The organism is Furfurilactobacillus sp. W61-4 (assembly GCF_057545565.1).
Window position 1 is genome coordinate 57,672 of the sequence record NZ_BAAJNZ010000004.1, and the last position, 57,671, is coordinate 115,342.

Here is a 57,671-nt window from a genome sequence, read left to right on the forward strand (position 1 = left end):
AAAATACGATATTCCATATCTCTAAATAACGTTCATTTTCACCACCAGGGTAATTTTCTGGATCATCTTCGGCAACATTATTCATTGCCTGACCGCGATCGTAAAAAATTTCCGAATCAGGACCAGAAGGACCTTGACCGATATCCCAAAAGTTATCTTCTGCAGCTAGGATGTGATCAGGAGCCACGCCGGCATCGAGCCACTGTTCCTTGGCATCAGTGTCTTTAGGGTAAACCGTGATATACAACTTATCAGGATCAAAACCAAACCACTGATCACCAGTTAATAATTCCCACGCCCAGTGAATGGCCTCCGGTTTAAAGTAGTCTCCCACTGAGAAGTTGCCGAGCATTTCAAATAAGGTATGGTGCCGCGCTGTCCGGCCGACATTTTCAATATCGTTCGTGCGAATACTCTTCTGGGAACTCGTCATCCGAGGATTCTCTGGCACAACGGAGCCATCAAAGTATTTCTTCATCGTGGCCACCCCAGAGTTGATCCACAGTAAGGTTGGGTCATCGACGGGAACTAATGAGGCACTAGGCATGATTTTGTGACCATGCTGTTCAAAAAAGTCCAGATACATTTGCCGAATCTGACTACTTGATAATTCTTTCATAGCATTCCTTTCATGAAACTTGCCCCAACAAAAACAACACCGCTGCCCGCAAAGACGGCTCAATAGCCGCGGTACCACTTTGCTTGCAACGATGTTGATCGTTAACCTCTCACTCATAACGCCGAGTCGCGTGTTGGTTAAACAAGATTTTGTGTAATTTTTACTGTGAGGGAGCACGTCAATGCTTCATTCGTCCTTCTCACCAACCAGGGCGTCGCTGAAAGTGTCACATCATCGCATATCCTCGACGACCAACAGTATAGCATTGTCTGGACCTGACAAGCAAGCCGAATCTAGGCACGGATCGGCTCAACGCTTGATCGGTGTAAATCTTCGACTAAAATCAGGTTAAACCTCTACAAGGTGATGTCGACTAGTTAACTTTTACTTTTTTTCGGAGCTCCTTAACCTGACCAAGCCATTTTCAATTCGATCAGCCATGAACAAGGCGGTTATTAATCGCCAATTAGGACTCACCACGTTGCTGGCGATTTGCCTCACCTTGACGGCGATGTTGACGGCGTTGCGACCGCGCTGATTCTCTTTGTTCGATCCGTTTATCTTGTTGGGCTTTTCGCTTAATGGCGTTTTTGATCTGGTGCTTGTAACCTGGCTTGACTTTCTTCTTCTTTTTCTTGACCAAGCCAACCAGCGTTGGATCTAATTTAGCATGTGTCGCTGTCCGCTGCTGGCGCCGATTACGATCATAAGAATCTACAATCTCACCATTTCGAATCGTTTTAGGCTTAAACGTCACCCCAAGTTGTTCGATTTCAGCAATTTGATCTTCTTCACCTGGTTGATACAGCGTGATCGCAATCCCAGGCATCCCATTACGTCCTGTCCGACCGACACGATGAATGAAGAAATCTAGGTCCGCAGGAATACCATCGTTGATGACGTGTGAAACACCCTTGATATCGATGCCCCGGGCGGCCAAATCTGTCGCGACGACGTACTGATACTCTAAATTCTGAACCTGTTTCATGACTCGTTTACGTTCACGAGCTGGCACATCTCCAGAAATCATGGCAACTTTCAGCCCTTGACCTTTTAGATAGGCAGTCAATTCAGCCGTCCGCTGTTTAGTATTACAAAAAATCAGAACCAAGTATGGTTCCCCCATTGTTAACAGGTTATAGATGAGCTCATTTTTTTGCTGACTCTTTGTCGAAATTAACCAATTATCAATCGTCGGACTAATAATTGACGTCACCGGAATTTCTTCAATGACCGGATTGGTCAGATACTTGCGCAAAAACGGCTGTAATTTCTGCGGAATTGTCGCCGAAAAGACCAACATTTGTAAATCTTTCGGTAAGGCCCCTGCAATGTGGTCAACATCGTTTAAAAAGCCCATGTCTAAAGTCATATCAGCTTCATCAACGACAAATTGACGTGCCGTGTGCAAGTCGAGATCATGCTCATCCATGAAGTCCCGCAAGCGGCCAGGCGTTCCAATCACAATTTGCGGTTGATGCTTCTCTAATTGCCGTTCTTGGCGAGCCCGATCCGTACCACCGACGTACTTTGCAATCCGAATCGGTTGGCTGAAATGCTCAGCTAACTGTTTCGCATCGGCATAAATCTGGTTCGCTAGTTCTCGTGATGGGGTTGCAATAATGGTTTGAACTTCATTAGCTTCTAGGTCCAAACGGTTGAAGATCGGTAACAGGAAAGCATGCGTCTTTCCACTCCCAGTCTGAGATTGACCAATCACTGACCGGCCTGCCAAAATCACCGGAACTAACTTAGCCTGAACCGGTGTTGGCTGAATAAAATCAATGTCTTTTAAAGCCGCTAGTAACTCCGGTCGCAGTTGTAAATCTGTAAAACTTTCTGTCATATCGTCTCCTTAAAATCGGCGGTTAATTGTTCTAGTTGGGCGATCATTTGATTAGCCTCGTTGAGATCTTGCGCCTTGGCGCCGCTGGCCAGCGGATGCCCGCCGCCGTGGTGTTGTCGAGCCAGTCCATTAATCTGTGGCCCCTTAGAGCGCAAACGAACACGATAACTGTGGTCATCCTGCTCCTCGAAAATAGCCCAAGTCTTGACACTCGCGATCTTACCTAACATTGGGACCAGGCTAGCGGTCCCAGCATCACCTAGTTCAAACGATTTAATCGTTGCGTCACTCAAAATCACATGAGCCGCACCCGCTGCTGACACCTGAACCTGTTCATATAGATAAGCAGTCAATCGCGCAACTGGTAAAGTCATTTCGTCCTCATGTTGATTGATGGTTACCGCATCAATCCCAGTGGCCATCAACTGTGCAGCAACCGTCATTGTATGAGGGGTTGTATCCGAATACAAGAAACGCCCCGTGTCGCCGACAATCCCAGCATATAACGCCGCCGCAGCCGCTTGATCAATCGAAAGTTCAAAGCGATTAGCAAAGTCAGTCACCATTTCTGATGTCGAGGAAGCAGTCTCATTCACCCAGCTAAGATCACCAAAAGGTTCATCATCAGGATGGTGATCAATTTTGATCACTTCTTGCCCACGTCGCCATCGCTGATCGTCAACTCGCGGCTCATTGGCGGTATCTAGCACCAAGATAAGTGCTTCATCAAACAATTCATCACTAACGGACTCCATTTCACCCAGCCAAGCCAACCCTGGGACTTGTTTACCAACGATGTAAATCTGCTTGGTTGGAAACGCCGTCTGTAAAATTGTTGCTAATCCCACTTGTGAACCAACCGCATCTGGATCTGGTCGTTGATGACGATGAACCATGATAATCTGTTTACGTTTAATTTCCTCAAAAATCACTTTTTGAACATCCATGCATGAATCCCCTCTTGTCAATCTGGTATCTGCAAGTATAACGAAGTGCCGCGCCGATTACAAAGTGCCTCCGGTGGTAGGAACCTTAAAAAGCCTTGGACGAGGCCGGTGAGAACAATGGCAAACTTAAATTTTCAAATGTTAACGGATCAAGGTTGGTCATCGTAATGCCTAACAAACGGACTCCTTTAGTTAAATCAGCCGTGACATCAAATAAATCTTTAGCAACCTCATACAATTGAGTCGCCATATTTTCATAGTACTCAGTCTGCGTTTGTCGTTTCGTCACCGTGTTAAAGTCTGCATCTCTAACTTTGAGAACAATCGTTTTACCATGACGCTGTTGGGCATCTAGATGCGCCGTCAAATCGTTCGCTAAATGTTGCAACTGATCGCTGACATCTGTTTCATTGTTCAAGGGTTGATCAAAGGTCTCTTCACGGCCAATCGACTTACGCGTGCGTTGCCACTCGACTGGACGATCGTCACTACCACGAACGTGCCGATATAATCCATAACCTAGTTTACCGAAACGCTGAATCAAATCAGTCTCAGACCAAGTCAACAAATCGGCGCCCGTTAGAATACCTAAATCATGCATCTTTGGCACTGTTTTTTTGCCTACCCCGCGAAATTTTTCAATCGGCAACGGTGCCAAAAATCGCTCTGCGTCACCGGGCAACACGACAGTTACCCCCACGGGTTTGGCATAGTCAGAAGCAAGTTTAGCTAAAAATTTGTTGTAAGAAATACCAGTGGAGCAAGTCAAATGGACCTTTTCCCAAATTTCTGTTTGAAGTTGGTGCGCCAATGCAACCGCCGATTGAAAGTGCTGTTTATTCTGAGTGACATCTAGGTAGGCCTCATCGAAGGCAATTGGTTCAATATGATCGGTATACTCATGAAAGATTTCGTGAATCTGCGCAGAAATCGCTCGATATTTTGAGAAATCTGGTCGTTTAAAAATAGCTTTAGGGGCTAATTTTTGTGCTTCGTTGGCCGCCATGGCTGAATGGACACCTAATGCGCGGGCCCGATAATTTGCCGTCGTAACCACTCCATGTCCACCGGTTTGCCGGGGATCGCGGGCAATAATCAATGGTTGTTTTTTTAGTTGTGGCTCATCACGCTCTTCAATAGATGCGTAGAACGCATCCATATCCACATGAATAATTTTCCGGCTGGTATCGACCTGCACCGGAACTTGAATGAAGGCCGCCATTGTCAACGCTCCTCGTGATAACTTGATAGACTCATTTTAGCAAACGTACGTTCTCTTCACCAGCGATCCTAGTTAAATCAAAAAAAGATCATCGCAGAATACGATGATCACAGATGATTCACATATTTAAACTTGCCTAGCAACTAGTTAGCCTGACTGTCACTAGCTTCACTTGCTGTGTCGCTAGCACTGGTCACCGTCGTTGAGTCTGCGGCTGAATCAGCAACGCTGTCTGCGGCGCTTGTAGCTTCAGTTGTGACCTCGCTGGCTGCCGTTGCTGAAGTAGCGCTAGCTGTAGCCGTTGTCGCTGGTGTTTCAACGTGATGAATCGCTTGTTGGTCAAATGGTAAGTAGATCCCATCTACGTCAATGGTCACGATCTTCTTGGCAGCATCCATTGAATCAATAATGCCGTGTAGACCACCAATTGTGACCACGTGATCGCCAACGTGCATGCCGTTCATCATCTCTTTACGTTGCTCTTGTTGCTTGCGGTTAGGCCGTAGGATAAAGAAATAAAAGACCCCTACAAACAAAACAACCATCAAAACAGTGCTCCAAAGGCTACCACCAGCGGCACCATTTGCACCCAATAAATCGAACTTCACTAAACTTGTCAATTCATCCACCTCATTTAATTTACTCTGTAGAGTACTGTACCAAACTTACGAACCCTTGCCAAATGGATTCCGTTGATTAAGCCTCCGGTTTTGGTAGACCTAAGTGCTCATAAGCCGTCGTGGTCACTATTCGCCCCCGAGGCGTCCGTTTAATCAACCCCGCTTGCAATAAGTATGGTTCATAGACTTCGGCAATCGTATCCGCTTCTTCGCCAATATTGGCTGCCAAAGTGGTTAAGCCAACCGGGCCGCCATTGTAATACTTAATCATGGTTGCCAATAACTTTAAATCTACTTCATCTAGTCCCCAGTCATCCACACCTAACACAGTTAACGCATGATCGACCATTGCTGCATCGATCGCCGATTGACCGGCAACTTCGGCGAAATCACGGACCCGTTTTAATAGACGGTTAGCAATCCGTGGCGTTCCCCGAGAGCGACGCGCAATTTCATGGGCCCCTGTCTTCACAATCCGAGTAGCTAAAATATCCGCAGAACGTAACGTAATTTCTTCTAAATCGGCCGTCGTGTAATAATCCATATGCTCAACAATTCCGAAACGATCTCGAAGTGGTGCCGATAGCAACCCGGCTCTTGTGGTTGCCCCAATTAGGGTAAACGGTGGCAACGGAAAATGAACGGGGTGGGCGGTCGGCCCTTGCCCCACGACAATGTCGATAAAAAAGTCCTCCATTGCGGAATACAGCATTTCTTCGACAATTTTAGGCAAACGATGAATTTCATCAATGAATAAAATATCTCCGGGCTGTAATTCGTTTAATAGGGCAATGACATCCCCAGGTCGTTCAATCGCTGGCCCACTGGTCGTCTTGATTTGAACATGCATCTCATTAGCAATGACCATCGCTAAGGTAGTTTTACCTAAACCAGGCGGTCCGTACAACAAAACATGGTCCAATGATTCTTCCCGACTTGTCGCCGCGCTGATATAGACGCTTAATTGATGTTTAACCGCCTCTTGACCAATATATTGAGCCAGGGTCGTTGGCCGTAAAGAACGTTCTAATGAAGCCTCTTGATCATCTGTAGGTTGCGTTGACATTAATTCATCGTCCATGATTCAGCCCTCCTCTCTTACGCATGATAGCCTTGGCTACGCGTGGGTTAATTCCCGCAAGGCAGCACTCAGGTACTGATCGGTCGTTAACTGTTCTAGGTTTGCGAGCTTATTTGCGACGTGTTTAACTTCACGACTACTGTACCCTAAAGCCGTTAAGGCGGCCAGTGCGTCATCTAAGGCTCCGTTATCTGAAGCATTAACTGGCGCCTCGGCTACTGGGTCTATCCCTAAATCAGCTAACTTGCCGGCCAAGTCCAAGACGATTTGTTGCGCCGTTTTTTTACCGATCCCCGGGAATTTAGTCAAAAAGGTAATATCATTTGTTTCGATTGCGTTCACCAGGCCATCGTGATCCTCATTAGCCAAAATGGCTAACGCACTCTTAGGCCCTATCCCAGAAACGTTCAATAGTTTTAAGAACAGCCGTTTTTCCGCTTGATCAACAAACCCGAACAAACTCACTTCGGTCTCCCGAATTGCCTGATGGACGTAAATCCGAATTGACGTCTCCGCATCAACTTGAAAGCGGTAAGGATTGGCCGTTTGAATCAGATACCCCACCCCGTTAACTTCCAAAACGACATGGGTGGGTGTAACTTCCGTAATTTGACCAACTAGATATTCATACATACTGTGACCCTTTCGTGAGCTAATTAAAATTCATGTTCATCAAATTCAGCCCAAGACTCGTGAGAATCTTGAATCCGTTTAAACATTTTTTCCATATCAGCATTCGTGAAATGAACCAACACTGGCCGACCATGGGGACAATTGAATGGGTTTTCCGTCTGACTCAAATCATGTAATAAAGCTTTAGCCTGGCGCTCATCTAAGTGATGATTGGCCTTAATTGACCGTTTACAGCTCATCATAATCGCTGTTTTTTCGCGGAATTTGGCAACGGTCAACTGTCGATCGCTGAGCACCCAATCCACCATTTCACGAATCGTAGACGCTTCTTGGCCTTCAATAAACCACGTTGGGTGCTGCCGGACAATAAAAGAATTGTGTCCAAATGGCGATAAAAATAAGCCCAGCTGCTCCAATTGTGGTTTTGCTGCCGTAATCTTCAATACATCACTGGTCGGATAATCTAACACAATGGGGACCAATAAATTCTGAAGATTGCGCGCAACTTCGCCGATTTTAACCCGGTAGAACTCATATTTAATCCGCTCTTGAGCCGCATGCTGATCAACTAAATACAACCCATCGGCCGCCTGGGCAAATAGAAAGGTGCCATGCATCTGTCCAATGTAAGACAGCGTCGGAAAACGCTGACCGGTTTGCTCTTGATCCTCGGGTAACATTTCCATTGTTTCCGAATGACTCGGTTGCAAGGTCTCAGTAGGTGTTTCATCATCAAACGGGGCCACAGGCTCAACTTGATAACGGGCCTCAAAATCCACCACTGGTTGACTCGCCATCTCCTCACGATGATGGACAACAATCGGCGTTAATGCCTGCTTTGGTAGTGCATCCGGTAGCGATGGCGTGGCGACAGCGTCAGATTGAGCAAAAGTTGCCTCACTTGAAACTGGCGATGCTGGTCTAGCTGCCACACTCTCGTCATGAAGTGTTGATGCTTCAGTCAGTCGATTGGCAACTTGCTCGGCGTCAAATTGCACCGTTCCCGTTAAATTTTGATACGCGTCCGGAATCAAATTTTCCTGGGCCAATCGTTGATACACAACCTGATCAATCAGCTTGACCAACTGTGGCTCTTTGCTCAAGCGAACCTCTTGTTTAGTCGGATGCACATTTACATCAACTAAAAAAGGATCCATCTGCAAATTAATCACCGCTAATGGATAGCGACCCACCATCAGCTTAGAACCGTATCCTTTAATGAGCGCTTTGCTTAGCTGACTATTGCGAATTGCTCGCCCATTAATCAATATCGTCAAATAATTTCGTGAAGCCCGCGTTAATTCAGGGAGCGACACAAAACCACCCACGGTAAAATCGGCATCTTCCCCCTTAATTTCGACCATTTTACGCGCGGTTTGCACGCCATAAATTCCGGCAATCACTTGTTGTAAATCGCCTCGGCCCGCCGTTTTGAGCAATTCATGACCGTTATGCTGTAAACTAATCGCCACTTCTGGATGGCCTAAGGCAATTCGATTAACAACGTCGACAATATTAGCTAATTCAGTTTGCGGTGATTTTAAATATTTTAGCCGTGCCGGTGTATTAAAGAATAGGTCGCTAACCGTTACCTCAGTTCCAGGTCGAGCCTGTGCTGCTGTATGACTAACTAATTGGCCGCCTTTGAAATGGACTTGACTGCCGGCGCCAACACCAGTGGCCGTCTTTAGCCACACATCCGCAACTGAGGCAATACTCGGCAGTGCCTCACCTCTAAAGCCCAACGAATGCACCCGAAATAAGTCTGCCCGTGAACTAATCTTGCTGGTCGCATGCCGGGCAAAGGCTAGCTCAACTTCATCATCATCAATACCGCTGCCATCATCAATCACTTGAATCGTTTTTAAACCGGCCGCTTCGATCAAGACATCCACTGTCGTTGCATGGGCATCGATTGAATTTTCTACAAGTTCTTTCACCACCGATGCGGGACGTTCAACGACTTCCCCAGCCGCAATTTGATCGGCCAAAACGGTTGCTAAAGCTTGAATTTTGCTCATTGTCTGACCTCTTACTTCTATTTCAATTGTTGCTGAATTTCATAAAACTTATTCATCACGTCCATTGGTGTCATCGCCATCAAGTTCATCGACTTTAGGTCGGCCAAAATCTCGGCCGTCGTTGGATCCTGACTTGGCGTATCGAACAAAGCTAGTTGCGTTGACTGTGTTTCATCCATCGACGGTAGATCAGACGTCGGCTCAGTCAGCGGTTGATCAACATCGACGGGGGTCGGTTTTTCTCCGGCGTTGGATTCGAGCTGTTGCAATATCACACTGGCCCGCACCAATAATTTTTCTGGCATCCCGGCTAGTTTGGCCACATGGATTCCATAGGACTTATCAGCCGGACCTAGTTGGATCTGGTGCAGAAATACCAGTTCTCCATTCTCTTCGACCGCTCCGACATGAATATTTTTCAACCCTGTCAAATCATCTGATAAACTCGTCAATTCATGGTAGTGGGTCGAAAATAATGTTTTAGCATGAACATGATCGTGCACATATTCAATGATCGCTTGGGCTAAGGCCATTCCATCATAAGTTGCCGTGCCCCGACCAATTTCATCAAACAACAGCAGACTGTTAGCCGTGGCATGTGCCAAAGCATCATTGGCCTCCTGCATCTCAACCATAAACGTGGAATTTCCAGAGATCAGGTCATCAGCGGCCCCAATCCGGGTAAAGATTTGATCAAAGATTGGCATCATCGCCGATTTTGCTGGCACAAAACTGCCCATCTGCGCTAAAACGACAGTCAGTGCCAATTGGCGCATATAAGTACTCTTCCCTGACATATTGGGCCCGGTAATCAGTAAAATGGCTGTCTGTTCATCCATCCGCACATCATTAGGCACATAGGCTTGTTTACCAAGCGCTTTTTCTACTACTGGGTGCCGGCCGGCCTCGATTTCTAAATCATGCCCCTCCGTTAACGTTGGCCGACTGAACCGATAATTCTCGGCAACCACCGCAAAGCTCTGCAACACATCTAAACTAGCCAATGTTTTCGCCAACCGCTGCAAGCGACCAATGGCAGCTTTTACCACCTCGCGAATTTTGGTGAACAACTGGTATTCCAAAGCGGTTGACTTCGCTTGAGCTTCTAAGATCAGTTGCTCTTTTTCTTTTAATTCTGGCGTCGCAAAACGTTCTGCGTTCGTCAACGTTTGTTTACGTTCATAGCGATCCTCCGGTAATTTACTCAAATTAGCTTTGGTCACTTCAATGTAATACCCGAAGACCCGATTATAGCCAATTTTTAACGTGCTAATCCCGGTCGCCGCCCGTTCTTTAGCCTCGAGTTCGGCAATCCATTGCTTTCCATTAGCCATTGCGTCTCGATAGGCGTCCAATTGCTGGTCGTAACCATCTTTGATCACATCGCCATCGGTCACAGAAATCGGTGGTTCATCATCAATCGCTCGTTCAATTAATTCAGCCACATCACCTACTGGATCTAAGTGGGCCAACATCTCGCTAAAGACTTGATCATCCAGTTCTTCTAAAACATACTTAATTTTCGGGACTTGTTGAAGCGACGTTTTCAACTGGATCAAGTCACGGCCGTTCACACTGCCAAAAGCAACCCGCCCGGCCAATCGTTCCAAATCGTAGACCTTCGTTAACTCATTTTGTAAGTTCGAGCGTTCAAAATAGTGATCTAATAATGATTGGACTTTATCTTGTCGAGCGCTTATTTCTGTTTGTGATAACAACGGCCGATCTAACCATTGCTTCAATAAACGCCCACCCATTGCGGTTTTCGTCTCATCCAGCAACCACAACAGCGTGCCTGAACGTTTGCCAGTGCGAATATTCACTGACAGTTCTAGATTGCGCTTTGCGTAATGATCCATCTTTAAGTAATAGGACGGTTCATAAGCGAGCGCCCGCTGTAAGTGGGCTAAGCTGCGCTTTTGGGTTGACTCCATGTAGGTCAATAATAAGGAAACGGCGTCATTTTCTGCCTGATCGTCTAAATCTTGGGTTAAAAAGCTTAATTCTGCATTCGCTGTTACGGGTGCGTCTTGCTGAGAGACTAAGATCCCTAATGGTTTAAACCGCGCTCGAATCGTCTCATCAATTGTATCGTTAACAACCACTTCTTTGGCTTCAACCGCCATAACCTCGTTCATGACTGCTTCAATCGTGGTTAAGTTAGCCGTCTTCAATTCTCCAGTTGAAACATCCGCATAAGCGAAGCCAAACTGATGCTCGTGCTGAACCATCCCAGCCAAATAGTTATTGTCTTTGGCACCACTGACACCAGTCTGCATCCGGGTCCCTGGGGTAACGAGTTGAATAACTTCTCGTTTAACCATTCCCTTGGCTAAAGCGGGGTCTTCCATTTGTTCACAGATAGCCACCTTATAACCATGATCGACTAAGATATCAATATAGTTTTGAACCGCATGATGTGGCACCCCACACATAGGTATCGGATCCGCGGCATTATGATTACGCGCCGTTAGGGTTAATTCCAACAGTTGCGATCCTTTCACCGCATCGTCGTTAAATAATTCATAAAAATCACCAATTCGATAAAACAAAAAAGCATCCGGATACTGATCCTTAATCTCCTGATACTGTTTCATCATTGGTGTTTCCATACTCTCTTGCGCCGATTTTTTGGCCATTCAACAAACTCCTTTGGTTCGATAATCACCACTCGTTGGGCACTTATTATCGAATTTCGCACTAAAACAATGAGATAATTTTAACATTTTTTTGCTCAGCTGTCCGAGTTGACCTCACGAGTCTCAAACTGTCTGAGCGCAAATTGACAATAAAGTAGCCGACACTCTCCCAAATGAGAATGCCGGCTACTTTATCAAGTTAAAACAATATCTAGAAATTTTTATTTTGCGTATTCGACGGCACGCGTTTCACGGATGACCGTCACCTTAATGTGGCCTGGATAATCAAGATCACTTTCAATCTCGTTCTTAACATCTCTGGCAATCACGGTTGCCTGTAAATCGTCGACGTCTTGTGGTTTCACAATGACGCGCACCTCTCTACCGGCTTGAATCGCATAACTTTGCGCCACACCTTCGTGACTGTTCGCAATTTCCTCTAGTTGTTTCAATCGTTGGATATAATTTTCTAGTGATTCTGAACGAGCTCCCGGTCGAGCTGATGAAATCGCATCAGCTGCGCCTACCAACACAGCGATGATTGAAGTTGGTTCTACATCACCATGATGTGAAGCAATTGTATTAATCACAACCGGGTTCTCGTGATACTTCGTGGCCAATTCAACCCCCAGTTCCACATGGGAACCTTCAACTTCATGATCCACTGCCTTACCAATATCGTGTAATAATCCTGCGCGCTTCGCCAGCGCAACATCCTCACCAAGTTCGGCGGCCATCACAGCCGTCAATTTTGCAACTTCAATCGAGTGGTTTAACACATTTTGACCATAGCTAGTTCGATAGTTCATGCGACCAATGATCTTGATTAAATCAGGGTTCATCGCCCGAATTCCGAGATCAAAGACCGTCTGTTCACCAATTTCACGGATTTTCTCGTCCATTTCTCGACGAGCTTTTTCCACCATTTCTTCGATTCTAGCTGGATGAATCCGACCGTCGGCAATGAGCTTCTCCAATGCCAGTTTAGCAATTTCACGCCGCACTGGATCAAACCCACTCAACACGACTGCTTCTGGGGTATCATCGATAATTAAATCGATGCCGGTCAGTGTTTCAAGCGTCCGAATATTCCGACCTTCACGACCGATAATTCGGCCCTTCATATCATCATTTGGTAACGTAACGACCGTAACCGTATTGTCTGAGACCGTGTCGGCAACACTGCGCTGAATAGCGGCCACAATCAAATTCTTGGCCTCTTTGTCAGCACTAGCCTTCGCCTCTTCTTCACTTTCCTTAATGAGAACGGCCCGCTCATGAGCTAATTCACTCTTGGTTTCCTCAATAATTAAATCACGAGCTTCATCTTGTGAGAGATCAGCTACGCGTTGCACCTCTTGTTGTCGCTTATCGATGAGATCTGCTGCTGCTTGTTGTTGCTGTTGGACAACCTCGCGATCGCGACTCAACTGTTCCTCTTTAGCGGATAACTGAGTCTCACGTTTTTCAAACGTGTTATCTTTTCGATCTAGCGCCTCTTCACGTTGCAATAACCGGTCTTCTTGCTTTTGAACCTCCGCGCGTCGTTCCTTCAATTCGTTCTCGACGTCGGTTCGATACTTATGACTCTCTTCACGAGCCTCAAGCAAAGCTTCTTTTTTGGCTGTCTTTGCGTCCTGATTGGCTTTTTCGAGAATGGCCCCTGCTGACTTTGTTGCATCTTCAATGTCACGAGCTTGACGTTGTTTAGCAATCGTTAAACCAGCATATAAACCAGCAATAACTGCGATGAGCACGAGGATGATGGTTACTATGACCATTAAAATTCCCGCCCTTCATCAAAAAATGGCTGACCGTTAAGCCAGCCGCAAACTAATTACAGATGTTTATATTGATTCATTACACATTGCTAGTTTACTGATCTTCAGGGCAACTGTCAACATAAGCACTGCTTTCGTTTGAATCCCTATGCAGTCAATTAACGCAGCCTAGCCACGCCGAACCGCCAATAATCGATTAAAGGCATAACTAATCAGTAAGCAAATGATCGTCAAAATCACGTTTGTCACGATGGAATTTCCCGGCGCCTGATAACGAAAATGACCGTCAAAGCCATACATCAAACGTAATAATGCTCCAGCCCAAGAATTGTAGAAGGCATTTGACGTATTGCCAACCGATGCCAACGTAATAGCGATCAACCCGGCCCCAGCGCAAGGTACTGCGATTAACGTGGCTACCTTCCATCGCCAGTTCAATAATGCTAGCACCGCCCCCGTCATCATACCGGCACCGATAAGTAGGATAAGCGTACTTAAATCACGCCCCCAATACCACCAAACGTCGCTAATACCATGTGTGGTAAATGAGCCAAATTCAAGGCGACCATAGACTTGATACGTTTTAAGTCCGAGGGGTTGGGCAATCATTAACCGATAAAGGACGTTTAAGACCGACACAAGACCCGCGTAGGTTAACAAACTGGCCAATTTTGCCCACCAATAAGTCCTTCGAGTGATGCCATTTTGTATCAACACCGTGAAACCACGATAAACCATGCCACTTGCAATAAAAAATAGGATTTGCATGGCAAATTGTGGAAACAAACTAGCTAAATATTGACTTGGCGCCAGCGCTGATTGGCGACCAGTCAGTAACAGACTCAATAACGTCGGCAACCACCAGATACCAGCAAAGATGCCTAAATAAGCATAACCCAACAGACTTGCATCGTGTCGCAAACGATACTGATAGACTGGTTTAAACTTCATGATGACCCTCCGTTAACGCAACAAACAGCTGTTGTAAATCTAACGCTTCCTTTGTCACCCCAGCCGGTAAATCAAGCTTTCCAACCGTGGTTACGACCGCTTGCGTTTGTTTACCAAATTGATGCGTTCGTAGCGTTGTGACAGTGGGTAAGAATGCAGCCATCGTTTCTTTAGGTCCGCTTAACTGATACGAGCGGGCCAATAAATCCTCTGTCGCTTCGGCAACTAAAATACGGCCTTGATCCATCACAATAACTTGGTTTAATAGCCCAGAAATTTCTTCGACAAGGTGTGTTGCAATAACAAATGTACGGGGACGCTGGGCGTAGGTTTCAATCAGGGATTGATAAAACAAATCTCGGTGACTAGCATCTAACCCTAATACGGGCTCGTCTAATAGGATATAGTCAGCAGGGACACTTAAGGCAATGATGTCCTTAAAAATGGTGCGGTAGCCAGTTGACAAACCGCCAAATCGAGCATTCACATCTAAATCAAAGGCTTTAGCTAGTCGCCTTGCCAACTGATCATCAAATGTGCCATATAGTGCAGCAGTCAGTTTAAATAAATCACTAACCCGTTCTCGGCTCGGATATAAATTATCCTCACTCATCAAATAAAGATGTTGGAGGGTTCGATCAGACTGCGCCAATTCCTGTCCATCAATGGTTACTCTACCTTGGCTAGGCAACACACGATTAGCCATAATGTTCAGTAACGTACTTTTTCCAGCACCATTACGTCCCAGCAGACCGTAGATCATGCCAGGTTGGATTGTTAAGTTTAAATCATGCAATCGTTCATGCCGACCGGCTGTTTTTGTCAATTTTGTAACGTTGATTGTCATTTAATGCCGTACCCCCGTTCGATGAGCGCGACGAGCTCTGCCTCAGTCAAACCAATTTGTGTGGCAGCCGCTACTAGCGGTGATACCTGTTGCTCGAAGAAGTCATTCCGCCGGTTAAAGGTCACCCGTTCTCTGGCTCCATCTAGCACAAACATCCCCATACCACGTCGCTTTTCTAAAACTTTTCGGTCAACGAGAATATTCATCCCCTTCAAAACCGTCGCGGGATTAATGTGAAACTCTCGCGAAATGGCAGTTGTTGATGGCACTTGCTCGCCAGCCTCATAAGTCCCACTTAAAATGGCCTCTTCAATTTGTTCAGCCACCTGTAAGTAAAGGGGCATGGTGCCGTCAAAGTCAAAGTGCATGTTTTCATCTCCAACCACTAGACAATAAAAGTTCTACTTTAGCAAAAAGGATAAGCGACGTCTTCGATCTCGTCAATCTAAAATCAAGGTGAATGCCACCCATCGAGCCAACAAGCTGCAGCCTTGATGCGAGCCCTTAAGCCTCCACTCGTTCTTTAGGAATAACTAAGCGAATATATAGCGCAGCGGTGATCCAGTAGTAAATGGCGTACATGGCGCAAAAGCCCAAAATAATCCAGCCGATCATTGCGTACGGATCTAATAACAGGTCTTTGAACATCTGCAAACCAAACAAGACATCAACAATTCCCAGCACACCCGGAATGGCAAATAAGGTTAGCACTTCACTGCGCACGGCTGATCGCATTAACTGCTGGCGCGCACCAATTCTGTTCAACATTTTGTAGCGTACAATATCTTTTGTTGCTCCCGACAAAATCTTAAACATTAGGCAACTAGCCAACATCGCTAAGAATGCAAAACCGAGGAAAAAGCCCATAAACTCCATTCCGCCAAACATGGAATTAAAGAATTGATACCACCCAAAAGTACCGACCATTTGCCCGTCATTCTGACTAAAGCGCTGCTGTTGAGTCTTTACGAGCTGAGTTAACAATGGTTGGTTATGTTGGCTCGTCAGATCATCAGTTTTGATTAGTGTAACTTGATGCGTGGGTGCGTCTATTCGAGTAAATGCTGATTGGCTCACAACCTCACTGACCTGTTGCCCTCGTTTTGGAACTAAGCTTGCGAATTCTGGTTGATTCACACCATCCGATTTCAATTGAGCAATCGAAAGTGTCTCAAGTTGTCGCTGACCATTCACCCCGTCTGTCGTTTTAGCAATCTTAAACGGCTGTTTTAAAAATTCTTGTTCGGAGTAATAAACTTTTTGACCAACAATCTTTTGCGTATAGGTTACCTGCTTAGCACCATTTAGTTGGTGCATTTGTCGCTGTTGTTTAGGATTGGCATCATTAATCACGACCGCATAGGCCCCCACTGATCTAGCCATTTGGGGTACCTGTCGATGCAGCTGCGTTCCGACACTGATCGCCCCTAACGATAACGCAAAGAGTAAAGAAACGATGGTTAAGATCCGCGTATAACTTTGAATACGGAACATAATTTGACCTAAAGTAAAATTGTGTAAGGCGTGGTTAGCAAAATTAGTTCGCTTTAATAAGCGAATCATGCCGACGACCAAACCATTGAACAAAAAATACGTCCCCGCCGTAATTGTCACTAGAGCAATTGGAATCGCCGAAAGTTGCAGCGTGTTAATTTTTGCCATCGCTAAGTAGCCACTGCCGAGTAATAACACCCCACCAACAATCTCCAATGCCTGAACCAGCGAATGATTGCGTGGTACAAATGCCTGGTCATCGCTGTGCAACAACGTTAAAACAGGTGTTTTGACCAACTTAGCCATATTGAATAGCGCAGCGATTAAAAACAGACCAACAAATAATCCAAGCGTCGTAATGATGGCTGGCCCATAGATCACACTAAAGTGTTTAACCGTTAAATCAAGCTGCCTAAACAGAAATCCTGACAAACCAGCGCTTAGACCAATACCTATGACAATCCCAATAATCGTGGCAATAATGCCAAGCAGAAGTGTTTCAAGTACAACAAGTTGACCAATTCGGTTTTTCTTAGCGCCTAACATCATGAAGAGACCATAATCATGTTGGCGCATACTAAGTAAAAAGGAATTTGCATACCCCAAATAAACAACGGTAATGATCATCAGCAAGACCATGCCAAATTTGAATACTTGACTGGCCGCATTGATCGTTGTGTTGGCATTGATAAAAGCTTGATTTGTCGCTAAATTAGCGAACATATAAAAAATTGCCGATGAGATCACTAGCCCGGTTAAGAGTACTAAATAATCTTTTAGTCGATGCTTAATGCCCGCGAGCGCGAGTTTCGTTAACATGTTTGCGCCCTCCTATTTGTCAAATGTGCCAAGCTGATCTAGGATTTGTTGATAAAACACTTGGCGCGTGGCATCGCCGCGAATGAGCTGGTCATTAATCTGGCCGTCTGCAATGAACATAATTCGATCACAAAAGCTGGCCGAAAATGGATCATGAGTGACAAGTAAGACAGATACATGCTGTTTCTTGTTGATATCTGTCAGCAAATCTAACAAATCGCGAGCCGATTTTGAATCAAGCGCTCCGGTTGGCTCGTCACCCATTACAATCGCCGGATGATGCACAATCGCGCGGGCAGCGGCCACACGTTGTTTCTGACCGCCAGACAATTCAGCTGGATATTTATCTAACAGATTGGCAATTGATAAGCTGTATGCAACTTCCTCAACCGCTTTGCGGATTTCTTGTTTTGCCCGTCCTTGCAGTGATAAGGGTAAACCGATGTTTTCGCGAGCCGTTAAACTCTCCAACAAATTGAAATCTTGAAAGATGAAGCCGATTTCTTCGGAACGAAAATCTGACAATGACTTGCCCCGATACTGAGTGATTTCCTTGCCGTTAACCTCAACACTGCCACTAGTCGGTATATCTAACGTTGACAACAAATTTAGTAACGTCGTCTTACCAGAACCCGAAGCACCCATGATGCCAACGAACTCGCCCTCGGCAACCGTTAGATCGATACCTTTTAAAGCTTCATATTGCGTTTCATTTTTGCGTCCATATGTTTTGTGTAAATTAGCAACTTTTACCACTGGTGTCATTTGCATAAATGATTCCTCCCTTAGCTACCTATATGGTTAATTACTTGTGCAACTAACCATATAGGTAACACACTGGAAAGTCAACCCATTCATTCATAAATTCGACTTAATCTGTCGACCGGTTCCATTACTCACAGGTACCAACGCAACCTATCAACTGGCCACTGCTTCACAAACCCCTTAGTTAAGACCACTAAAAAAGTCGCTGCCTAATTTGGGCGCGACTTTTTAATCATCATTTACTTAAACATCGAGGGTTGTTTCGCTCTCTTTTGACTTAGTCTTACTCTTACTGGTTTTACTATCGTCAGTAGCCGGCTTCTCATCATCAACTGTTTCTGCCGCTTCGACATCCCCATCCATATGATAGGCTTGGCGAACTTTATCATAAATTTCTTGGCGCATTTGCTCATGTTCGGCCGCTTCTAAATAAGCTTTGACGTTTTCACGACCTTGTCCGATTCGTTCACCGTTGTAGGCATACCAAGCGCCGGATTTGTCGACAATATCCTTATCGACCGCCATATCTAACAATTCCCCAGATTGAGAAATCCCATGCCCATACATGATGTCAACTTCGGCCACTTTAAACGGTGAAGCCACTTTGTTTTTCACCACTTTAATCCGTGTCCGGTTTCCCATCACTTCCGTGCCATCTTTTATTTGTTCAGCACGGCGGACTTCAAGACGAACAGTTGAATAAAACTTCAAAGCTCGACCACCAGGTGTTGTTTCTGGGTTACCAAACATAACCCCAACCTTTTCCCGAATTTGATTGATAAAGATCGCAATCGTCTTGGTCTTGTTAATCGTTCCAGATAACTTACGTAGCGCCTGCGACATCAGCCGAGCCTGTAGCCCAACATGGGCATCACCCATTTCACCTTCAATTTCAGCCCGTGGTACTAGTGCTGCCACCGAGTCAATGACCACAATATCAATGGCCCCAGATGAAACCAGCGCATCAGTAATCTCTAAACCTTGTTCACCTGTATCTGGTTGCGATAACAATAAGTCATCAACATTGACCCCAAGTGCCTCCGCATACTGAGCATCAAGCGCGTTTTCAGCGTCAATGTACGCAGCCGTACCGCCCTGCTTCTGTACTTCGGCCACGGCATGTAACGCAATTGTCGTCTTACCAGAAGATTCAGGGCCATATACTTCTACAATTCGGCCACGAGGAAAGCCACCAACACCCAGTGCATCATCTAACTTTAATGATCCCGAAGAAATCGTTGAAATTTGCGTGTTGGCATTCTCTCCCAACCGCATGATCGATCCTTTACCAAAATTCTTTTCAATCTTCTTTAACGCAGCATCTAATGCTGTCTGACGTGCATCAGCCAAGGGCAGATCCTCCTTTAATCACGTAACCTAGTGACCCAATCATACCGATTCGATTCAACAAAATCAAGCAAAAAGCGAACAAAAGTTCGTATTATTTTTCAGCTGGCAAGGCTCGTAAAATTAAGTTCAAGCCATTCATTACTGCCCGCCAGCGATTCAACTGACGATCATCACTAAAGTGAAATTCACGGGCGAACACCGGTTGATCTAATATTGAAAGTCCAATCCACACGGTCCCCGCTGGTTGACCTTCCAATGCCTCTGGACCGGCCACACCCGTGAAGGAAATGCCAATATCTGTTTGTAATACCTGGCGTGCTCGTTGCGCCATTGCTTTAGCTGTCGCTTCGCTCACGACCCCATGAGACGCAATCGTCGCCTGAGGAACACCGATGAGTTGCGTTTTTGCGGCCGCAGCATAAGTCACAAATCCACCGGGAAAAATGGCAGAAACCCCGGGAACTTCACCAATCGTGCTTTGAAATAATCCCGCTGTTAAGCTTTCAGCCGCGGTCAATGTTAAATTAGCCTTGATGAGCCGCTTGATCACGACTTCGACCAGACTATTATCATCTCCGTAGCCGTACAAAAAATCGCCGACCCGGCTCTTAATCTGTTGCTCAAGGTTATCTAAGCGCGTTTCGTTATCCTGTATGGAAGGCCCCGACGCAGTTAACCGTAAAGTCACCTCAGCATCCTTCGCATAGGTAGCTAAAGTTGGATTTGTTTGTTCGTTGATTAAATCGTCCAATTTTCGTGCCAATGCTGCCTCACCAATGCCAAAAAAGCGCAATACCCGGGAGGTTAAATGTTCCAACTGAAAATAAGTTTGCTTTAAAAGTGGCACTGCTTCTGAGGTAAACATCGTCATCAGTTCGCGTGGCGGCCCTGGCAGCACCAAAAAATCAGCCCAATTTTCTTGGTGAATAAAATCCCCAACTGCCATTCCATTATGATTTGCCAACGATTGTCCACCACTAATGTACAGGGCCTGTAATCGATCATTATCGCCCATCGGCCGACCAGACCGCTGGTAGTGTAATTTAATTTTTCCCATCGCGACCTCATCTTCGACTAACGTTCGATTCAGATGTCGGGCCACAATTTGCTTTGTAAGATCATCTTTCGTTGGCCCTAAGCCACCCATCACCACAACTAGATCACTGCGCTGCTCAGCTAGCGACAACGCATCTTCTAGCCGTAGCCCATTATCACCGACAACCTGCTGGTGAAACACCGAAATTCCGAGGTCCGCGAGCCCACGTGCAACATAGCTCGCATTTGTATTGTCAATTTGACCAAGTAAGATCTCCGTGCCCACCGCAATAATCTCTGCTTGCATATTTCTCCCTCCGCCTAAGTCTGTTGAACAAAGTGTACATACGTGTAAACTGTCGAAAAGATATTTATCATCATTATAAAGCTTTTTCCCAAGTTTCTCGCGATCGTTCATCTAAATCTATCAAGCCAGACAATCTAATTATCAAAGGCCACTGTTTAAAAAAACGAATTTCAAACGATGAATAAACCATCATCATTCAAAATTCGTCCTAACGACTCACTATTACTAATTTTCTGTGTGTTCCCGTTTTGCTTGCCGGCTAGCTGTCGGTTAGTCTGTAACCTGATCTACTTAAAACCATCACTAAAAACACTGCGGTTCTGAACGAAGTAATCAATGCCAGAGTAGATGGTGAAGAACAGGCAAGTGTACAGCAAAATTCCCGCCATCGGCAGATGCATATTGTTGAAGAAAGCATTATTCAGCAGTAATAAAATAATGGCTAACATCTGGGTGGTGGTCTTGATTTTACCTGGATAGGCAGCGGCCATTACGGTGCCATTGTTTTCAACAATCAACAACCGCAGGCCGGTAATCGCCAATTCACGACAAACAATAATTGCAATGACCCAAGCTGGGGCTTTTCCCATTTCAATAAGGACCACAAACGCAGTCATCACCAGCATTTTGTCAGCTAATGGATCAGCAAATTTGCCAAAATTGGTCACTAAATGTTGACCACGAGCAATTTTACCATCTAATAGGTCGGTTAGAGAGGCAACGATAAAGATCACTGTGGCGATGACGTTCACTAGCGGAATGGTCGTTCCGGCCCAGACAACATTCCCCCAATTAAACGGCACCGCCAAAATGATTAAGAAAATAGGAATTAAAATAATCCGAAAAACTGTTAATTTATTTGGTAAATTCACAAGTTAACCTCCAAGCAAAAAGTGCACCGCTCTCGCTTAAGAGTTGGTACACCGCTGATTTCTATTTAGCCGCACTGGTAGCTGCTTGTAACTGTAACGTCAAGACCCCGGTTGTGCCAGTTCCTTTTGTTAGATCAACTGCCTTGCCATTAATCGTTACCTTTGTCGCCGTCCGATTCCCAAAGGAAACACTAACGCCAGTCGTGCCCGCTGGTAATGTTAATTCCTTATTCGTTCCGGTTGTAATGGTCCCGACGTATAGCGCCCGACCACCAGTAGGTGTGACTTGAACCCAAGAGTCAGCGCCCTTAGCTGTAATCGTCAGTTTGTTAGTCGCGGGGGCATTCTCAACTCGGTACGTGGCATTAGCACCAGTCGTTGTCACCGGAACCAAAGTTTGTTTTGTCTTTGACTTAGTCGTCTCACTGCTGGAAGAACTTGAGCTCGACTGACTTGTTGAAGACGATTTGTGTGAACTAGCCGACTCCGTTTTGCTGGAACTAACCGCCACATGACTGCTTGAAACTGCACTATTGTTGCTCGACTGACGACCACTACGAACAGCGAACACCCAGATTGTCCCTAAAATAATCACCACAATAACACTCACAATAATAATCGGCAGTAAACTTCGTAAACGATCTAAGCCGGTATTTTCTTTCCCAATTTTAGTGGTCTTAGGTTCACGGGTGGTCGGCTGCTCTTCAGTAACTGGCATGACATTTGTCGCAGCAGCCTGTGGCAACTGATCATTATAATCCTTTAATAATTCATCACCGTCCAGGCCCACCGTTTGCGCATACTGTTTGATAAACGCACGTACATAAAAATCGCCTGGTAGTTCTTCGAAGTGGCCATCTTCAATGGCGATCAAATATCGCCGTTGAATCTTGGTCGCTTGTTGGACATCATCTATTGTTAAGCCTTTTTCGCTGCGTGCTTCCTGCAGTTTTTGACCAATCGTTGGTGTTTCATCACTCATAACGTTAAAACTCCATTTATTTTAAAATACGACGCAAGCCGCTACATTCGAGTATAGCATACCGAAAAGCCGATGTTTTGTAACGTCAAAAACCGCAGTAATTTTTAAAGATTACTATTGGTTTCATCAGTTGGTAAAATATCGAACACACTGATGCCTGCCGACTGAATCAGTTGGGTACCAACTGACTGAACATCTGCCAATGTCATCGACTGAAGGATTGTCATTTCATCCATTAAATTAGCCTGATCGAATAAGCGACCTTCATACGCATTAGCAATTGCTTCAACCGAATTCATCATCATAATATGATGTCCGATTGCTTCACGTTTAACTAGTTCAAACTGTCGACTGGCCTGCTGATCCGTCAAATAATCGTTTGTGTGTTCGAGGACAGAAATGATCGCCTCCGAAAAAGCATTCGGCTTGATAGTATCACTACTAATGGTCAGGAAATGAAACCCTCGTTCTAATGAAAAATCATAGTCAAAACTATCGTCAATGATACCTTGATCATACAGGTCTAAATATGTTGGACTAGTGTCAGCAAATAAAATATCTAATAACAGCGTCGCTGCCATGCGATACTTCAAACCCGCTCGTCCTTCAGGTACCTCATCTAAACCACGCAAACCAACAATTGATTTGGGCATGGTCACCTCTAGATGACGACTTCGATATGGCAAAATTTCCGTCGCATCGGTATTTTCAATCACGGTTCGATCAATCGGTTCTGCGGCCGGAAATTCCTTAGTCCCTTGGTTTTCGCGAATCCAACTCATCATCTCATTTGGTTCAAAGCCACCTACGATAAATAAATTCATATTGGATGGATGATAGAACGTTTGGTACGTTGTCATGAGTTGATCGGCAGTAATATGACTGATCGACTCAACGGTTCCTGCAATGTCAATATGCACAGGTTCCGTTGGATATAAATTGCCAACAATGCCCATAAATAATTGCCAGTTAGGATCATCATCATACATTTGAATCTCTTGTCCAATGATGCCTTTTTCCTTGTCCACTGTTGCCGGTGTGAAGTAAGGTGTTTGAACAAAATCCAGTAAAACATTTAGGTTCTCACGTAAATGTCGACTCGCTGAAAATAGATAACTTGTTCGAGTAAAGCTGGTGAATGCATTGGCATCTGCACCATATTCACCGAATAAATCAAAGGCATCGTGATCGGCCTTCTCAAACATCTTGTGTTCCAAAAAATGGGCAACGCCATCCGGAATCGTGATCGCTTGGTCACCGCCTCGTGGCACAAACGTACGATCCGTTGACCCAAAGTCAGTCGTCAAGACAGCATAAGTTTTGTGAAAACCAGTCTTCGGTAATAGTTGAACCAATAACCCATTGGTCAATGTTTCCTCAAACAACGTTTCTCCTAATTGTTGGTACTCATGTCTCTTCAAGGCTAGCCTCCCTAATTCGTCAATAAATATACGGTTGCTAGCGTGGCCAAACGTGCAACCATGGTGACATCTGCAGGTGTCACTGCGTTAATGCCATTCACCCAATCTGCAACTGAAATTGTTTGTCCGGACAAATCGTCAAGTAACTGGCTGCCAATCACCACGCGTGGACTATCTTGAGCTGCCTCCCGCGCGTTAATGAGCGTCTCTTGAACTTGATGGAATCTCTGATCGCTAAACCGACCCTCGGTCAGGTCGGCCAGCTGTTCAGCAATAATTGTTTGGACTTGCTCAGCCTGTTGCCCATCGATGCCAGTTTGAACCGTCAACGTTTGATTGAAGAAGTTGACACTGGAATTAGCATAATAAGCTAAACTATGCTTTTCTCGCACGTTAGTGAACAGCAATGATAACGGCGTGCCGCCAAATAAGCCATTGAAAACTTGCGCGGGGTAATAAAGAGCCTGTCCGTAATCTACGGGGAAATGATAAATCAAATCTAATTTTGCCTGGGTCAAGCTTTCGTGTTTGACGACAGATTTTACCGATGCAGCTGGTTTATTATGATAGAACAAACCACTGGTAGCCGGTTTTCGATCCGCTAATTGAAGTTTGGCGGCAGCCGCCTTAACATTAGCTTCCGCAACATCTCCTAGTACATAAATATGAACCTCATCATCTGTTACCATCTGCTGATACACATCGAACACTTCACTAGCGGTCAACCTGGCGACATCACTCAGACGCCCAGCACTCGGATAACCAGCCACAACCTCACCAAAGTGGAGCCGTTGGGCGGCTAAACGGGCAGCCAATGCCTTATCTTCATCAACCGCGCGCAAAGCGACGGCTAAATTATGTTGCTGCCGCGCAAACGTAATCGAATCAAAGGCTGGCAATCCGGGCTGCAACAACGGGTGGTTAATAACCTCATTCAAAAAATCAAACCCAGCTGATAATAAATCCGGTTGATCCGCCAAATAACGTCCATTCGGCACCGTTAAGGCAAATTGAAATTGTGCCTGATCGCCGTTCTTAGTCACATTAGTACTATAATTAGCGCCATACATATCACTTAAAACACTAGCCAAGTCCGTTTGAGTAGGATACGCTGCCGTACTTGTCTCAAGCAAATCAGCCAGTAATGAACGTGCAGTTAACGTGGCTAGCGATGCTGGGGAACTAAAGGTAATTAACGTGCTAATTGTTTTGAATTGAGTCGTTGGCAGAACGGTCAAATGAACGCCTGCTGCTAAATCAATGGCCATCAATCCCGCCTACCTTTCATCTTCATTGTCATTGATTCATCTTAGCTGAAAATGGGTGGGAACACAATGCTGGGCGCAACGTCATTTGACGATTTAGTGATCCCCAATGAAACACAAGTAACCATTCAAGCGAATTTTAAAAATAAAATTGACAAAACGTAAGCACGGGGCATAAATCAGTGGAATCACTTGACTTATGCCCCGCATTTACGCGATTTAGGATGATAATGAAAATTAGATTTTAGGTTTGTTCTAAACACCGCTTGGTCATTGCCGTTTACTTAACCAAACTATCGGCATCGCGGCCAAACCATTTGTGGTTGATTTGTTGCAACTGACCATCTTTAGCCATCGCGTCTAAGCCCTGGTTTATTTTATTTCGCAGGGTAACATCTCCTTTGCGCAGACCGACCGCATAATCCTCTCCGGCAAATTGGCCAACGATGGTTCGATAAGCCGCCGGATTGCTTTCATGTTTGATGTAATAGTCCGCATAAACTTGATCAATTAAAAGGCCTTGAATCCGATTGGCATTTAGATCGATGAACGCATCATTAAATGTGTCATATTGAACTGGAGCGCCTTTAATGTATCGCTTCAGTAGCTTAGGTTGTGCGTTAACCAGTGATTGACCAGATGAACCAGTTTGCACACCTAAAATTTTGCCACGCATTTGTGAAAACTGTGTGATGTGTTGTGAACGCTTGGTGACTAGGACTTGGTGATTACGTAAATAAGGCTCGGAAAACGCAACTTTTTTTGCTCGCTGTGGAGTTACGGTGTAACCATTCCAAATGGCATCGATCGTTCCATTCCGCAACTCAGTTTCTTTCATCGACCAATCAATTGTTTGAAAATCCACCTTAATGCCATAGTGGGCAAACACGGCCCGGGCTAAGTCCACGTCATAGCCGACCAACTGGCCGTTCTTTTGCCGAAAGCCCATTGGAACAAAACTATCATCTAGCCCAATCACAATTTTATGACGTCGTTCAATTCGTGACCAGGTATCCTCATGATCAGCTCGCCAGGTGACACTTTGACAGCCGGTTAGCGATAACAAACTCCCTAATAACGCAATCAGGATCAACCATCGCCACCAAAGCTGACGCAATCTTCTTTGCATAGTTAATCCTCCATTGCCGCCTTAACTGGGCTAACCGTAACCACTTGATCAGCGATTTGTTGAGCAAATGCTTGATCATGAGTCACCACAATCTGCGTAATTCCTTGCCGTTTCAAGTCCAAAATCAACTCACCAACCGTGTCTCGTAACGTCGGATCTAGTGCCGAGGTTGGCTCATCATAACACAGCACTTCTGGTTGCATCGCTAGTGCTCGGGCAATCGCGACGCGTTGCTTTTGTCCTCCCGAAAGTTGAAAGGGATACTGCTTAGCTAAGGCGGTGATTCCTAGCGAGGCCATCAACCCTTGAACTTGGGCGACTGCTTGGTCCTTTGTTAAATCACCCACTAGCTCTGGTGCCAACGTCACGTTGTCCAACACACTTAAATTAGGAAATAAATTGAAATCTTGAAACACAACCCCGATTTTACGTTCCCGCCCTCGATCGGTGACTGGATCAAATGGCTGTCCGTCTAACATGAACTGTCCAGTGTCCGGCTTTTCTAACCCAGCAATACAACGCAATAAGGTTGTTTTCCCAGCACCAGAGGGCCCGACGACACTCACAATTTGACCATCCGGAACGTTCATTGAGAAATTCTTTAAAATGGTTCGACCGTCAAACGCCTTATTAATCGCTTTAATTTCGAGCATGTTAAAACTCCTTTCTATTCTCATTCACCGTTAGCGATAGTAGCTATAATGACGCTCTAATGAACGAAGTCCCCAAGTGCAGACTAAGGTTAATAACAAGTAGATAATTCCCACCAAAATCAATGGCACTAACGTCACATCTCGAGCAGAAGCTACGTTACCGGCGCGAAGCAAATCGCCTAACCCAATGACATAAACTAATGAGGAGTCTTTGACTAAATTAATCACCTCATTGCCCACAGCCGGAATCACGGATTTCACGACTTGCGGTAGTACAACCCGGCGTAATGTTTGTGTGTAGGTCAAACCAAGCACGCGAGCACCTTCATACTGTCCCGCATTGATACCGGCAAAGCCGCCCCGAAAAATTTCAGCAAAATAGGCGGCATAATTTAAAATGAACGCTAACAAAGCTGCTGGATAGCGTGCAAACACGATGTTGACATCTGGTAAACCATAAAAGATAAACATCAATTGCAGTAACAACGGGGTGCCACGCATTAGCCAGACATAAAAGTTCAACGCCCCCCGAAGTACCGCAAAACGTGATCTCAGCCCTATACTAACCAGAATTCCTAGCGGCAGAGCACCCACTAGCGTCCAAAAGAATATTTTAATTGTCATTGCGGCGCCACTTAATAAGGACGGCAAAATTTCACTGATATAAGTTAATGACATCTTCAATCCTCCATTCATTCCAATAAAAAAATCCCCTAGCCAACAATATCTGTTAACTAGAGGACGTTGGTTAACGCGGTGCCACCTCATTTTATTGCCGCCTCGCAACGACAAACTCGGGGAGTTTTTTAACTTACCAACCGAAATTGATCCTAAAGCAAAACGCCCTCACTGATCTAATCAATTAGATCAGTGAGGGCGTTTTGCCGCGGTGCCACCTCATCGTTTCCAAACATCTCACAATGTTTGGCTCAGCGAGTTAAAAAACTCCTTGGGGTAACGGACCGTCCGACTGTCCCTACAGCTTTATCTAAAAGCCTTCAAGTCAGCAACTCACAGATGTGTTTCAATGGTCAACTTCGCAACCTTCACAGCACCGGTCACTTTCTGTAGAAGTCTGTCCACCTACTCTTCTGTTCATCGTCATTCATCAATTAAAAGTTGAGACTAATATAATCGTCGTCACTACCCTTGTCAAGGGTCTTTTAATGGCTCAAGTAAATTTGCCGCACAGGCCAATATAAAATCACCAGCAAAACTTCGTTAAGTGCCAAGGTCGGTGCTAACGCAGTCACCAAGAAGTCCGTTAATGAGGCACTGGTCAAGCCGACGACTTGAAGAGCCAACCAACTCAATAATGGTTGCAAACCGAAACCAAGAAATCCGACAAGGAGTGTTGCGAACAGGTTTACGGGTAAGTATTGGCGCAAAATACGTGCCAGCCAAACGATAACTGGAAAAATAAACAGATAAACACCCCAATAACCCATGTAAAAGAGATCGAAGATAATTCCGGCACCAACCGCAAACCAATACGTCGGCAAATGCGTGTCATCTTCAAAAAAAGCGGCACACGTCAACCACAATGTCGTTAATTCTGGCACGGCACTGACCGTGGGCCTGAATAGCAATCCCGAAAACAATTGGCTTAAAACACCATCCAAAAAAATACACAGAACTAAACCTAAAACAAAAATCCAGCGGCGTCTGGATTGGCTCATGTTGGTGACCTCCTCATAAAATGGATTTATTTTTCTGCAGCGACGGTCACCACATTAACCGTATCTAAATTACCAGCCGGTTTAATATAGATTTTGTTGGCCAAGCCGTAATCGTCAGCTTGAACATGATCAACTTGACCAACCAAAAGCCCTTTCGGCGTGATCCCACCTAGCCCACTGGTAATCACTTTATCGCCCTTCTTAACGGCTACTTTCGTCGTCACTTGTCCCATCTCAATCAGGTTCTTAGTACTGTCATAGCCGGTTACAATTCCATTAACCGTTTTGCCATTGTCGGCCGTCACTTGGATCGCGAATCGATTAGCCGCGTCATTATCATCAGAAATCAGCTCGACCTTACTGTTGGTCTGATTAACCTCCGTGACCCGGCCGACCAGTCCCTTACCAGATAAAACTGGCATATTCTTCTTAATCCCGCTCACTTGTCCTTTACCAATAACTAATTGATTTTGCCAAGAAGACGGGGTCCGGGCGATAACATTAGCCGTAATGCTCGTATAATCCAACAAACTGGCATCTAGCTTAGACTCCTGTCGTAACTCGCGGTTCTCCTTGGTCATCTCTTGGAGCCGAACCTTGTCTTGAGCTAATTGATCAACTTGTTGTTTTAACTGCTGGTTCTCATCGTAGGTGCTTAATAGTTGAGAAATACTGTTCACACCAGAGCCAATTCCCCCAGCCGGAATACTGATAACTCGATCAGCAAAGCCAGCCACGTCATTACCAAATTGTTGAATCAGCGGCGGTGTATTGCGACGATTGCGCAGTGCAACCGAAGCCGTCATTAATCCCAAACAGGTAATAACGGCCAATGCAATGATCACTAATCGTCGATTTGAAAAGAATCTGTGCATGTGTTCCCTCCACGTTAGGCTGCCATCAAAAAAGTGGAACAAAATAGCTGTGAACCTTTAATTGTTCACTATGATGGTCTTTTAAAAACACCACCACTGCCTTTGTTCCACCCTTATTAACGCCTATCGATTACGCCGTTTCATAACTTCAATACTCTTGAGTGACTCTCCAGTGCCGATTGCGACACAATCAAGTGGTTCATTGGCCACAAATACTGGAACTTTTGTCGCAGCAGAAATGACATCTGGCAAATTTTTCAACAGTGCGCCACCACCTGTGAGCACAATGCCATGATCGATGACATCGGCAGCAATTTCGGGCGAAGTTTCTTCCAAGGTTTCCTTGATGGCTTCGATAATCTCTTCGATCGTATCATGAATCGCGGTTGCCACATCCTCGGCTGTAACTTCAATGGTTTTAGGTAAACCAGAGATTAAGTCGCGCCCCCGGACAGATTCACTATCCATGCCGGCAGTTTCTTCAATGGATGCCGAACCAATCTTGATCTTAAGATTCTCCGCCGTTGTTTCACCAATCAGTAAATTATACTTCTGCCGAACAAACGCCACGATCGTCTCATCCAGCTTATCACCGGCCATTCGAATCGAGCGGCTGGACACAATGCCACCCAAGGAAATGGTAGCAACGTCCGTCGTGCCACCACCAATATCGACTACCATACTCCCAGTGGGATCCATTACTGGTAAGCCAGCGCCGATTGCGGCAGCAAATGGTTCCTCGATCACGTATGCATCACGTGCACCTGCAACCCGCGTCGCATCAATTACCGCCCGTTTTTCAACTTCGGTAATCCCACTTGGCACACAAACCATAATGTATGGCTTCTCAGTCGTACGGCCGAGGGACTTTTCAATATAATATTTCATCATTGCAACGGTCGTATCGTAATCTGCAATGACCCCATTCTTCATGGGACGAATTGCTGAAATGCTTCCTGGTGTACGACCAAGCATTTTCCGTGCTTCTTGACCGACAGCGACGACATCGCCAGTATTCGTGTTACGCGCAACCACTGATGGCTCACGCAACACGATTCCCTTACCCTCAATGTAAACGAGCGTGTTCGCCGTGCCCAAATCAATGCCGATGTTTTTTTGTCCTAATCCAAACACAGTATTTCTTCCCTTCACAAAAGACCCTTGGCCCAAATCATATCGGAAAAAGTATACCATACAAAAAACAGCGAAAACAGATGGTTTCCGCTGTCGATTACAATTTTAACGTTCCTTAAGAGTGATCATGATCAAACGCCGGCTTCCCGCATCGGCAATGCCGGCATCGTCAATTTGCTAAACAAATCATGTTCACTAAAGCTGAAGTACCCGTGAGTGCCAACGACAAAGCAATCCAGCAGATCAATCCCCATCAATTGACCAGCCAGCCACAGTCGTTGTCCAAAAGCCTCATCGCTAGGTGATGGTGTGGCCACGCCACTAGGGTGATTATGCGCAACGATCATCCGTGCTGCATTCGCTGTCACAGCTTCGTAAAAGATATCGCGCGGATGGGCAATGCAGGCATCCACCGTCCCACGAAAGATTTCATGTCGAGTGGTAACTTGGTTTTTAACATTTAGTGTCAATAGCAGTAATGTTTCTTGCCGTAAACCGCTCAATTCCTCGCTCAGCGCAATCCCCACACTGCGACTGGAACCGGCCATCTGTCCCACTTGTAGACCGCCTTGCTGCGTTAATTTTTCCACCATTTGATTAAAATCCTCCCTTATCTGACGTTAATCATACATACGGGAATCCTTCAATTAACCACGAAAAAATCACCCATTCCCTAACTTATTTAAATAAACGACGAACATCACTGATGAAATATAACGATCCAGTAATAATTAAAACGTCATCGGCTGAAAGCTGCTTAGCGGTATCCGCGATCGCCTGCTGCCAATGTTCAAAAGCTGGCACCTCAACAGATAGGCCGGCAGTTAATTCTTGTAGGTTGGCAACTGGCCGGTTGCCCGGTCCAGTAAACTGAGTTAATACCAACTTGACATTGGGCAAGCTAATTAACGTATGCAGCATCGTTTGATATGCCTTATCGGCTAACGCGGCAAAAATGATCGTCACCTGTTGCGTTGCAAAATGTGATGTGATCAGCTGGGCTAATTCCTCAATGGCTGGTTCGTTGTGTGCCCCGTCAATCACTACTAATGGTTGGTCATTGACCTTTTCAAATCGTCCGGCCCAATTTGCCTGTTTTAGCCCAGTCCGAATCGATTTAACATCTACTGGTAAATTCAACCGCTGATGATAGGTCAAATAAGCCGCAATCGCCGTCGCCGCGTTATCAATTTGATAACGCCCCAGCATCTTAATTGATAAATCCTTTAAATGAACGCCAAGCCCATCAAATGTAAAGCGCTCCTGCCAACCGGTCGCGTTCTGGTCAACGGTGGAAAAATCACGATTCATTGCTATCCAGGGAGTTCGTGTTTCCTGAAGCACTTGCTTAATTTGTACTCGTGCAGCTTTGTCTGTGATGTTCCCCGTGATCAGCGGAACACCCGGCTTCGCGATACCAGCCTTATGCCAAGCAATTTGAGCCAACGTATCACCGAGCATTTTCATATGATCTAACCCGATCGTCGTGATCACACTAACTAATGGTGTGATCACATTAGTCGAGTCAAACCGGCCTCCTAGTCCAGCCTCTACTAACACGATATCCGCATGGCCTTCAGCAAAATAGAGCAACATCATCGCCGTTAAGGTTTCAAATTCGGTTGGTCCACCATCGGGTAAGGTCGCATCTAAGGTTGCTTCAATCGGTGCAATTTTTTGAACGAGTCGTAAAATGTCAGCGTCACTAATTGGCTGCCCATCCACACTAATACGCTCGTTAAATTCAATTAGAAATGGTGACGTGAAGGTGCCCACCGTCAGTCCATCAGCCGCTAACAATTCCCGCAAAAACGTCAAAGTCGAGCCTTTGCCATTTGTGCCAGCAATATGGATCATTTTGACCGCTGTTTCCGGATGACCCAAGGCCGCTAACAATTCCCGCATTCGTGTAAGTTCAGGTGATTTTTTGAAGCGCGAACGGCCATGAATATAAGCCACAGCTTCATCGTATGTTTCAATCATTAACATCCTCCTGACAATCGATTACTAAGCGCAAACTTGCCTACGAAATCCAGCTAAAATTTGTTTCGTTATTTTTTAAAATGAAAGACCCCTGTTCCCGAATTTTTGGGAGATAGGGGTCTTTCATCTTCACATAACTCAGATAACCATTAACATTTACTTGGTCTCTCGACTAGCCTTAACAGCGGAAAGCCGGCTGCTAGCTGCCGCTAATTTTTGTTGCCAGTCCACTTGTTTGGCGCGTTCTTGTTCAACCACCTCCACAGGTGCATTTTTGACAAAGCGTTCATTGCCTAGTTTCTTTTCAGAACGGCTCACTTCCTGTCGTAAACCACCGACTTCTTTTTCCAGGCGAGCAATTTCATCATCTAAATTAATCAGTTCAGCCAGCGGAATGTAGACTTCCGCATCGGTAATAATGGCTGACATGGCCAACTGTGGCGCGACAACATCCGCGCCAATTTTTAGTTCTCGTGGATGACAGAACCGGGCAACAAACTCTTCGTTATCGGTCAATAATGCTTTCAGGTCAGCGTTGTTCGTTTTGATGAGTAAATCAACGGCACTACTCATCGGCGCATTCGCTTCTGCCCGAATATTTCTTACGGCGGTAATCAACTCAATTAATTTGCTCATATCTAGTTGAGCCTGATCATCGACCAGTTCATCATGCACCACTGGATAATCCGCGATCATGATCGACTTTCCTTGATGTGGCATCTCTTGCCACAGGGCTTCCGTGACGAACGGCATAATCGGATGCATCAGCTTCAAGGTCTGATCCAGCACATACCCCAGAACGTTTTGCGTCGCTTGCTTAGCGTCCTCATTATTTCCGGATAGGACTTCTTTAGTCATTTCGATATACCAATCACAGAAGTCATTCCAAATGAAATTATACAGCGCACGACCGACTTCACCAAATTCATATTTATCAAATAACCGGTGGACATCCGCCGTCGTTTGATTGAGACGATTTAAAATCCAGCGATCCGCCAAGTTCCACTGTGACTTCGGTGGCAATTTTGGCGCGTCCATATCCCCCAAGTTCATGATGACATACCGGCTGGCATTCCAGATCTTATTGATAAAATTCCAAGCTGAATCAAGCTTCGTTGAATCATACCGAACATCTTGACCCGGTGTTGATCCGGTTGCTAAGAACCACCGCATTGCGTCAACACCGTATTGATCAATGACATCCATTGGATCAATCCCATTTCCAAGTGACTTGCTCATCTTACGACCCTGGGAATCACGCATCAGTCCATGCATCAATACATCCTTAAACGGTCGACGACCAGTGAATTCAACTGATTGGAACATCATTCGTGAGACCCAGAAAAAGATAATGTCATAACCAGTCACTAATGCATCTGTTGGGAAATAACGCTGAAAGTCTGGCGCTGATTCATCAGGCCAACCCATCGTTGAAAATGGCCACAGCGCTGAACTAAACCAAGTATCTAAGACATCTGGATCCTGTTCCCAATTTTCCGCATCGGTTGGTGCTTCCATCCCGACGTAAGTTTCGCCAGTTTGTTTATTGTACCAAGCCGGAATTCGATGTCCCCACCACAACTGTCGAGAAATAACCCAATCATGGACATTTTCCATCCACTGTTCGTAGGTATCTTCAAAGCGCGCCGGCCAAAATGAAACCTTATCATCCGTCTTCTGATGCGCTAATGCTTGGTCGGCCAAAGGTTTCATTTTGACAAACCATTGGGTTGATAAACGAGCTTCTACCTGTACGCCAGTTCGCTCTGAATGTCCCACCGAGTGGGTAATGGGTTCGATGTTCAACATCCAATCACCGGCCTGCAGATCTTTGACAATCGCAATTCGTGCGTCAAACCGATCCATCCCGTTGTATTTGCCGGCATTTTCGTTCATTGTTGCATCTTCGTTCATCGTATTGATCCGTTTTAAATCATGCCGATTTCCCACGAGAAAATCGTTAGGATCATGGGCGGGCGTGATTTTCACCATTCCCGTGCCAAACTCAGGATCGACATATTCATCCGCAATAATCGGTATTTCTCGATCAACCAATGGTACTTTAACGTGTTTACCCACTAAATTTTTGTACCGCTCATCGCTCGGGTGAACGGCCACAGCTACGTCACCAAACATCGTTTCAGGCCGAGTCGTGGCAATCTCAATATAATCTTTACCATCAAATGTCGTGCCGTCGGTAAAGGGGTATTTAACGTGGTAAAAGGCGCCTTTATCATCCTCATGGATAACTTCAATATCAGATAATGCCGTTCGCGCCTGCGGATCCCAATTAATAATATACTCGCCGCGATAAATCAGGCCCTTTTCGTACAAGGTAACAAAGACCTTTTTGACAGCATCTGACAAGCCGTCATCCAGTGTAAATCGTTCGCGACTGTAGTCCATTGAAAGACCCAGCTTAGCCCACTGTTTATGAATGGTCTTGCCATATTCATCCTTCCAGTCCCACACCTGTTGAATGAATTTCTCGCGGCCTAAATCGTATCGGGTCAGGCCTTGTTCACGTAAGCGAGCTTCTACCTTGGCTTGAGTCGCGATACCGGCATGATCCATTCCTGGCACCCACAACGTGTCATACCCTTCCATCCGTTTATATCGGACTAGCATATCTTGTAACGCCGTGTCCCATGCATGACCTAAGTGAAGTTTCCCCGTAACATTGGGTGGCGGTAGCACAATTGAATAAGGCTTTGCGTCCTGATCACCCGATGGTTTAAACAGGCCTTCATCCAGCCACTTTTGGTAGCGGCCCTCTTCCACTTGATTCGGATCATACTTAGTCGGTAAATCCTTTGCCATCTCATCATTTCCTTTCAATTCAGTCATTTTTAAAACCAAAATAAAAATCGCCCCAATAAAAATTAGGACGATTAACTCGCGGTACCACCTAAATTGGGCCACAAACACCCCACTTAGCACGTGTAACGAACGTGAACCGACGCTGCCTACCGTCTGTTTTCACAGATATTGAGCAGCATTGCTTCCAAGTTACCTTCGCCATAATCAGGCTACCGACTTTCATCACCGTCAGCTTGCTGAAAGCCTGAATCATCCTACTCTCTTGGTCACCGCATTTACTGGTTTTTAATTTGTTTTATCATAAGCTGTTCATGTCGACGCGTCAAGATAAACCTTACCACAAAACAATGGTCCGACCGGTAGACAAAGCTTAGACCACACGCGTCTTAAATCTGTGTGCCCCAGCGCCGGATAAAAAATTTCGCTAATAACCGCCAAGGTGAACGGGCCACAAAGCTGTGCCACTAACTAGGTTTTTTAGTCAAAAATAAATTGTCATAACAACTTGATGAGGTGCCGCTCACTGTTGGAATTGCGCTAAGGCAGCGATGGCCCCCGTATAATCCGGTTCATCACCAATATTGGCCACAATTTGCCGATAAACGACCGTCCCCTGAGCGTCCATGATGTAAACCGCCCGCGCCAAAACATCCAGATCAGGAACGAGTAACTTAGTTGCATAGCCAAATGATTCTTCTTCATCAGACAGCACTGTCAGGTTTTTAACCCCTTCAGCTGCACACCAGTCGGCCTGTTCAGCCGGAGTGTTCTTGGAGATTGTTATGAACCGAATATCCGGATACTGGTCAGCTTCAAGGTTAAACTTACGGGTTTGCGCAGAACATACCGGCGTGTTTAAGTCAGGCACCACGCTAATCACCAGCGGTTGGCCAATCAATTCTGCCATTTTAACCTTATTGTTATCGGCATTAAACACTTTAAAGTGCGGCAACGTGTCCCCTACTGCTAATGGTTCACCAACAAGTTGAACATTTGCGTCATTTGCAACAATTTCCACAGAGACCACTCCATTTCTTTGTCATTATCAGTCATTAACCAATCCCACGAGTCAAATACTAGTATTGAGTCGCTTTGCGGTTTATTCTAACCTATTTGCTTGCTAAGTAAAGGAAATCGCCTAACTTTCCTTTAAGCTGTATTGGGGGAAACGTGATCACGACCTCTCCACCAAGTAACACAAAAACATCGTCTCCCAGTCAGCAGACGATGTTTTGTCACTAAATTTCATGATTTATAATTCTAAACTAATTCAACCGGTTGATCGTGCACCATGATCGTTATTGGATCACCAGTAATCAATTTAAGCTTTGTATCGTTCTTATCCACGTGAACTTCGATTAATCGCCCACGGAATAATTGCCGGAAAGTATAGCTCGTCCATTTCTTTGGTAAAAATGGCGCAAAGGATAATTGGTCGTGTTGAACCCGCATCCCCGCAAAGCCTTGGACAATGGCCAACCAACTCCCAGTCATCGACGTGATGTGTAAGCCATCCGCGGTATCATTATTGTAGTTGTCTAAGTCTAGTCGTGAGGTTCGCTCATACATTTCGACAGCCTTGTCTTCTTCGTGCAGATCGGCGGCCAGAATCGAATGAATTGCGGCCGACAAGCTCGATTCATGAACCGTTAGTGGTTCGTAGAAGTCAAAATTAGCTTTCTTTTGTTCCGGCGTAAAGTCATCAATAAAGTCCCAAATTCCCTGCAAGACGTCGCCCTGCTTGATATATGGAGACCGCAGAATTTTGTCCCATGACCAGTGCTGGTTAATTGGTAACTGATCGGCAGGAATAGCGCTAACCGGTTCGATATCTTTATCTAAAAAACCATCGTGTTGCACAAAGATTCCCAACTCATCATCATGAGGCAGATACATCCGATCAACGATATCTTGCCAGTGCGCCTTTTCTTCGGCGCTAACATTAAGTTTAGCAGCTTGATCAGCGTCAACCTGAGTTAAGATCGCCAATGTGTACCGTAACGTCCACTGAGCCAAATAGTTGGTATACCAGTTGTTATCCACATTGTTTTCATACTCATCTGGCCCGGTAACCCCATGAATCATATACTGCTGATTACGCTTAGAAAAATGCACTCGATCGGCCCAGAAACGACTAATTGCAGTCAGAACTTCACTACCTTCATGTTCAACATAACTAGTGTCACCGGTATAGCGTGTGTAGTTATAAATTGCAAAGGCAATGTCACCATTACGATGAATTTCTTCAAACGTAATTTCCCATTCGTTGTGTGATTCAATGCCATCAAACGTCACCATCGGATACAAGGCGCCAGCAAGCCCTTGCATCTTAGCATTATGAAAGGCTCCATCCAATTGTTGATAACGATACATCAGTAAATTGCGGCTGACCGTGGCCTCCGTAACCCCTAAGTAGACCGGAATCGCAAAGGCTTCGGTATCCCAATAGGTCGCACCGCCATACTTTTCACCAGTAAAGCCTTTTGGTCCGATATTTAACCGGGAATCTTCGCCATAATAAGTCGAAAAAAGTTGAAATAGATTAAACCGAATCCCTTGTTGCGCAGCCGTATCCCCTTCGATGGTCACATCACTCTTGGACCAGCGTTGTGCCCAAATGGCGACATGAGCTTGCAGTAGGTCGTCAAAACTAGCTTGACTAACTTGATCGCGCAACTGATGCATCGCAGCCGCTAAGGAAACTTGGTCGTCATAGTCTCGCGATGAAACCACAATCACCCGTTTTTCCAACGTCCCACTCTGCCCGGGTTCGAGTTGACCAGCAAAACCATTGACGATCTCATTTTCGGCAGCCTCGATTGATCCTTCTGGCAAGGTTGAAGTATTGCTCATGGCCATACCAACCGTAAATTGTGGTGTGCCAAAGTTGTTCGGCTTCGTCCGCGAAATGATTTCACCCGTTGTTGTGTCGCCAGTCGTTTCCAGCACATCCCAGAACCGCTCATCATAATTCGCGTCTTCGTTTTGAACATTAGCATCTAAGGCTGATGCAAAACTAATATTGGTCGCCGTACGACCAACATTTTTAGCATTGACTCTGAGCACCGCCAATTCCTTTTGCGACGCACTGATAAACCGTTCAAACGTTAACGCAACTTTTGCGTCACCTTTCGTCACGACAAACGAGCGCGTCAATGTCGATTGTTGCATATCAAGGTCCAAGGAAAAATCGTTAATGGCATCTGTGGCCAAGTCCAATTTTTCTCCGTTAATCAACACGTTAACTTTGATGAAATTAACCGCGTTGATCACCTTACCGAAGTAAGCCGGGTAACCATTTTTCCACCAACCGACTCGCGTCTTATCTGGATACCAGACGCCACCGATATAAATACCTGGCAAGGTATCACCAGAATAATCTTCTTCAAAAAAACCACGTAACCCCATATTGCCGTTGCCTAAACTGGTCATGGACTCCTGTAAGCGTTTGTCCTCTGGGGCAAATTGATGTGTTACCACGTGCCAAGGCGCCACTGCAAATGTTTGTTTCATAACACTAATCATCCTTTCAAAATCTAATTGGCTGACAATCAATTTTTATTCTGCATACGTCTCGTGAACGATTCCAACCGACAGCGCACCTAAAGCCATCAGAATACCTGATACTAAGATCATGGTTGGCATTGAGGAGCCTAACAGTGGGAAAATACCAAAACTGGCAAGACTGGCCACGATTTGTGGTAAGCAAATGGATCCGTTAAAGAGACCTAAGTAAGTCCCCATGTTAGCTCCTGATAAGGCATTGGTTAAAATCGTGAATGGGAATGCCATCATTGAGGCCCAGGCGATGCCGATTAAGATAAAGGATACAAATAGCATGCCTTGACTGTGAATAAAGAAAACCGAGACGAAACCAATCGCGCCTAAACCTAATCCCAATGAGTAGGCTTGCTTGTGCAAGTTGTTAGGTACCCGAGAAATAACTAATGACCAAACGACGGCTGCGATCGACTGAACAGCTGACATCACACCAAACCAATTCCCAGCAGCTTGATAACCGGCACTGGCTGGATTGACAGCTTGCCACACATTTTTAGCGATCGCCCCAGTGCCATAGGTCCACAAATATTGAAATGCCATCCAGCAGAAGAATTGAACCACCGTGACTGTCCAGAAGACCCGTGGAGCTTTGGCGAGCAGGTGGAACATACCACCGCCTTCTTTGTTCGCATTCACATCAATATTATGATATCGAGCATAAGTGGTTGGATCATACTCTTTGACCCGAAAAACAGTGAACAGGCTACAAATGATTAAGATAATTGCACCGACATAAAATGATACCACGACAGATTGCGGAACAACCCCTTTTTTAGCAGTGTTGGCGACCCCAATTGCCGTGAGTAAAAATGGAAAAATCGAAGCTAACACGGCACCCGTATTGGATAAGAAACTCTGAACGCCGTAAGCAAACCCCTTTTGTTGATCATTGACCATGTCGCCGACCATCATCTTAAAGGGTTGCATCGCCACATTACTGGACAAGTCCATGAATAAAATCGTAATCGCGCCGAACCATAATGCAGCGGCAGATGCATAACCAAAGCCAAGACTGCCGGCATTAGGTAACAGACACATCACGATAACAGCTACGACGGCCCCAATCAGCAAATAAGGAATCCGCCGACCGAGCTTGGGCATCCAAGTACGATCCGAGTAATAGCCGACTAAAGGTTGAACCACTAGCCCGGCCAATGGCGGCAAAATGAAGAACGCCCCTAAGCGCGTTGGGTCAGCGCCAATCGTCTGGAAAATTCGACCCATATTCGAGCTTTGCAATGAAAAGGCCATTTGAACCCCAAGAAAACCAAAACTAATCATCCAAATGGTGCTAGCAGGCAGCGCTGGCAGCTTATGCTGCTTTGGCGTTGTTTCAGTTGATTTATCTTCTGACATGCTACTTCCCTCCATAAATAAATAAGTGCCAATCAATAGTCCTTATTATGAAACCGCTTACAGATAAATGCAACCGTTTGCACAAACTTTTTATATTTTTCTCCGGCTTAACTGCAAAAATGGGATCAGCAAAAGAAAGCAGAGCGAAGCCAGCTGGGTGTTACCGAGCACTAGTGGAGCCTGAGCAGGTAGCATTCTTTGCCAATTGTTCGGGCTAGGCTAGGCACAGGTAACAAGCTGGTGTAGCTCGACAAAGGCTTGTGGCATAAGTATATGTATGCCGAACGTTGCCTCGATAACGCGCGCCAAAGGCCTGCCAATTCCGGCCAACATAAATAGCGCTGTTTCCACGAAGCTCGGGAAACAGCGCTATGTTCGTTGGTACTCGTTGGCAAAGCGGAGTTGTATCACAGCTCCTTGAGCCTTTGAAATCAAGTTAAAATTATTGTAGGGATTCAAACGGCAGAATAATGCAGTTTTCTTGCCCAACTTCTGTCGAGTGCGCACGGAAAACGAGTTCGGCGGCGGCTGCACCTAGCTTTTCTGGATACAAATCGATCGAATGGAAATTTTCATTTGGCAATGGTATTGCGGCAAACCGATTATAGCCAACAATCGGAATCGCTCGATCAGGATAAACCTGTTGCCACTGCTGATAAAAGGCCGTTCCTAATAGGTCATCAGTCGCCAGAACACCGTCAATTTGCGGATTGTCTTTAAGCCAGTCTTGCAGTCGCTCTGGTTCAGAAATTTGATTCAGGATCACATAAGGTGCCGGCACACCACGCTTCTGGGCAATATTTTGAAAACCAGTGAAGCGATTTTGCTCGTAGGTCCAATTCGTACTGGAGCGTACAAAAACTGGTCGATTGGCATGCAATCGGTCAATCAAATACGCTGCTCCCGCTGCGCCTGCCGCGACGTTATCATTATCGACAAAATCATCATCATGTTCCCGACCAGGCCGACCAATGATCACAAAGCGAAGCCCGGCCACTCGTAAATAATCCGCAACCGGATCATCTGCATGGGTATAAAGCAAAATGAACCGTTTGACCTTGGCTTGATCTACCATAGCAACGACATTAGCAAGTACATCTTCAGGTTGTTGACCAATGGCAATTGACAACACATACTGGCGCGCGGTCAGAACTGTATTTATGCCCCGCAAAGCGTCGATAAAGAATGGGTTATCTTGATCGCTGGCTTGGTTTGGTGGAAAAACAACCCCGACCACGTTAGCTTCACCCAAGGTTAAACTTTTAGCATTATAGTTAGGTACGTAACCCAATCGACTTGCCAATGATTGTATTTTACGGCGGGTCGCCATCGAGATCCGCGGATTATTATTCAGAGCACGGGAAGCCGTTGAGACTGAAACCCCAGCCTCGCGGGCAATGTCGCGAATTGTAATCATGAAATCAGCCTACTTCATCAAAATTATGGATCATGGAAAACAAATGATTTACAAGAGCTCGGCAAACACATCAGCCTGTTGATTCAAGAACGTTTCACCAGGTTTAATATCCGTCATCTTGACACCAGCCAAGGCCTCTGCCATCAAGCCTTCCACGTCGATGCGTTTTTCGAATTCTCGCGTTCGTTCAAGGTTGGGCTTGGTTTTAGGAGCTGGTGGCGCAAAAATCGTACAACAGTCTTCAAACGGCAAAACGGATAAGTCAAACGTATCAATTTGTTTGGCAATGTCAATAATCTCATTTTTGTCCATCGAGACTAATGGTCGTAAAATTGGCATCGTTGTCACATCATTAATGGCTAGCATACTTTCCATCGTCTGAGAAGCAACTTGTCCAAGTGATTCGCCATTAAAGATGGCTAATCCATGACGTTGAATCGCTAAAGCCACTGCCAGTCGAAGCATCATCCGCCGTTGAACGGTCATCAGATACCCTTCTGGAACTTTGTCCTTAACTTCTTCTTGAATCTTAGTAAATGGCACCTGAATAAACCGAATCTTGCCTGTATACGCGGTCAATTTGCTAGTCAGTTCCATGGCTTTGTCCAATGCTTGCTGACTCGTGTATGGCGGGCTGAAAAAGTGAACCATTTCCACTTGAACGCCCCGTTTCATTGCCAAGTAGGCAGCAACAGGCGAATCAATGCCACCGGACAGCATCATCATCCCTTTGCCGGCCGTTCCTACTGGCATGCCCATCGCACCATCAAAGGTTTGACTGGACAAGAAGATTCCGTTATTACGGACTTCTACGCGGATAGTGACATCCGGGTGCTTCATTTGAACCTGTAGTCCTGCAAATTCATTTAGCAAAACCCCGCCAAGATGGTCATTCATTTCATAAGTACTTAAAGCAAATTGATGGTTGGATCGGCGGGTATCAATTTTAAATGTCAGCCCCGGTTCATATTGTTCTGTCATCATTGCAATGGCCTGTTCGTCCACCGCAGCCTGATCCAAAGGCACCTTAACGGATGGTGAATAATTTTCAATACCAAACACGTGGCTGAGTCGTTCCATCACACCGCTAGCATCTGCCCCATTAAGGGTCAAGTGCATTCGATCATGATCAGGATGCACCTTCACCGTCGGATAATCATGTAATACATTGCGAACATTGCTACCTAATCGATCAATAAACGACTTACGGTTCTTACCTTTAGTGGATAATTCACCATAACGGACCATAATTTCATCGTAATTCATAAGGTCGCCTCCTTCAATTATGAATTGATTTTTTTGAATTGTTCATATAGTTCATCAAAGACCTCGTTAAACTGATCTGCCTCGGCCAAAGTATTGTGTTCGTCTAAACTCACACGTACAGCACTAGTAGACAGTTCATCTGGCACATTCATCGCCTTTAAGGTACTAGAGGCCAAATGCTTCTTTGACGAACAGGCACTGGTTGTGGAAATATAAATACCGCGATCTTCAAACGCATGCACGATCGTTTCGCCACGCACGCCTGCTATGGCGAAACATAAAATGTGTGGCGCAAAGTGATCATTATCCTTGGAGAAGACGGTCACTTTAGCAAACTTTTGGATATGTTGCAAAATCCGCTCACGAACGGCCTGTTCATTGGCCACGTGCGCGGCCTCATTCTCCAGCAATAAGCGCAACGCTCGGGCCATTCCAGCAATGGCCGGTAAATTTTCTGTCCCACTGCGTAGATTACGCTCCTGACCACCGCCCGTCATCAATGGGGCCAACCGTTTACCAGCACGGGCGTATAGGAAGCCAATCCCGCGAGGCGCATGAAATTTATGCCCCGAAAAGGTAATAAAATCAACGCGATCATTGAAAATCAAATCAGCAATCCCCTTACCAATGCCTTGAACCGCATCCACATGATAATGAATGGTTGGGTAATCCTTCAGCACATTGGCTATTTCTTGTAACGGTTGAATGCTGCCGACTTCATTGTTGACCGCCATGACTGACACGAGAATCGTCTCTGGTCGAATGGCCGCCTTTAAATCGGTCGCACTCACTCGTCCCTCATCATCCACCGGTAGATAAGTAATCTCATATCCCAATTGGGCCAACTGCTCCATCGAATTATGCACCGCTGGATGTTCCACGGACGATGTAATAATGTGCCGACCAAAGGCCCGCTTTTCCATAGCAGTGCCTTTGACCACCCAATTATCACCCTCTGTGCCGCCACTTGTGAACAGAATCTCACTGAGATTAACGCCCAATAAGTCCGCAATTTGTTGGCGTGATTGTTCTAGTAGCTGATAAGCTTGCTCACCAAAATTATGCAATGAGGACGGATTTCCCCAGATTGCTTGGCTAACTTTCGTGTATGTCGCTAAGACAGACGCATCAACTTGCGTTGTCGCGCTATTATCAAAATAAATCATGTTGTCCCTTCTTCGTTTAAAATTCGGTTCGACTCGGATTGAAAACTTGCAATAGTATAGCACGTTTTGTCGGTGTCACCTACTCAAACCACCAATGCAAACGAGAATGTGCTAACTATTAAAGATTATCGAAAAAACAACTATACAAAAATCCCTCAATGTCCATTACATAATCGCCAAAAACGAGCGATGGGCATCAAGGGATCGTGCACTAAATTTTAAAGCAAATGATCAACCACTATTTGTTTGTGGCATCAGTCGTCGCTGAATTGCCATAATAGTTGGTTTCAATTCGTTGATAAGCACCTGGCTCAACGGCATCTAACGCAGTGGCCATTGTTTCTAACGCCTCAGCATACTTAAAATCATGATCAAACAAACGTTGCGCGCGTTGGCTGGCAGTGGCCATCTGTTCATTGGCATTACGGTAGCGGTTAGCATATTGCAAAAGTTGCTCAGCCAATAGGGCGCTATCACGTAAGTCATGACTCTTTTCATTTAAGGTGCCTAGATCGGCTTGAATCATAATCAGCTGTTTGGAAATTTCTTCCATGTTAATTTGTGTTTGGCTCAAATCCCGCCCCAGCTTCTCAACTTCATCGCTGACTACGTAAAAGTAATCCAGATAATCATGAGGGAGACCTGGCAAGTTCAATGCTTCAATTTGGCGTTTCAAGGTGTGCATCTGATTGTCAAATTGTTGGAAACGTTTCCGAGCGTTCTTTTCATCCTGGCCTAAATTCTTAACCCCATCATTGATCGTTCGCTGCTGCGTTTCAATATCCGTCAAGGTTTGCAAATACTCTCGTTGCCGACTGACAACATTAGAATAACTATCGGTATGGGTAATTAAAACATTATCCTCATGCCGAATTTGCTCAGTCACTTGGCGCAAGCGCCCACCTAACCCTTGAGCTTCCTCAATTTCGCCTTGGCTAAGAACGTAACTTTGACTCAAACGATCAAGTTCAACTTGCAGCGCATGATTTTGTCGCTCGGCATGAGTTAAGAAATCATGTAATTCATTTTGCTGCGATTCAGCCACTGGTCTGGCCGTTACTTCTGCTTCCAACACGCTATACAGATCATCAATTTGCACTTCAATATTATGATTGGCCGCGCTAACCGCCGCTAAATCAAGATTAGTCAATTGCTTAGTGGCAGTTTGAATTTCGCTGCGAACGCGATTAATCTGCCCTGGCAAGTCTAGGTTACCAAATACATAGTTATCGGCGGTCATTTGCTGGTAGCCATCGCCAATATCCATCAATTGTTCATTGAAACCCGTTTTTAAATCCGCATAAAGTGGCGGAATCGTTTCAATCAATTTTTCCAAAGTTGTTGTCCCATCGGTTAAGGTGTCTAAAACCTTTTGGGCCGCCACATGATCTCCTTGTTGGGATAAGGTCGTGAATTCATCAAATTGTGCTTCTAAGTCGGCTAAATTTTGTTCGAGTCGATCAATGCTTGGGCCAAAACTCAAATTCTGTGATAACAATACCTTGCGTAGGTCCTGATATTTTTTTTCTAATCGCGCCACGGCTGCACGATGTTCGCCATCGACTTTCTTTAGCTCGGCTAACCCACTGCGCACATGATCAAAATGATCACTCGCCTCCGTTAACAGTGCCTCGGCTTGGTGCCGCTCCCGATTCGTCTTAACAAAGTTAATCCCGCGAACATCAAATAAAACTTGATCGATCAAATGATCTAGATCATAGAAGGTCTTCTCATTAACCTGTTGATATTCATCCACTAAGGCATTGAATGCGGTTAATGACTGTCCGGTCAGGCTCATTTGGTGACCAGCTTCGATATCTTGACCCAACGGTAACTGTTTCAACACATTAACCTGTTCACGTACATTACGAATTTTACGTGTCGTAAACCGCTGAAAGATAAAGACTGACCCGTATAGAATAACTGCTAATATGATAATACCGATTAAAACTTGAACCATTATGTATGTCCGCCCCGTTTGTCCAATACGATCTCATGACTTGATTTTAATAGAAAAGTCCGTAAACTCTACTACTAACGAAAAGTATAGCATAGCCCGTTTTTTGCTTTAGATTACGTTTCGATGACTTTACCAATCCTTTATCAAATTTTTCGGAGGTTCTTATGCCAGTAACCACTTTACTTGCTCAACAACTTGACGCTCTGTTAACCGATGAACACGATAACACCGCAAACTTAGCCAATGCATCTGCGCTGCTCAAACAGCTGCTTCCCGATTTGAATTGGGCTGGCTTTTATTTGTATCACGCTGATACCGATGAATTACGCTTAGGTCCGTTTCAAGGCAATGTTGCCTGTGTGCACATTAAAAATGGTCGTGGCGTGTGTGGAACTGCGTTAGCAACAAAGCAATCACAGCGGGTAGCTAATGTTCATGAATTTGCCGATCATATCGCGTGTGACTCAAACAGCAATTCAGAACTCGTGGTGCCACTCATTAAAGACGATCAAGTCCTCGGTGTCATTGATCTGGACTCACCGACGCTGGCTCGTTTTACAGACCAAGATCAACAAACCGTGGAGGAGGTCGCCGAAGTGCTGGTTGCGCACCTTGACACAACCGCTTAAGCCACGGTATACTATTTTAGTTGTAAAATTTGCAGCAGTAGGTGGTAAGCTCGTCAACAGCTTGGTGCTGATGCGTTAGGCATGAGTTCAACTAGTACCCGGGGCTGCTCCGGTGAACCTGGTAAAAACAAGCTGCACGAATACCGAACCTATAATTCGCATTTTTTACTCCAAACAAAATCTTTGGAGGACATTATCTATGTCACGTTATACAGGACCTTCCTGGAAGATCTCACGTCGTTTGGGCGTTTCTCTTTCAGGTACTGGTAAAGAACTTTCACGTCGCCCTTATGCACCAGGCGATCACGGCCAAGACCGTCGCGGTAAAATTTCCGAATATGGGACGCAACTACGCGAAAAGCAAAAGCTTCGTTTCACTTACGGGATGAGCGAACGTCAATTTGCTAACCTTTTCGTTAAGGCAGGTAAAATCCGTAAAGGCACTCATGGGACGAACTTCTTGATCTTGTTGGAACGTCGTCTCGACAACATGGTTTACCGTCTTGGCTTAGCAACCACTCGTCGTCAGGCTCGTCAACTTGTTAACCATGGTCATATCACGGTAGATGGCAAGCGTGTCGACATTCCTTCTTACGAAGTTAAGGTTGGCCAAGAAATCGCTGTTCGCGACAAATCCAAGAAGTTGGTTGTTATCCAAGCTGCTGTTGAAGCAGTTGTTGGTCGTCCAGCCTATGTTGAATTTGATGCCGACAACTTAAAAGGTTCCCTGATTCGTTTACCAGAACGAGAAGATCTCGATGCTGATATTGATGAATCACTAATCGTTGAATACTACAACAAGTTGTAATTTAAGTACGACATTTATCTGCAATCTCAATTCGTTGAGGTTGCTTTTTTTGTTGAACGGTTGATTAAGCTTCATTAATCGGTTATCCCCTGGTCGTCAAGTGGCCACTGATGCTCGGACTCGACTAGTCGAATTTTCTAGTTCGCTTCTTCGATCCTAAATTGATTGCTACAAAGTACTCCCCTGGTTAAGCAATCCATTGTTTCTGAACAAAGCGGGCTCAACACTAATAATTCACCAAATCACAAGCCTTCTGCTGGTATTCTGTCATAGTTGTCATTACAATATGGTCATGTAAACGATTTCATTGTCATTCAACCACAAGGAGGCGGGATCATGGCTTATCAAACCATCAATCCTTATACAAACGAAACCATTCATACCTATGAAAATGCAACTAACACTGACGTTGAACAGGCTTTAACCAACGCACAAGCACGTTACAAGCAATGGCGCAACGATCCAGTTAGCAGCCGAACCGCGGTCCTACAAAAATTGGCCGACCACTTTCGCGACCAAGTCGACGAACTAGCAACCGTGTTAACAACCGACATGGGCAAGCTATTCACTGAAGCTAAAGGTGAAGTCCTACTTTGCGCCGACATCGCTGAATACTACGCTAAGAATGCTGAACGACTCTTAGCGCCACGTCAGATCGAATCAATCGCTGGTGAAGCCCAATTAGAGAATCATCCCTTAGGCGTTTTATTGGCCGTCGAACCATGGAATTTCCCTTATTATCAAATGATGCGAATTTTCGCTCCCAACTACGCGGTTGGTGACCCAATCGTTTATAAGCATGCGGCTAACACCCCGGGTGCGGCGCTAGCTTTTGAAAAGGCGGTTATTGAAGCTGGCGCACCAGCCGATTCGCTCAAGAATTTATTTCTCTCCTACGATCAAGTGGCGGATGTAATCGCCGACAAACGTGTTGTCGGAGTCGCGCTCACTGGATCCGAACGCGGTGGTCGTTCTGTCGCTGAAGCTGCTGGCAAAAACCTCAAGAAAAACACGATGGAGTTGGGCGGTGCGGATGCGTTCATCGTCGCTAGTGATGCGGACATGGCACAAGTTAATGCCATCGCACCGCGTGCTCGTTTATACAATTGTGGTCAAGTCTGCACCTCTTCAAAGCGTTTCATTGTGACGGAAAACCACTATGATGAATTTCTAGCATCCTTAAAACAGGCCTTTGGTAATGCCAAACTTGGTGACCCCATGGATCCTCAGACAACGTTAGCACCAATGTCCTCTGCTCGCGCTAAAGAGAAGCTTCAGCAACAAGTTGATGCCGCTATCACTGCCGGTGCCACGCTCTACTTCCGTCACGATCCAGTTGACTCAACAGGTCAATTCTTCCTGCCAACGATTTTGACCGATATCACCAAGGACAATCCGGCCTATTATCAAGAGTTCTTCGGACCAGTGGCAATGGTTTATAAAGTTAAGAACGACCAAGAAGCCATTGAATTAGCTAACGACTCTGACCTTGGTCTTGGTGGAATCGTCTTTGCCGGCAATAAAGAACGCGGTGCGGAAATTGCTTCGCAAATTGAAACCGGGATGGTCTTTGTCAACACCTTCTTCTCTACCCTGCCTGAATTGGAATTTGGCGGCGTTAAGTTATCCGGATATGGTCGCGAAATGGGAGAAAGCGGTATTCTTAGCTTTGCTAATCAGGAACTGGTTGTTAAACGTGATGCGCCAAATGACAATGAATTCGGTGGCCTTGTTGCCCCGGCAAAGTATTTGTAGTCAACAGAAACCAGCTGGGCACAGGTAACAAGCTGGTGCAGCTCGACAACTAAAGCGACCCTCAAAATTGAACAATAAAACGACAAGACCTCGATTAATAGCTGGGGTCTTGTTCTTTTGTCTTATGGCTAAGTTCACGAGCTAGATTCGCCAGAACCACTTGAATTTATGGTATACTCACCGTTGAACAACTATGTTAGGGAGGTTCGCCATATGCCTGATCAATCTGATCAAAACGTCGATCCTAATCAACGTTTGTCCAATGCCATCTACGGCGCACCAAAAATAAATCCTGATGAGCAACGCCACTATCTGGGTACCTTTCGTGAGCGGGTGACGCTTACCATCTCAGTGGCCGAGTTGAAGAGCGGGCAGTACCTCGATGCCTTTACTACCGAGCTAGAGCAACAAGATGAACAAGCTAATACGATCCTTTTGAATGGTAATCTCGGCCAGGATACGCTGGGACCCTATATTCGCGCTGCGACGATGCACGCCATTGCGTTTACGATTAAAAATGATCCTCAATATGGCACCGATGATGCCGATTTGGCCCTTGTCATTACCGCAAAAACGGCTGTCGATGTTAGTCCGATTGACATCGCTGCTAAGCACCCACAATCGACTGCCGATGCAAAGACGACAAAAAAACCGAGCTTTTGGCAACGATTATTTAATCAGTAAGTCAGCCCCCACTTAACCAGATCGGTTAATCAGGGGTTCTTTTTAACTAGGAGGTCAAATTCGTGATGCAACCCCTCGCGTATCGCATGCGTCCACATAAAATAGACGAAATTGTTGGTCAACAACACTTGGTCGGTCCTGGAAAGATTATCAATCGAATGGTGACGGCTAAAATGCTGTCTTCGATGATCTTATATGGTCCACCTGGGACCGGTAAGACGAGTATTGCCAGCGCAATCGCCGGCTCAACCAAGTACGCATTTAGAATGTTAAATGCCGCAACTGACGGCAAAAAGGAACTTCAAATCGTCGCTGAAGAAGCTAAAATGAGTGGCACCGTCGTTTTACTGCTGGATGAAATCCATCGTCTTGACAAAACAAAGCAAGATTTTCTGCTACCTTTGCTGGAAAGTGGCGCCGTTATTTTGATCGGAGCGACGACAGAAAATCCCTATATCAACATTAATCCAGCCATTCGTTCGCGTACGCAAATTTTTGAAGTATATCCGCTGACACCGACTGATATTAGTACAGCAATTGATCGAGCCCTGTCAGATAAAACAAACGGTCTGGGCCAAGCAAAAATTCATTTAGATGACAATGCGCGCCATCATTTAGTCACTGCAACCAATGGTGATTTGCGAAGCGCTCTAAATGCATTGGATCTTGCGGTTCGCTCAACGCCGGTAGATGAGCATGACACGATCACAATTTCGCTAACAATTATTGAAGAGTGTCTCCAGAAAAAAGCACTGTCAGCCGATAAGGATGGTGATGCTCACTACGACGTCATCTCAGCCTTTCAAAAATCAATTCGAGGCTCAGACGTTAACGCAGCGTTACATTATATGAGCCGTTTATTGGTTGCTGGAGATCTAATCAGTATCTGTCGACGGTTACTAGTCATTGCCTATGAGGATATCGGTTTAGCAAATCCTGCGGCGGCGGCGCGAACGGTTAGCGCAGTAACAGCGGCTCAACAACTTGGCTTACCAGAAGCACAGATTCCCTTAGCTGATGCCGTGATTGAATTGGCACTTTCACCTAAATCTAACTCTGGCAATTTAGCGATCACAGCTGCTATCGCCGATGTAACTGCTGGCCATAGCGGAGAAATTCCGGCGCACTTAAAAGACGCCCATTATCAGGGGGCTAAGACATTAGGCCATGGAACCGATTATCAATTTCCTCATGATTTCCCTGGTGATTGGGTGAAACAAAGTTACTTACCGGCTAATTTAGCTAAGGCCCAATATTACCACCCCAAATCAAATGGTCGCTTCGAAAATGCCCTTGATGAACAATATCGCCGACTAATGGCCGCTTCTGGGCACCCACTAGTCGACGATCCCTCAGATGCTAAAAAAAGTTAAAGCTGGCACACTCGTCAAAGCTTTAAATTGCTTCGATATCGCTTTCATGCTATGCTAATCCTGAAATCTAAGGTGTACGCAAGGCTCAACTTACAGTGTTGCCTTACAGTCTTACTACTTTGGGCATGACGCTAGTAACGTTGATGATAAGCCTTTTCCCTTGGTAATCAAACGCGTTAATCGATGTGCCCACCTGCGTTGTCGCGGGCCAACTCTGAAGAGCCGATTGTCGGCACCACTAGTTTTCAACAAAGTGCATACTTTGTAGCGTCATTCTCCTAGAGAATGACGCTTTTCTATTGTTATAATGAAAGCAAATCTTGTTAGGAGTCAATTTATGGTCATTAAAATTCTTATGCTAGTCTTCGCTGGTGTCCTTTTTTTCATTAGCCTTTATTTATGGCAACACCGGCAACGTCAATTCTTATTTTTTGATCCGATCAATCAGCCGGCACTGGCGCACCTAGTCATTTTTTGGGCAATTGAATTGACGCTGGTTGGTTGTCTGGCGATTGCCGGTATCTTCAACTTCATCATTATGATTATTGCCTTAATTCTGGGGAGCCTGTCAACCATGGCTTTAGGACTCATGTTAGTTCAGTTCATGAATCGATCGTAAGCGATAAAACTAACTTTTGCAGCGCTTTCACTTTCGTTTTCATCAAGCTTACAGTAGAATGAAGATGTAAGAAAAGAGTATGCCGCAAAGCGATTGAATCACCTAAGCGGTTATTTTCAACCCACTTTGAGACATAAAAAGGAGTGAAGCTTATGGCACAACAATACAAACGGATCTTAGTTCCCATCGATGGTTCTCGTGAAGCAGAATTAGCTTTTAAAAAGGCCGTCGCTGTCACGCAACGTAACGGTGACGACGCCCAGTTGCATTTACTTCACGTTGTTGATACCCGTGCCTTTCAAAACATTTCTAGTTTTGATACCACGATGGTTGAACAAGTCACGGAGACAGCCAAGAAGACGCTCGATAAATATGCAGCCGAAGCAAAAGCTGCCGGCATTCAATGTGAATATTCCATTGAATATGGCGCACCGAAATCAATTATCGCCCAAGACGTCCCCAAGGAACTGGGTACAGATTTAATCATGATTGGGGCAACCGGACTTAATGCCGTTGAACGCTTACTAATCGGATCGGTGACAGAATACGTGACTCGAGCGGCCATTTGTGATGTACTCGTTGTTCGTACTGATCTGAGTAACCAGGCCATTTCTGTGAAGGATGGCGCGGCGGCTTCCAATTAGTGGATACTAATTTCTACCGATCCTCTCGCTCCCACCTTAAATGAACACGCAAAAAAAGCTGTCAATGCTCTTGACAGCTTTTTTGCTTCATCTTACTGCGACACCAGTGATAACGGTGGAATTTGATATTTTTGTGCGTTATCTGCAATACTAGCAATTCGACGAGGATTTTTAGTGACCATCGCTAGACTATACGCAATGTAAAGACTTTGTTGTGCATTCTCACGATCGGCCAACTCTAATTGACTAACTGCCTTAGATTCATATAAATCTTCTAATAAGAAGATACAATGATGTGTTTCGTTTAATTTGATCGCTCGCTTGAGTAGTTTTAACGCACGTTCATGTTTATTCGTCCGCTGGAAAAATCGCGCTGCCCGCGAAAGCGTATAAACTTGATCGACAACCTGGTCATGACTATTTACTTCAAAACCATCCAGTGCTTCCAAGGCTTGGTCAACCAGCATAATCGCTTTATCAGGGTCGCCCTTCTTATCATAAGCGAGTCCGAGCCCCAATTTTCCCATCACCTTATACATATCTTTGACTCGGGTACCAAATGTATCTAGGAGCATGCTAAAACTAAAAATAGCCTCATCAGGACTGACATGGTTAATGAGCTGTAATTCGCCATGATAGTAATAATAGGCTTTTTTCTCATCAACCTCATTCAAACTCTTAAATTTAATCGTATTGAGTTTTTTTTCGGCATTACGATAATGTCCGGCGTGCAAATCACTGCCAATTTTTCGAAAAATTTGAGCAATTTGGCCGTCTTCTTCAACAATGATGTCATCAATCGTGATGCCTAGTCGAGCTGTAATTCTCAGTAGAATTGGCATACTCGGAATTTTATTCCGCTTTTCAATTAAACTAATCGTCGCTTGTGTACAAATATTCTTGGCCAAATCATTTTGTGACATGCCCTTAGCTTTGCGATAGGCGCGAACACGCATTCCTAAAATTTCCATTCTCTCTTTGCCCCATTCCGGAGTGAACAAGGCACAGCGAGTAACTTAGCTGATTAAAAAACCAATTCATAAGCGCGGCGTGGCGCAACACCGTCAATATAAATCCGACCGCAATCGATAAACCCGACTTTGGTAATCAAATGTTGCATACTTCGGTTAGCCTCGTGCGTATCAACGCGTAAGCTTGCAACTTCATGCGTTTGTTGCAATTGCCTAACTAAGGCGGAAAATAGCCGCTCACCCACATGTTGACCTCGAAAGGCTGCTCCGACAGCGACACGATGAATCGCTGCGTATGGCTGTCCATAGCTTAACCAGCCACCAGTTTCAATCAACCGATAGTTGGGATCAACCCCCACTAGAACGGCAGCCACGGCTGCAATATGAATTTGATCGGTCAGCACATATAATCGCTGTGCCATAATATCTGCCAACATATCTGTTTGTGCTGGATAGCCATCTTGCCATTGATTAAACCCTTGCTGCGCGATGAAATGCCGTGCCCCTTCGATAATGTTCATCACTTCATCTAAATCAGTCGGGGTCGCTAATCTTAATGTCAATGCTGTCAAACGCAAACGCCTTCTTCCGAATAATATTCGCCAGTTATTTTCCTACAACTCGGCCGAAACTTTGTGATTTGAAATCCATCCGTCAATCACAATTTTATCCAATCATCAGTAATCATCAATCCGTGTGTCAGAACGAATTAAGCTAATATGAGTCTGATAATTTTTGCCTATATCATTCTCGCATGTTTTGTGAAATTCGTCTAGTGGTATGGACCGATCATCTTTTTTCAAATTGATCGCAACCTATGTCATGACCGTTGATAAACCCAGCCGCACGAAGAAACCACTGGACGGTTACTGGTCCGACCCTGACCAATGCCCAAGAATCGAACAATTGCAGCGTTTGTTCAGTGAACAAATCTTCGGCACTGACGGATAATCGATCACCGTACATGTGAACTTGGCGTTGCAAAACCCACAACTGATTTGCCGGCGAAGATCCGTCCACCTGTTGCGCTTGCCACCGACGAGCGTTATAGATAACGGCGTGCAACTTTTGCTGATTTCGAATAACAGCCGGGTTGGTCAGAAAATTGCGCTGCTGTTGTTCACTAAAGGCTGCCAATTGATCGATTTCAAAATCAGCTAACGCCTTTCGTAAGGTTAAACGGCGCTTGAGCAACAAATCTAACGAGAGACCAGCCTGAAAAATTTCAAATCCCAAAATCTCAAACAGTCCCTGATCTGTATACCGTGGCACGCCCCACTCTTCATCGTGATATTGTTGTAGCCGTGACGACTTCATCGCCCAGGCGCATCGCTTCATCGCTCATCAACCCCCTAATTATGTCATACCTTTATATACGGGACTTGTTGAAAAATAAACGGGAAATTTTTGATTACTGCTTAATCAAAAATTATGACGACTATATTTAATCGACTACTGAGCGGTGGCTCCAAACGCGCTTTTTAACCAAATAAAAAAATCTCTATTTCCAAAAGTACAGAAATAGAGATTCTTTGTTGTAACGATCAACGAATTTGTCAAAATTAATGCATTGACAACAATGATGACCATTAGTTATAGCGCTTTTCACCAATATGTTCAGAACCTAGCTCAGTAAAGGCAAAACTGATTGTCTCATTCCGTTTGAATTCTGCCAACCCATAATCGATAATTTCGTCAATCAAGCTAGCATAATCAATTCCCGAAACTTCCCACAATTGCGGATACAAAGAGATATTGGTAAAGCCAGGTAATGTGTTTGGCTCACTCAAGTACGGCACACCATCTCGTGAAACCAAGAAATCAATACGAGCTAAGCCTTTAAGACCAAGCGCGACGTAAGCATCCAAGCCCATTTGGGTGATTTCCTTGGCTAGACTATCTGGCAAAATAACCGGTAATTCGAAGACAACGCCACTCGCATCAACAAATTTATTATTGTAGTCATAGAACGTATCACTTTGGGGAACTCGAACTGCTCCCAGCTTTGAAGCCCGCGGCTTTTCATTTCCTAAAATAGAAATTTCAATTTCCTGTGGTGAATCAATCGCTTCTTCCGCCAAGACCTTAAAATCATACTGCAAGGCGTCCGCTAATCCAGCATCAAATTCGGCGGCGTTAGTAACTTTGTGAATGCCCACAGAAGAGCCCTGATTAGCTGGTTTAAGAAACATAACTCGACCAATTTTAGCGGCCACTGACTCGTAATCCATCGCGTTCTTATTTTCTGGCGTAATGACCACATACTCCGTGTTGCGGACGTGTGCTTGCGTTAAAATTCGCTTCGTCATGTCCTTATCAAAGGACACCGCTGAAGCTAGAACATTGCTACCAATGTACGGTTTGCGAAGGAGTTTAAATAAACCTTGAATGGTACCATCTTCACCAAGATTTCCATGAATGACTGGATAAAAGAGATCAATATCTTTAACCTCACTTAACGCTTGTAGTGGCGCTAATGGATTATGTTGGTCAATCTTCGGCAGGTATTCGGCAACCACCTGATCTTCAGGTTCGCCGTTGAAGATCCGATGAGAAGCTTCATTGCCCAGCAATACACCATCCTTAGTAAACATGAACAAGCTGACCTCATATTTGTCCTTGTCCATCGCATCATAAATGTTGTGGGCCGATCGTTTAGAAACATCATGTTCTGAGGAGTTTCCACCAAATAGTAAGGCAACGTGCAATTTCTTGTTCGTCATTGTTCTACCGTCCTCGATTCATTTTTTCCGTCCGTTCTAATAGAAACTTGAGTATACCAGACGGCAACAACGGCTGTCAAAATGAAGCTTTTTGGCGTCCATAACTCATCTTATGCCATATACAAAAAGCATAAAATAAGCTTTTTTATTTAAGGAAAAACAACTCACGTCAAAAAATTGATCTCCGCGTTAATCATCTCTGTCACTGATTCGGGTAAATCATCTTGCACCGCCATTGCCAAGACTAAGCGTGAACGATTGAAGAGTCCATGCCATTGCTTTTCCTCTGTTGGTGCACTTGCCATCCCGATCTGTGCTCGCCAGGATCGCCACTCATGTAAAAAGGCCTGCACGTACAGCTCGTTCTTATTTAAAATGGTATTGAAGTACATTGCCAGACGTCGATCCTCGCCAAAAATCAGCGGCATCTTCAAGCGGGCATATTTTTGGATCAATTCGACCATTAGTAATACTTTATCCGCCCGTGAAAGAATTGAACTCTCGGCCAACTCATCTAATAAATTACCAATATGCGTATAGGCGTGGGCCCAGCCCTTAGTTCCGACAAAACCACGCGCATCATTCTCCAGTGCCAGATAAGTCATTGTCTGAATGACCAACCGGTCAATCATTGCAGGTGTCAAGAATTGTTCATCAACCCGATCTGCATATAGCAAAATGGATAATATCAGGATTGCAAACGATCTACCAAAGATGCCATCATTCGTTGGCTCAGTAATGTGACTAAACAAGATCCGGTCTTGTAATAGCGCATTGAAAACTAATTTCAGTTGTGACTCACTCAATACATGACGCTGTAACGCGTCATTAAAAAAATAATAGATGCCTTGATCACGGATGTCACGATCAGGAGAGCCCAAATGGTTCACCAGTGCCAATAATTGTTCATCAGAGACCGCAAATTGGTCTGGCCTACGGATCGACTGGT

Annotated in this window: 49 protein-coding genes and 2 other annotated features (2 of these 51 cut by a window edge); of the genes, 7 read left to right on the forward strand and 42 right to left on the reverse strand. The window is 45.2% G+C overall.

Annotation, left to right across the window (positions count from 1 at the left end; all coding sequences use genetic code 11):
• The 37 genes from alaS to ezrA all read right to left on the reverse strand — a co-directional run.
• Positions 1-619: the start of an alanine--tRNA ligase gene (gene alaS / locus AC27FN_RS05995; protein ID WP_487167106.1), read on the reverse strand. 2,036 nt of this gene lie to the left of the window's left edge; 619 of the gene's 2,655 nt are visible here — the first part of the coding sequence; its start codon is at positions 617-619; its stop codon lies off the left edge, out of view.
• Positions 620-1,085: 466 nt separating this feature from the next.
• Positions 1,086-2,465, reverse strand: coding sequence for a DEAD/DEAH box helicase (locus tag AC27FN_RS06000; protein WP_487167107.1), 1,380 nt, complete (start codon positions 2,463-2,465; stop codon positions 1,086-1,088).
• Positions 2,462-3,412 (reverse strand): DHH family phosphoesterase, encoded by a 951-nt coding sequence (locus tag AC27FN_RS06005; protein ID WP_487167108.1) that lies wholly within the window; start codon positions 3,410-3,412, stop codon positions 2,462-2,464. Before AC27FN_RS06005 ends, AC27FN_RS06000 begins: the two co-directional genes overlap by 4 nt.
• An 85-nt stretch (positions 3,413-3,497) precedes the next feature.
• A complete protein-coding gene (dinB, locus tag AC27FN_RS06010) occupies positions 3,498-4,634 on the reverse strand; it encodes a DNA polymerase IV (protein WP_487167109.1) in 1,137 nt (378 codons plus the stop codon).
• Positions 4,635-4,777: 143 nt separating this feature from the next.
• Positions 4,778-5,254: a preprotein translocase subunit YajC gene (gene yajC / locus AC27FN_RS06015; RefSeq protein ID WP_487167110.1), complete on the reverse strand. Its 477-nt coding sequence runs from the start codon at positions 5,252-5,254 to the stop codon at positions 4,778-4,780.
• 76 nt (positions 5,255-5,330) lie between these two features.
• Positions 5,331-6,338 carry a Holliday junction branch migration DNA helicase RuvB gene (gene ruvB / locus AC27FN_RS06020; protein WP_487167305.1) on the reverse strand — a complete coding sequence of 336 codons (1,008 nt, stop codon included), beginning with the start codon at positions 6,336-6,338 and terminating at the stop codon, positions 5,331-5,333.
• 33 nt (positions 6,339-6,371) lie between these two features.
• Positions 6,372-6,968 (reverse strand): Holliday junction branch migration protein RuvA, encoded by a 597-nt coding sequence (ruvA, locus tag AC27FN_RS06025; protein WP_487167111.1) that lies wholly within the window; start codon positions 6,966-6,968, stop codon positions 6,372-6,374.
• Positions 6,969-6,991: 23 nt separating this feature from the next.
• A complete protein-coding gene (gene mutL, locus AC27FN_RS06030) occupies positions 6,992-8,989 on the reverse strand; it encodes a DNA mismatch repair endonuclease MutL (RefSeq protein WP_487167112.1) in 1,998 nt (665 codons plus the stop codon).
• A gap of 17 nt (positions 8,990-9,006) precedes the next feature.
• Positions 9,007-11,628, reverse strand: coding sequence for a DNA mismatch repair protein MutS (gene mutS / locus AC27FN_RS06035; protein WP_487167113.1), 2,622 nt, complete (start codon positions 11,626-11,628; stop codon positions 9,007-9,009).
• A gap of 221 nt (positions 11,629-11,849) precedes the next feature.
• Positions 11,850-13,409, reverse strand: coding sequence for a ribonuclease Y (gene rny, locus AC27FN_RS06040; protein ID WP_487167114.1), 1,560 nt, complete (start codon positions 13,407-13,409; stop codon positions 11,850-11,852).
• 168 nt (positions 13,410-13,577) lie between these two features.
• Positions 13,578-14,360, reverse strand: a complete 783-nt coding sequence (locus tag AC27FN_RS06045) for a hypothetical protein (RefSeq protein WP_487167115.1) — start codon at positions 14,358-14,360, stop codon at positions 13,578-13,580.
• Positions 14,350-15,207 carry an ATP-binding cassette domain-containing protein gene (locus tag AC27FN_RS06050; RefSeq protein WP_487167116.1) on the reverse strand — a complete coding sequence of 286 codons (858 nt, stop codon included), beginning with the start codon at positions 15,205-15,207 and terminating at the stop codon, positions 14,350-14,352. Before AC27FN_RS06050 ends, AC27FN_RS06045 begins: the two co-directional genes overlap by 11 nt.
• Positions 15,204-15,575 carry a GntR family transcriptional regulator gene (locus AC27FN_RS06055; RefSeq protein WP_487167117.1) on the reverse strand — a complete coding sequence of 124 codons (372 nt, stop codon included), beginning with the start codon at positions 15,573-15,575 and terminating at the stop codon, positions 15,204-15,206. Before AC27FN_RS06055 ends, AC27FN_RS06050 begins: the two co-directional genes overlap by 4 nt.
• Before the next feature lie 136 nt (positions 15,576-15,711).
• Complete coding sequence (locus tag AC27FN_RS06060; protein ID WP_487167118.1) at positions 15,712-17,520, reverse strand: FtsX-like permease family protein; 1,809 nt, start codon at positions 17,518-17,520, stop codon at positions 15,712-15,714.
• Positions 17,521-17,532: 12 nt separating this feature from the next.
• Positions 17,533-18,291, reverse strand: a complete 759-nt coding sequence (locus AC27FN_RS06065; RefSeq protein WP_487167119.1) for an ABC transporter ATP-binding protein — start codon at positions 18,289-18,291, stop codon at positions 17,533-17,535.
• 237 nt (positions 18,292-18,528) lie between these two features.
• On the reverse strand, positions 18,529-19,635 hold the full coding sequence (gene recA / locus AC27FN_RS06070; RefSeq protein WP_487167120.1) for a recombinase RecA: 1,107 nt from the start codon (positions 19,633-19,635) through the stop codon (positions 18,529-18,531).
• 91 nt (positions 19,636-19,726) lie between these two features.
• A complete protein-coding gene (locus tag AC27FN_RS06075; protein ID WP_487167121.1) occupies positions 19,727-20,977 on the reverse strand; it encodes a competence/damage-inducible protein A in 1,251 nt (416 codons plus the stop codon).
• A 287-nt stretch (positions 20,978-21,264) separates the two neighbouring features.
• Positions 21,265-21,849, reverse strand: a complete 585-nt coding sequence (gene pgsA, locus AC27FN_RS06080; RefSeq protein WP_487167122.1) for a CDP-diacylglycerol--glycerol-3-phosphate 3-phosphatidyltransferase — start codon at positions 21,847-21,849, stop codon at positions 21,265-21,267.
• Between the two features lie 61 nt (positions 21,850-21,910).
• Positions 21,911-22,831, reverse strand: coding sequence for a helix-turn-helix domain-containing protein (locus tag AC27FN_RS06085; protein ID WP_487167123.1), 921 nt, complete (start codon positions 22,829-22,831; stop codon positions 21,911-21,913).
• A gap of 104 nt (positions 22,832-22,935) precedes the next feature.
• The gene (yfmH, locus tag AC27FN_RS06090) at positions 22,936-24,252 is read right to left on the reverse strand and encodes an EF-P 5-aminopentanol modification-associated protein YfmH (protein WP_487167124.1); all 1,317 of its coding nucleotides are present in this window, start codon (positions 24,250-24,252) and stop codon (positions 22,936-22,938) included.
• 11 nt (positions 24,253-24,263) lie between these two features.
• The gene (yfmF, locus tag AC27FN_RS06095) at positions 24,264-25,520 is read right to left on the reverse strand and encodes an EF-P 5-aminopentanol modification-associated protein YfmF (protein WP_487167125.1); all 1,257 of its coding nucleotides are present in this window, start codon (positions 25,518-25,520) and stop codon (positions 24,264-24,266) included.
• A gap of 277 nt (positions 25,521-25,797) precedes the next feature.
• Positions 25,798-26,646 carry an amino acid ABC transporter substrate-binding protein gene (locus AC27FN_RS06100; protein WP_487167126.1) on the reverse strand — a complete coding sequence of 283 codons (849 nt, stop codon included), beginning with the start codon at positions 26,644-26,646 and terminating at the stop codon, positions 25,798-25,800.
• A 2-nt stretch (positions 26,647-26,648) separates the two neighbouring features.
• Positions 26,649-27,299 (reverse strand): amino acid ABC transporter ATP-binding protein, encoded by a 651-nt coding sequence (locus AC27FN_RS06105; RefSeq protein WP_487167127.1) that lies wholly within the window; start codon positions 27,297-27,299, stop codon positions 26,649-26,651.
• Between the two features lie 30 nt (positions 27,300-27,329).
• Positions 27,330-27,977, reverse strand: a complete 648-nt coding sequence (locus AC27FN_RS06110) for an amino acid ABC transporter permease (RefSeq protein WP_487167128.1) — start codon at positions 27,975-27,977, stop codon at positions 27,330-27,332.
• A gap of 191 nt (positions 27,978-28,168) precedes the next feature.
• Positions 28,169-28,407 (reverse strand) — a binding site (T-box leader).
• Positions 28,408-28,462: 55 nt separating this feature from the next.
• On the reverse strand, positions 28,463-28,978 hold the full coding sequence (gene mreD, locus AC27FN_RS06115) for a rod shape-determining protein MreD (protein ID WP_487167129.1): 516 nt from the start codon (positions 28,976-28,978) through the stop codon (positions 28,463-28,465).
• Between the two features lie 26 nt (positions 28,979-29,004).
• Complete coding sequence (gene mreC, locus AC27FN_RS06120; protein WP_487167130.1) at positions 29,005-29,853, reverse strand: rod shape-determining protein MreC; 849 nt, start codon at positions 29,851-29,853, stop codon at positions 29,005-29,007.
• Positions 29,854-29,976: 123 nt separating this feature from the next.
• A complete protein-coding gene (locus tag AC27FN_RS06125; RefSeq protein ID WP_487167131.1) occupies positions 29,977-30,987 on the reverse strand; it encodes a rod shape-determining protein in 1,011 nt (336 codons plus the stop codon).
• Positions 30,988-31,118: 131 nt separating this feature from the next.
• Positions 31,119-31,580 (reverse strand): JAB domain-containing protein, encoded by a 462-nt coding sequence (locus AC27FN_RS06130; protein WP_487167132.1) that lies wholly within the window; start codon positions 31,578-31,580, stop codon positions 31,119-31,121.
• Positions 31,581-31,665: 85 nt separating this feature from the next.
• Positions 31,666-32,970, reverse strand: a complete 1,305-nt coding sequence (locus tag AC27FN_RS06135; protein ID WP_487167133.1) for a bifunctional folylpolyglutamate synthase/dihydrofolate synthase — start codon at positions 32,968-32,970, stop codon at positions 31,666-31,668.
• Between the two features lie 156 nt (positions 32,971-33,126).
• Positions 33,127-35,790, reverse strand: coding sequence for a valine--tRNA ligase (locus AC27FN_RS06140; RefSeq protein WP_487167134.1), 2,664 nt, complete (start codon positions 35,788-35,790; stop codon positions 33,127-33,129).
• A gap of 60 nt (positions 35,791-35,850) precedes the next feature.
• Positions 35,851-36,069 (reverse strand) — a binding site (T-box leader).
• Between the two features lie 241 nt (positions 36,070-36,310).
• Positions 36,311-36,808 carry a thiol peroxidase gene (gene tpx, locus AC27FN_RS06145; RefSeq protein WP_487167135.1) on the reverse strand — a complete coding sequence of 166 codons (498 nt, stop codon included), beginning with the start codon at positions 36,806-36,808 and terminating at the stop codon, positions 36,311-36,313.
• Between the two features lie 242 nt (positions 36,809-37,050).
• Entirely contained in the window at positions 37,051-39,303 is a 2,253-nt protein-coding gene (locus AC27FN_RS06150; protein ID WP_487167136.1) for a glycoside hydrolase family 65 protein, read from the reverse strand.
• A gap of 45 nt (positions 39,304-39,348) precedes the next feature.
• A complete protein-coding gene (locus AC27FN_RS06155; RefSeq protein WP_487167137.1) occupies positions 39,349-40,707 on the reverse strand; it encodes an SLC45 family MFS transporter in 1,359 nt (452 codons plus the stop codon).
• A gap of 442 nt (positions 40,708-41,149) precedes the next feature.
• Positions 41,150-42,124, reverse strand: a complete 975-nt coding sequence (locus AC27FN_RS06160) for a LacI family DNA-binding transcriptional regulator (RefSeq protein WP_487167138.1) — start codon at positions 42,122-42,124, stop codon at positions 41,150-41,152.
• 48 nt (positions 42,125-42,172) lie between these two features.
• Complete coding sequence (gene thiI / locus AC27FN_RS06165) at positions 42,173-43,390, reverse strand: tRNA uracil 4-sulfurtransferase ThiI (RefSeq protein WP_487167139.1); 1,218 nt, start codon at positions 43,388-43,390, stop codon at positions 42,173-42,175.
• Between the two features lie 17 nt (positions 43,391-43,407).
• On the reverse strand, positions 43,408-44,556 hold the full coding sequence (locus tag AC27FN_RS06170; RefSeq protein WP_487167140.1) for a cysteine desulfurase family protein: 1,149 nt from the start codon (positions 44,554-44,556) through the stop codon (positions 43,408-43,410).
• Between the two features lie 238 nt (positions 44,557-44,794).
• Positions 44,795-46,516, reverse strand: coding sequence for a septation ring formation regulator EzrA (ezrA, locus tag AC27FN_RS06175; RefSeq protein WP_487167141.1), 1,722 nt, complete (start codon positions 46,514-46,516; stop codon positions 44,795-44,797).
• Between the two features lie 164 nt (positions 46,517-46,680).
• Between ezrA and AC27FN_RS06180 the strand changes: the two genes are divergently transcribed.
• The 7 genes from AC27FN_RS06180 to AC27FN_RS06210 all read left to right on the forward strand — a co-directional run bounded on the left by AC27FN_RS06180 (position 46,681) and on the right by AC27FN_RS06210 (position 53,028).
• On the forward strand, positions 46,681-47,145 hold the full coding sequence (locus AC27FN_RS06180; protein ID WP_487167142.1) for a GAF domain-containing protein: 465 nt from the start codon (positions 46,681-46,683) through the stop codon (positions 47,143-47,145).
• A 199-nt stretch (positions 47,146-47,344) separates the two neighbouring features.
• Complete coding sequence (rpsD, locus tag AC27FN_RS06185) at positions 47,345-47,953, forward strand: 30S ribosomal protein S4 (RefSeq protein ID WP_487167143.1); 609 nt, start codon at positions 47,345-47,347, stop codon at positions 47,951-47,953.
• Between the two features lie 336 nt (positions 47,954-48,289).
• Positions 48,290-49,708, forward strand: coding sequence for an NAD-dependent succinate-semialdehyde dehydrogenase (locus tag AC27FN_RS06190; protein ID WP_487167144.1), 1,419 nt, complete (start codon positions 48,290-48,292; stop codon positions 49,706-49,708).
• A 213-nt stretch (positions 49,709-49,921) separates the two neighbouring features.
• Positions 49,922-50,392, forward strand: coding sequence for a YueI family protein (locus AC27FN_RS06195; RefSeq protein WP_487167145.1), 471 nt, complete (start codon positions 49,922-49,924; stop codon positions 50,390-50,392).
• Positions 50,393-50,454: 62 nt separating this feature from the next.
• Complete coding sequence (locus AC27FN_RS06200) at positions 50,455-51,765, forward strand: replication-associated recombination protein A (RefSeq protein WP_487167146.1); 1,311 nt, start codon at positions 50,455-50,457, stop codon at positions 51,763-51,765.
• 337 nt (positions 51,766-52,102) lie between these two features.
• Positions 52,103-52,384 (forward strand): hypothetical protein, encoded by a 282-nt coding sequence (locus tag AC27FN_RS06205; RefSeq protein WP_487167147.1) that lies wholly within the window; start codon positions 52,103-52,105, stop codon positions 52,382-52,384.
• A 152-nt stretch (positions 52,385-52,536) separates the two neighbouring features.
• The gene (locus AC27FN_RS06210) at positions 52,537-53,028 is read left to right on the forward strand and encodes a universal stress protein (protein WP_487167148.1); all 492 of its coding nucleotides are present in this window, start codon (positions 52,537-52,539) and stop codon (positions 53,026-53,028) included.
• A 92-nt stretch (positions 53,029-53,120) separates the two neighbouring features.
• Here the strand turns inward: AC27FN_RS06210 and AC27FN_RS06215 are convergent, their stop codons facing one another.
• The 5 genes from AC27FN_RS06215 to AC27FN_RS06235 form a co-directional block, all read right to left on the reverse strand.
• Positions 53,121-53,999: a helix-turn-helix domain-containing protein gene (locus tag AC27FN_RS06215; RefSeq protein WP_487167149.1), complete on the reverse strand. Its 879-nt coding sequence runs from the start codon at positions 53,997-53,999 to the stop codon at positions 53,121-53,123.
• A 53-nt stretch (positions 54,000-54,052) separates the two neighbouring features.
• Entirely contained in the window at positions 54,053-54,571 is a 519-nt protein-coding gene (locus AC27FN_RS06220; RefSeq protein WP_487167150.1) for a GNAT family N-acetyltransferase, read from the reverse strand.
• Positions 54,572-54,788: 217 nt separating this feature from the next.
• Positions 54,789-55,337 (reverse strand): DNA-3-methyladenine glycosylase I, encoded by a 549-nt coding sequence (locus tag AC27FN_RS06225; protein ID WP_487167151.1) that lies wholly within the window; start codon positions 55,335-55,337, stop codon positions 54,789-54,791.
• A gap of 251 nt (positions 55,338-55,588) precedes the next feature.
• Entirely contained in the window at positions 55,589-56,722 is a 1,134-nt protein-coding gene (locus AC27FN_RS06230; protein WP_487167152.1) for a D-alanine--D-alanine ligase family protein, read from the reverse strand.
• A gap of 164 nt (positions 56,723-56,886) precedes the next feature.
• On the reverse strand, positions 56,887-57,671 hold the 3' portion of the coding sequence (locus AC27FN_RS06235) for a DUF2785 domain-containing protein (RefSeq protein WP_487167153.1). 199 nt of this gene lie beyond the right edge of the window; the window shows 785 of its 984 coding nt (coding positions 200-984); the start codon falls outside the window, past its right edge; its stop codon occupies positions 56,887-56,889.

What these genes read in the sequence shown, in the direction of transcription:
- AC27FN_RS06000 (WP_487167107.1), bottom strand. Translation starts at nt 2,465, where the DNA reads ATGACAGAAAGTTTTACAGATTTACAACTGCGACCGGAGTTACTAGCG.
- AC27FN_RS06005 (WP_487167108.1), bottom strand. Translation starts at nt 3,412, where the DNA reads ATGGATGTTCAAAAAGTGATTTTTGAGGAAATTAAACGTAAACAGATT.
- dinB (WP_487167109.1), bottom strand. Translation starts at nt 4,634, where the DNA reads ATGGCGGCCTTCATTCAAGTTCCGGTGCAGGTCGATACCAGCCGGAAA.
- ruvA (WP_487167111.1), bottom strand. Translation starts at nt 6,968, where the DNA reads ATGTATGAATATCTAGTTGGTCAAATTACGGAAGTTACACCCACCCAT.
- mutL (WP_487167112.1), bottom strand. Translation starts at nt 8,989, where the DNA reads ATGAGCAAAATTCAAGCTTTAGCAACCGTTTTGGCCGATCAAATTGCG.
- mutS (WP_487167113.1), bottom strand. Translation starts at nt 11,628, where the DNA reads ATGGCCAAAAAATCGGCGCAAGAGAGTATGGAAACACCAATGATGAAA.
- rny (WP_487167114.1), bottom strand. Translation starts at nt 13,409, where the DNA reads ATGGTCATAGTAACCATCATCCTCGTGCTCATCGCAGTTATTGCTGGT.
- AC27FN_RS06045 (WP_487167115.1), bottom strand. Translation starts at nt 14,360, where the DNA reads ATGAAGTTTAAACCAGTCTATCAGTATCGTTTGCGACACGATGCAAGT.
- AC27FN_RS06050 (WP_487167116.1), bottom strand. Translation starts at nt 15,207, where the DNA reads ATGACAATCAACGTTACAAAATTGACAAAAACAGCCGGTCGGCATGAA.
- AC27FN_RS06055 (WP_487167117.1), bottom strand. Translation starts at nt 15,575, where the DNA reads ATGCACTTTGACTTTGACGGCACCATGCCCCTTTACTTACAGGTGGCT.
- AC27FN_RS06060 (WP_487167118.1), bottom strand. Translation starts at nt 17,520, where the DNA reads ATGTTAACGAAACTCGCGCTCGCGGGCATTAAGCATCGACTAAAAGAT.
- AC27FN_RS06065 (WP_487167119.1), bottom strand. Translation starts at nt 18,291, where the DNA reads ATGCAAATGACACCAGTGGTAAAAGTTGCTAATTTACACAAAACATAT.
- AC27FN_RS06075 (WP_487167121.1), bottom strand. Translation starts at nt 20,977, where the DNA reads ATGCAAGCAGAGATTATTGCGGTGGGCACGGAGATCTTACTTGGTCAA.
- AC27FN_RS06085 (WP_487167123.1), bottom strand. Translation starts at nt 22,831, where the DNA reads ATGAGTGATGAAACACCAACGATTGGTCAAAAACTGCAGGAAGCACGC.
- yfmF (WP_487167125.1), bottom strand. Translation starts at nt 25,520, where the DNA reads ATGGCCATTGATTTAGCAGCAGGCGTTCATTTGACCGTTCTGCCAACG.
- AC27FN_RS06100 (WP_487167126.1), bottom strand. Translation starts at nt 26,646, where the DNA reads ATGCAAAGAAGATTGCGTCAGCTTTGGTGGCGATGGTTGATCCTGATT.
- AC27FN_RS06105 (WP_487167127.1), bottom strand. Translation starts at nt 27,299, where the DNA reads ATGCTCGAAATTAAAGCGATTAATAAGGCGTTTGACGGTCGAACCATT.
- AC27FN_RS06110 (WP_487167128.1), bottom strand. Translation starts at nt 27,977, where the DNA reads ATGTCATTAACTTATATCAGTGAAATTTTGCCGTCCTTATTAAGTGGC.
- mreD (WP_487167129.1), bottom strand. Translation starts at nt 28,978, where the DNA reads ATGAGCCAATCCAGACGCCGCTGGATTTTTGTTTTAGGTTTAGTTCTG.
- mreC (WP_487167130.1), bottom strand. Translation starts at nt 29,853, where the DNA reads ATGCACAGATTCTTTTCAAATCGACGATTAGTGATCATTGCATTGGCC.
- AC27FN_RS06130 (WP_487167132.1), bottom strand. Translation starts at nt 31,580, where the DNA reads ATGGTGGAAAAATTAACGCAGCAAGGCGGTCTACAAGTGGGACAGATG.
- AC27FN_RS06135 (WP_487167133.1), bottom strand. Translation starts at nt 32,970, where the DNA reads ATGATTGAAACATACGATGAAGCTGTGGCTTATATTCATGGCCGTTCG.
- AC27FN_RS06140 (WP_487167134.1), bottom strand. Translation starts at nt 35,790, where the DNA reads ATGGCAAAGGATTTACCGACTAAGTATGATCCGAATCAAGTGGAAGAG.
- AC27FN_RS06150 (WP_487167136.1), bottom strand. Translation starts at nt 39,303, where the DNA reads ATGAAACAAACATTTGCAGTGGCGCCTTGGCACGTGGTAACACATCAA.
- AC27FN_RS06155 (WP_487167137.1), bottom strand. Translation starts at nt 40,707, where the DNA reads ATGTCAGAAGATAAATCAACTGAAACAACGCCAAAGCAGCATAAGCTG.
- AC27FN_RS06160 (WP_487167138.1), bottom strand. Translation starts at nt 42,124, where the DNA reads ATGATTACAATTCGCGACATTGCCCGCGAGGCTGGGGTTTCAGTCTCA.
- thiI (WP_487167139.1), bottom strand. Translation starts at nt 43,390, where the DNA reads ATGAATTACGATGAAATTATGGTCCGTTATGGTGAATTATCCACTAAA.
- AC27FN_RS06170 (WP_487167140.1), bottom strand. Translation starts at nt 44,556, where the DNA reads ATGATTTATTTTGATAATAGCGCGACAACGCAAGTTGATGCGTCTGTC.
- ezrA (WP_487167141.1), bottom strand. Translation starts at nt 46,516, where the DNA reads ATGGTTCAAGTTTTAATCGGTATTATCATATTAGCAGTTATTCTATAC.
- AC27FN_RS06180 (WP_487167142.1), top strand. Translation starts at nt 46,681, where the DNA reads ATGCCAGTAACCACTTTACTTGCTCAACAACTTGACGCTCTGTTAACC.
- rpsD (WP_487167143.1), top strand. Translation starts at nt 47,345, where the DNA reads ATGTCACGTTATACAGGACCTTCCTGGAAGATCTCACGTCGTTTGGGC.
- AC27FN_RS06190 (WP_487167144.1), top strand. Translation starts at nt 48,290, where the DNA reads ATGGCTTATCAAACCATCAATCCTTATACAAACGAAACCATTCATACC.
- AC27FN_RS06195 (WP_487167145.1), top strand. Translation starts at nt 49,922, where the DNA reads ATGCCTGATCAATCTGATCAAAACGTCGATCCTAATCAACGTTTGTCC.
- AC27FN_RS06205 (WP_487167147.1), top strand. Translation starts at nt 52,103, where the DNA reads ATGGTCATTAAAATTCTTATGCTAGTCTTCGCTGGTGTCCTTTTTTTC.
- AC27FN_RS06210 (WP_487167148.1), top strand. Translation starts at nt 52,537, where the DNA reads ATGGCACAACAATACAAACGGATCTTAGTTCCCATCGATGGTTCTCGT.
- AC27FN_RS06215 (WP_487167149.1), bottom strand. Translation starts at nt 53,999, where the DNA reads ATGGAAATTTTAGGAATGCGTGTTCGCGCCTATCGCAAAGCTAAGGGC.
- AC27FN_RS06225 (WP_487167151.1), bottom strand. Translation starts at nt 55,337, where the DNA reads ATGAAGCGATGCGCCTGGGCGATGAAGTCGTCACGGCTACAACAATAT.
- AC27FN_RS06230 (WP_487167152.1), bottom strand. Translation starts at nt 56,722, where the DNA reads ATGACGAACAAGAAATTGCACGTTGCCTTACTATTTGGTGGAAACTCC.